This is a genomic window from Streptomyces sp. NPDC030799 (genome assembly GCF_055572255.1).
Genome location: NZ_JBVIDS010000008.1, coordinates 176,996 through 234,225, shown reverse-complemented (window position 1 = coordinate 234,225; position 57,230 = coordinate 176,996). Strand labels below are relative to the sequence as shown.

Sequence of the window (57,230 nt, the reverse complement as noted above, 5' to 3'; positions counted from 1 at the left end):
CACCTCTGTCAGCGCCGACGACGGACTGGAACTGTACGGCGTCCGCGTCACCGCGCCCGTGCACTGCGCCCCGCCGGCCAACAAGCCGACCCCCGGCGAGCGCGACACCTGCCGCCCCTGGCTGGTGCAGGAGCTGAAGCTGCTGCGCCCGACGCTGAGGGCAGCGGTCGTCCTCGGTGCCTTCGGCTGGCAGGCCGCGCTGCCCGCGTTCACCGAGGCGGGCTGGACCGTGCCCCGGCCCCGTCCGGCCTTCGCCCACGGCATCAGGGTCCCCCTCGACGGCCTGGCCCTCTTCGGCTGCTTCCACGTCAGCCAGCGCAACACCTTCACCGGCCGGCTCACCCCGGAGATGCTCCGCGAGGTGCTGTGCGCGGCGGCGACGACGGCAGGGTTGCCGTAGCCGACGCGCACGTCGACGGCGTGGCGGCAGCGTGGCGGCGAGCCGGAACGCGCAGGGGTCAGGGCCGCCAGACGTACCGGACGTCCGGCTCCCGCTCCTCGTTCCCGCTGCCGTCGGTGAACTCGACGGCGGTGAAACCGTGCCGCTCGTAGAAGCGGTGGGCGGGCTTGTTGACCTGGAAGGTCCACAGGGACAGCCCGCCCGGGTTGCGCTCCTTGGCCAGCGCCACGAACCGGTCACCGATGCCGCGCCCCCGCCACCCCGGGTCCAGATACAACTGGGACAGCACCTCCTGCTCCAGCACCATCAGCCCGACGATCCCGGCCCCGTCGGCCTCCGCCACCCAGGTCTCCCGCAACGGGACGACGACATCCCGGATGTACTCCCGCACCTCGTCGTCGGTGTGCGCCCGGACGACCGTGGGCAGGGCGGCGTCGAAGGACCGCAGATACACCTCGGCGGCGGCCCGGCCGTCCTCCGCCACGGCCCGGCGCAACACGACCTCGCCCGTCACCGGCTCTCCTCCGTGTTCCGGCACCACGGCCGTGGCCGTGATCTCCACCAGCTGCCCGGTGTAACCGAGACAGGCGACACCGAGCAGGGTCGACGAATGGGGGCCCGCGCTCAGCCCGGAGGCCTCGACGACGTCCCACACCGCGGACAGCACCGAGGGCTCGCTGCTCACCACATACACATCCGTGGTGACCACGTGCGCCAAGTCACTGCCCACGGCGTCCAGTTGGTCCCGAAGATTGGCGATCACCTGCTCGGCCTGTCGCACCGGATCACCCGGGCCGACGATCTCCCCCTTCTCGTCGAGCGGTACGGCCCCGGCCAGAAAGGCCAGCCTCGTCCCGGCCTCGACGACGGAGGCGTGGGAGTAGGTGGGCGGCGGGAAGAGGGCCGGGGCGGTCACGCGCTGGATCACGAGGGCTGCTCCTGGGGGGCGGTGGACGACGCCCCGATAATCCTTTCTCTCGGCCCTGCCCGCATCTCATTTCGGGAGCGGACTCCGGGACGGCTGCGGCAGGCTGAGGGCATGCCCGAGTCTTCCGGTGCCGTGCCCGAGCCCTCCGATTCCGACTTCCTCGCCCGCACCGCCGAGCGCCTCGCCTCCCTTCCCGCTGTCCGAGCGGTGGCCCTCGGCGGTTCCCGGGCCCAGGGCACCCACCGGCCCGACAGTGACTGGGACCTGGCGATCTACTACCGCGGCCCGTTCGACCCGGACGACCTGCGAGCCGTCGGCTGGCCCGGAGAGGTCTCGGACATCGGCGGATGGGGCGGCGGGGTCTTCAACGGCGGAGCCTGGCTGCACATCGACGGACGCAGCGTCGATGTGCACTACCGGGACCTGGACGTGGTCGAGCACGAGCTCGCGGAGGCGGAGGCGGGACGGTTCCGGGTGGAGCCGCTGCTCTTCCACCTCGCCGGCATCCCCACCTACCTGATCGTGGCCGAACTGGCCGTCAACCAGGTGCTCAGCGGCACCCTGCCCCGCCCGGCCGGCTACCCTGCCAGGCTGCGCGTCACCGCCGCCGAGCGCTGGTACGGCACCGCCCGCGCGACGCTCGCCTACGCGAAGGCCCACCACGCCGCCCACGGCCGCCTCACGGAGACCGCCGGCTCCCTCGCCACGGCCGCCACCCAGGCCGCCCACGGGGTCCTCGCGGCACGCGGGGAGTGGGTGACGAACGAGAAGCGGCTGCTGCAGCGGGCCGGGCTGCGAGGGATCGACGCGGTGGTGGGCGCGCTGCGGGCCGAACCCGATGTCCTGGTCCGCGCCGTGACCGAGGCCGAGGAGATCGTCGCCGGGCAATCGCGTCCGCAAGGAACGCGGGAATTGCGTTCATAAAGAAACCGGCCGTCCCGGCACCTTTCACCTGCCCGAAACATGATCGTCCGGTTCGCCCGGCGAACGCCCCCTACCGTGGAAGCCCAGCCCACCCGGCCACCGTCGTCCGAAGGCACCCCCACCCCGCCCTCGCACGAACAGGAGTCCCGTGTCCCGGCTCGCCGCACCTCCCTGGCTCGCCCATGCCCTGCGCGCACAGCGCGGTCCCGTCCCCTGGAGCGCGGTGACCAGGGGCGCGTTCGCCGCCGGGCCGCTGTTGCTCGCCGGGGTGGTCGCCGGCCGGACGCCCGACGGTGTGCTGGCCGCCATCGGCGCGATGCTCGCCGGCATCAACGACCGGCCGGGCAGCCGGCGCGCCTCCGTCAAGCGGCTCGGGGCGCCCGCGCTGGCCGGTGCCCTCGGGCTGCTCGTGGGCACGTATGCCGGGCAGGGGCTGGCGGCCGTACCGCTCGCCCTGGCGCTCACCGGGCTCGGGCTGGTCGCCGGCGGTGTCAGCGCGGTCGGGCCCGTCGCGTCCGCCGTGGGAACGCAGCTGCTCGTCGGTGCCGCCCTCGGCGCAGGGATGCCGGCGGCCGAGAGCGGCCCCCTGCGCGCCCTCGTCTTCCTCGCCGGTGCCGGATGGCTGCTCGCCTTGCGGCTGGCCCTGCCCGCGCCCGGTGCCACCGCCGGTGACTTCAGGTTCGACGGGGAGCGGGCGGCGGTCGCCGCGGTGTACGACGCCGTCGCCGAACTCCTGGACGCCGTGGGCGGTGAACAGGCCACCGCCCGGCGGGCCGCGCTCACCGCCGCGCTCGACCATGCCCAGGACGCCCTCGCCGGGCCCCGGCTGCGCCGGTACGCCAGTTCCGCCGCCGAGCGCCGGCTGCATGCGCAGTACAGGGCCGCCCTTCCGCTCGCCGAGGCCGCCACCGCGCTGTTCTGGGCGGGGGAGCCGGTCTCGGCGCGGGCCGCGCAAGGGCCCCGGCGGCTCGCCGCCGCAGTCCGCGGCAACACCGCCACCGGTCCGCTGCCCGCCCCCCGCCGGTCCGCCCCCGCCCTGCGCGCACTCGACGACGCCCTGCTGCGCGCCGCCGAGGTCTTCGACCGGGCGGAGGGCGCACAACAGCGGTCGCTCGCCCGGCGCCGGGGTGCAAAGGACGCCGTCCGTGCCGCCGTCGGCGCCGCGTCGGGGGCGGGCGGACGCGAGTACGGGCTGCGGGTCGCCCTCTGCTTCGGGGCCGGCGCCGCCCTCGCCCAGGCGCTGCACCACACCCGCTGGTACGGCCACCACCAGCACTGGTACTGGCTGCCCGCCACCGTCGTCTTCCTCGTCAAGCCCGACCTCGGGCCGCTCGCCTCCCGGGTGCTGTGCCGGGCGGCGGGAACCGTGCTCGGCGCTGTGCTGTTCGCCGCCTTCGCCGCGGTGCTGCCGCGGCCCGGCGGGCTCATCGTGCTCGTGGCCGTCAGCGGGGCCCTGATCCCGGTCGCCACACGGCACTTCGCCGCCCAGACCGCGGTCGTGACCGTACTCGTTCTCAGTCTGGTGATGGTCGGCGGTGAGCCGCAGGCCTCCGTCAGCCGGATCGGGGAGACGCTGCTGGCCTGCGTGATCGTGCTCGTCGTCGGGCATCTGCCGATGCCGGGGCAGCGGGGCGGGGGAGTGCGGGCCCGGCTGGCCGCCGCGGGGAACGCCGCGCACGCCTACCTCGCGCATGTGCTGAGCCGGTCCCCCGACCGTGCCACCCGCTGGACCCTGCGCCGCGAGGCCTACCGCACCCTCGCCGAGGCCCGTTCGGCCATCGCCCTCGCCGCCGCCGAACTGCCCTCGCTCGCCCGGCACTCCGAGGGCGCGGACGAGATGGTCGCCACCCTCGAACGGCTCGTCGACGCGACCACCGCCTGCGCCGTCCACCTCGACGACTCCGGCCGCCCGGCACCCCGGCACCTGGAGCAACTCGCCGAACTGCTGGCCGAGTTCGAAAAGGGACGCCGGGAACGGACGGGGCTACGGCTGTCCCGGCTGCCGCTCGCCGGATGAGGCGCGCGCCGACGCGGATCGGGTCAACCCCCGGCGGCGTGTCCGCGTCAAAGAGAAAGGTCCATGTTCCCCACCCAAGGAGAGGTTCATGCCCCGACTCACCCGCCTCAGACTCGCGACCGGCGCCGCCACGGCCGTCGTCGCCGCCGTCGTGCTCGCGGCGTCACCCGCGGCCGCCGGCGAGCCGACCGTGTCCCAGCCGCACATCGTCGCCCGCTTCGACAAGGCGACAGGGCAGACGCCGGAGAACATCACGGTCGAGCCCGACGGCTCGGCCGACCTGACCTTCGCCTCCGCGCGGCAGATCGCCCATGTCACCCCGGACGGGCACACGACGATCCTCGCCACCCTGCCCGCCGAGGCGAACCCGAACACCCCCGTCCTCAAGGCCGCGACCGTCTTCGGAATCGTCCGCGCCCACGACGGCACGCTCTACGTCAACTACGGCACCGGCACAGCAAAGACCGGCATCTGGCGCATCGGCCCCGACGGCGGCGCGCCCCGGCAGATCGCACAGCTCCCGGCGACCGCACTGCCCAACGGCCTCGCGCTCGACGAGCGGCACGGAGTGCTCTACGCCGCCGACTCGGCGCAGGGCATCGTGTGGCGGGTACCGCAGGCGGGGGGCACACCGACCGTGTGGGCCCAGGACACCGCGCTCACCCCGGTCCCCGTCACCGGCGCCGGTTTCGGCGCCAACGGCGTCAAGATCCACGGCGGTGCCGTGTGGGTGTCCAACAGCGACCGGGGGACGCTGCTGCGCATTCCCGTACGGCCGAACGGCTGCGCGGGGACGGTGGAGACCCGGGCCACCGGGCTCGACCACATCGACGACTTCACCTTCACCACACCGTACGGCGACACCGTCCTCGCCGCCCTGATCGGTGACGACGAGGTCGTCGAGGTGCACCCCGACGGCACCCGCACCGCCGCCCTCACACAGACGGACGGGCTGGCCAACCCGACCTCCGTCGCCGTACACGACGGGACGGTCTACGTCGACAGCGCCGCGTACTTCAGCCAGCAGGCCCCGAATCTGCTGCTGGCCCGCCTGAACCGGGGGCCCGGCCACTGACGGACCGGGCGGCGGGGCGGGCCGGTGCCCTGGACGGACCCCGCCCCGCCACCCCTCGCACCCGGAGAACCTTCCCTGCCGTCGGTCAACTCGCCGACGACGCAACGCAGTCGGGAAGGTGATCCACCGATCCGCCCCGGCGCCCTAGGCTGAAGCCCATGGATCCCGCCGACGGCCTCCTCGACCATCCCTACGACGTCTACCGACGCCTGCGCGACACCGCGCCCGTGCACCGCATCACCGGACCGGACGGCACCGCCGCCTGGCTCGTCACCCGGTACGAGGACGTCCGGGCCGCGCTCGCCGACCCCCGGCTCTCGCTGGACAAGCGGCAGGGGGCCGGCGCGTACAAGGGACTCTCGCTGCCGCCCGCCCTCGACGCCAACCTCCTCAACATGGACCCGCCCGACCACACCCGCATCCGGCGCCTGGTCGGCCGCGCCTTCACCCCGCGCCGAGTCCAGCAACTCCGCGAGCCGATCCGCCGTACCGCCGACCGGCTTCTCGACGCGCTCGGCCCGCACGGCAGTACCGACCTGGTCGCCTCCTACGCCGCCCCGCTGCCCATCACCGTCATCTGTGACCTGCTCGGCATCCCGGAGGGGGACCGGCTGGACTTCCGGCAGTGGACCGACAGCCTCATGGCCCCCGACCCGGCCCGCCCGCACGCCACCAAGGAGGCGATGGCGGCCATGCTCGACTTCCTCGCCCGGCTCCTCGCGGCCAAACGCCGGGCGCCCGCCGACGATCTGCTCTCCGACCTGATCGCCGTACGCGACGAGGGCGACCGGCTCGGCGAGGACGAGCTGATGTCCCTGGCCTTCCTCATCCTCTTCGCCGGGTACGAGAACACGGTCCAGCTCATCGGCAACGCGGTGCTCGCCCTGCTGGAGCACCCGGACCAGCTCGCCGTCCTGCGCAAGGAACCGGAGCGACTCCCCGCCGCCGTCGAGGAGTTCGCCCGCTACGAGGGGCCGATGCTGCTCGCCATGCGCCGGTTCCCCACCGAGGACGTGACGATCGCCGGGGTGACCATCCCGGCGGGCGAGACGGTCTGGGTGTCCCTGTCCGCCGCCGACCGCGACCCCGCCCGCTTCCCCGACCCCGACCGCCTCGACCTCTCACGCGACGCCGCCGGGCATCTCGCCCTCGGCCACGGCATTCACTACTGCCTCGGTGCGCCGCTGGCCCGCGCGGAGACGGAGATCGCCCTGGCGGCCCTGCTGGAACGCCTGCCCGAACTCGCCCTTGCCGAGGGACAGGCGACGTGGCGGCGGTCGCTGCGCGCCCGGGGGCTGCGGGCCCTTCCCGTGACGTACTGAAAGGTGCGGTTCCTGTCACGAAGTGAACGGATCCTCACGGTCCGCGCCGAACGGATGTCGGTAATGTCTCAGTCCCGTCACTGAGCGAGGCGTTTGCCGTCTCCAGGGCGTTAACTTCCATAAGCACGACGCTTTCTGGAGGTGCGAGATGGTGAACGGGCGAACCGTGCTCGAACGCTTTCCCGCCGGAGGTCCGCGGGGATCCTGGCCCGCTGAGGAGTTCGCGCACGCGCGGCGTCAGGAAGGCCTGCCGGCGGAAGTCGTCATGGATCTCGCGACGGACACGTTCCTGGTGATCGTACGGGGCGGGGACCACACCGAGTGAGCTCGCTCAGGCCGGCTTCGGTGCCGGTACCCTCGCCGTGAACTGCTCCGCCTGCAGCGCATACAGCTCGGCGTAGACACCGCCCCCGGCCAGCAGCTCCTCCGGGGTCCCGGACTCCACCAGCCGCCCGTGCTCCAGCACATGCACCAGGTCGGCGTGCCGGACCGAGGCCAGCCGGTGGGTGATCAGCACGACCGTCTGCCCACTGCCGGCCAGCGCTCGGATCTTCTCGAACACCTCCAGCTCGGCCCGCGCGTCCAGCGCGGCGGTCGGCTCGTCCACGATCAGCACCTGCCCGCGCCGGTACGCCGCCCGGGCGATGCCGAGCCGCTGCCACTGGCCCCCGGACAGCTCGTGCCCGCCGCTGAAGTCGCGGGCCAGCAGGGTGTCCAGGCCGCGCGGCAGATCCGCGACCACCTCCTGGGCCCCTGCCTCGGCGACCGCCGCGGCCAGGCGTTCCTCGGTCATGGGCGCCGAGGAACGGCCGACGGCCACGTTCACCCGGGCGGTGAACGGCCAGCGCTTGAAGTCCTGCGCCACCATCGCGATGCGCTCGGCGAGCAGCCGCCGGTCGGCCCGCGCCGCGTCGACACCGTCCCACAGAATGCGGCCCCGGTCCGGCGTGTACAGCCCCGCGAGCAGCTTGACCAGGGTGGTCTTCCCCGAGCCGTTCTCACCGACGAGCGCGATGATCCGGCCGAGCGGCAGCGTGAGGGTGACGTCGTCCAGGGCGGGGCGGGCCGAGTCACCCGGGTAGCCGAAGGTGACGTGCTCGAACCGGATCTCCTTCGGGTCCTCCGGCAGCGCCTCGCCGCCCGCCGGGACGGCCCGCTCGGCCGCCTCCACGTACAGCCGCTGCAGATCCCCCACGAACAGGGCCTCCTCGTGCAACTGGTTGATCTCCAGCACCAGCGTGTCCAGGCTCGCCGCACCGGTGCGGATCGCGATCACCGCCGTACCGGCCACGGACAGGGCCATCGCGCCGGCCAGCAGCAGCGCGCCCAGCGTGGCGTAGGTGGCGAGTGTGGCGAGGCCCGTCCAGGCCGCTGCGATCAGGCCGGTCCGGGCGGCGAGCCGGGACAGCCGGGCCTGTTCCGCCTCCGCCGTCTGGGACATGGACCGGAAATGGCGCAGCAGGAACGGGCCGACCCCGTGCACCCGGATCTCGGGCGCCGCGGCGGGCTCGGTGAGCAGATGGCTGATCAGCCGGCCGGCGCGGGCGTGCTGCACCCAGACGTGGAAGGACTCGTAGCGGCGCCGCGCGTTGGTCAGCGCGCTCCAGGCGCTGGGCAGGGTCATGGTGACCAGCAGCGGCAGCAGGACCGGGTGCAGCACCGCCAGCACGCCCGCGGCGGCTGCCAGCGAGATCAGCGCACCGATCACCCGGGTTCCGTAGGAGATCATGCGGCGCGCGGATTCGGCGCCGTACTGGGCGGTGTCGAGCAGCTTGTGAAAGGCGTGGTCCTCGATCGCGGCCAGCTCCACGTTCGCCGCCCGCTCCAGATACAGCTCGGTCGCGACCCGCTCCACCTTGGGCTCCAGCCGCCCGGTGGCATGGGTGGAGGCCGCCCGCAGCAGCACGGTCACGAGAGCCACGGCGGTCATGGCGGCCAGGGCGGGGGCGGCCGAGCGCAGCCCCTGCTCGATGCCCGGGCCGGTCAGCAGCCTGCCGAGCGCGCTGTTCACGGCCAGCAGGCTCACCGCCTGGGCGGCACCCTGGGCCACCTCGGCGGACAGGACGATCCACGCGGCCCGCGCGTCGGCCTGCCGGGCCAGCCGGAGACTGGACGCCAGCATGCCGGGCAGCCGGACCACCATCGCGCGGAAGCTCAGCTTCAGGATGGCGTTCTCATGCTCGCTCCAGCCCACGTCGTACCGCAGCGGCCCACCGAACAACAGCCGCTCCGACCCCGACACCGCGGGCTCGGGCGCCCCCCGCCGCTTCCTCACCGTGACCTCCCGGACCGTGACGGAGGGCCACTATCCCTGTCCGAACCGGCGGCGGGGGAGAGCGCGTGCGGAAGTGCGGGGGGAGCGGTGGGGGCGTGCGGGGGGCTCTACGCGGAGGTGGGGCGGGGTGGGGACCTTGGCGGGGTGCGGCGGGGGTGGGGGCCTCGGGCGGGGCGGTGCCTGTTGGCGCCGCGGCCTGCGGGCAGTCATGCCTCCGCCGGTGCCCTGGGGCGATGGGGCCCAGGCGGCACGGGCGGGCGGGTGCTGCGGGGCCTTCTCTGAAGGAGGCACCCCACCGACGCGGGCAAGCGAAGCCGGCCCCAGGGCGAGGGCGGCGCCTTCCTCTGGGGCAGAGGCCGGGCGGAAGGCTGGGCGGAAGGCAGGGTGTGGGAGGTCCGGCGGGGAGGAGGGCCCCGGTGGGGGACAGGGCCGCTGGACGGAGGTCGGTCAATCAGCTGACAGAGGTGCAGCCAACCAGAGGGCGCGGGGAACTGCGCGACGTGCCACGGACATCCGGCAGCCGCCCAGGAAACGGCATCCGGCACCTCCGTGGGCGCCTCGGCCGAGGCCGGCCCAGCGCTACGCCGGGACGGCCCGAGACCAGTCCGGGGCCGTCCCCGTCACCCGGCACAGGTTCAGATACAGCGGGATCGGCGGGGTGTACGGGACCGTGCCCTCCGGCCGGTGGATGAGCCGGGCAGCGCCGGTGACCAGGGCACCTGGGACGTAGTGGGCCGGGGACGGCCAGGGCAGGGCGTAGTCGGAGCCCGACGGTACGATCCACCACCAGCGGGCGCCGTCGGCGTACACACAGCCCAGCCGTGGCAGCCGGGGTACGACCAGCGGGCCGAGACGGTCGGGCACGGCAACGGCGTCACAGCCGAGCGGTGCGCTCATGTCATCCGGCACCATGAGCCGATGCGGCGCGTCCGGGGCGGACCGGCGGCGCTGCAACCGCACCAGGGTGTCGAGACCGAGGTTCGTGGTGGTGTGCCGGGTGCTGTCGGCCGGACCGTTGCGGGCCGGACCGACACCGTCCCCGCGGTCGGCGTCGTAGCCGCCGGTCACGGGCGCTCCCCGGCGCGGCGCTGCTCAGGGGCCCGGTGCAGAGGCTGGTGCGGGGGCCGGTCCAGGGGTCGGTGCCGGTGGGGCTCCGGGACACCGTGGCGGTGTTGCTCCGGGACCTCGTGGCCTTGGTGTTGCTCCGGGATCTCGTGCCGGGGCTGCTGTTCCGGTACCCCGTGCCCGGGCTGCTCCTCGGGTGCCCCGTGCCGGGGCTGCTGCTCCGGTTCCCGTTGCGGGGGCTGCCCGGAAGAGCGGCGCCGGCCCTCTGGGGGCTCGTCCTCGTCGGGGTCGTCCGGGCGGCCGGGCTTGGGGCGGGCGCCCCAGCCGAGGTCGTTGCGCGGCTCGGAGGTGTCGTGCGCCGTGTCGGTCCGGCGGGCCAGCTCGGCCCAGACCAGCAGTCCGGGTCCGCATTCATGGGCGCCCCAGGCCCGGCACAGCGCGTCGACGAGAAGCAACCCCCTCCCGTGCTCCTCGTCGGGCCGCTGCGGGGACGGGTGGGGTTCGCCGGGGGCACAGCCCTCGTCGCGTACGGCTATGCGCACCGTGTCGTCGCGGTCGTGCAGCTCGCACACGACGCGACTGCTCGCGGTGTGCACGATCGCGTTCGTGACCAGCTCCGATATGACCAGGGCCGCGCTGTCGCAGGTGTCCGCGCACACCGACCAGCCGGTCAGCCGGGCATGCGCCAGACGCCTCGCCTGGGCGACGGAACCCGGATGTGCGGCCAGCTCGAAGCGGAACCGGCGCTCGGCCGTGCCCCGTTGGGGGACTGCCGTGACGGCACCGAGACCGGGTCGGTCTGCGGTGTCTGTTCCTAAGGGCGCGGACGGAATCACGCTTGCCACTATCTCCCCGCCGTGAACACTTGGCAAGTGTCACTCTGAAAATTGCAGAGTGCTGTGTGGCGCGGCGAGAGGCCGTGGCACACTGCTCGCAACAGCACGTCGAGCGGCGCCAATTGGGGTCATCGGAGATCCGACCGGTCTTCGAATGCACCTTCGAATGGCGCCGCAGGGCTGTCGGGAAACATTTCGGTGGAGCTGTCGGTGGAACTGTCGACGGAGCTCTCGGTGGAGCTTTCGATGGAGGTGGGAGCGTGAGCGAACCGCGGTCCGCGCCGACGGTGGGTCAGGTGGTCCTCGGCCGGCGCCTGCTGGAGCTGCGGGAACGCGCCGGACTGAAACGCGAGGACGCCGCCCGCGTCCTGCGCGTCGCGCCCGCCACCGTCCGCCGCATGGAGATGGCCGAGGTCGCTCTCAAGATCCCGTACCTGCAGCTGCTGCTCAAGGCCTACGGCGTGGCCGACGACGAGGCCGAACTCTTCGTGCAGGTGGCCGAGGAGGCCAACAGGCCCGGCTGGTGGCAGCGCTTCCACGACATCCTGCCCGGCTGGTTCTCGATGCACGTCAGCCTGGAGGGCGCGGCGAGCCTCATCCGCTCCTACGAGCCGCACTTCGTCCCCGGTCTGCTGCAGACCGAGGACTATGCGCGCGCCGTGCTCAGGTCCGGAGCCATCGGCCAGACCAGCCCGGACGACATCGAGCGGCATGTTGCCCTGCGCATGCAACGCCAGCAACTGCTCACCCGTACCGACGCCCCCCGCTTCTGGGCGGTGATGGACGAGACCGCCCTGCGCCGCCCGGTCGGCTCTCCGGAGGTGATGCGCACGCAGATCGACAAGTTGCTCGAGGCCACGAAGCTGCCTCATGTGACGCTCCAGGTCGCCCCGTTCGCGAGCGGACCGCACCCGGGGACGTACGGGCCCTTCGTGCTGTTCCGATTCGCCGTGCCGGAGCTTCCGGACATGGTCTACAGCGAGTACCTGACCGGCGCCGTCTACCTGGACGCGCGCGCCGAGGTGGCGACCCACCTCGAGGTCATGGACCGCATGGCGGCGCAGGCCGCTACGGCACAACGCACGAAGGAGATCCTCCGGGATCTCCGCAAGGAGCTGTGAATGGATCGCATCGAGCCGCGCGGACACGTCTACAACGGCATGCCCGCTCGGGAGCTGGGCAGCGAGGGCTGGCACAAGCCCTGGAGCGGCGGCAACGGCGGGAACTGCCTGGAGGCGATGAAGCTGGCCGACGGCCGGATCGCCGTACGCCAGTCCACCGACCCGGACGGCCCGGCGCTGATCTACACCGCGGACGAGATGACCGCCTTCATAGAGGGGGCCAAGGCGGGGGAGGCCGACTTCCTGCTGTCCTGATCCGGTTCATGTGTTGCTTCTTGCTCAACTTCCTTATCCTGCTACCGACTTGATCATCCGCTGTGCCGGACGCTCGTCCCGACGCCCATGGAGTGCCGCATGACAGGGCAGGACCCCACGGTCGTCGGGATCGACACCAGCGGAACACCGGCATCCCCACCGAGCCGAACCTGCACCAGATCGCCCAGCAGGCCGCGCCCGAGGCCCGGGCCGTCTACTGCGACAACGACCCGATCGTGCCGGCCCACACGGCGGCCCTGTTGCGCAGCACACCGCAGGGCACCACCGAGTACCTGCATGCCGACGTGCGCGACCCCGACGCGATCATCGCTGGAGCCCGGCGGTCCTGGACCTCGGTCGACCGGTCGCCCTCTCCCTCGTCGCCCTGCTGCACTTCATCTCCGACGACACCGCCCCGCCGGCCGGCCGTCACGGGCCGCGCGAACGAAAGCCGCCGTGTACGCCCCCTCACTCCGGCGGCAGCACCCCGCACAGCGCTTCCAGCGCCGCGCCGTACGCATGTTCCGGTGGTGAGGCGTAGCCGACCACCAGCCCGTCGGACGTCGGCATCCGCGTCGCCGGATGCCGGAACGCGGCCAGTCCGTCCAGGGCGACACCCTGCCACGCGGCGGCCTTCACCGTGGACCGCTCGGTGCCCGGCGGCAGCCGCAGCACCGCGTGCAGCCCGGCCGCGCTGCCCGTCACCTCGACATGCGGCGCGTGCACGGCGAGCGTGGCGACGAGCCGGTCACGCCGGCGCCGGTAGCACTGCCGCATCCGCCGCACATGACGGTCGTACGCCCCCGAGACGATGAACTCCGTCAGCGCCAGCTGTTCCAGGACGCTCGCCCAGGCCTCCCGCTCACCCTTGGCCGCGAGCACGGGCTCCACATACCGCTCGGGCAGGACCATCCAGCCCAGCCGCAGCGCCGGTGACAGGCTCTTGCTGACCGACCCCAAGTGGATCACTCGTTCCGGATCGAGCCCCTGGAGCGCGCCGACGGGCCTGCGGTCGTACCGGAACTCGCCGTCGTAGTCGTCCTCCAGTACGACCGCCCCACGCGCGCGTGCCCAGTCGATCACGGCCGCCCGGCGCCCGGGGTGCAGCGGCCCGCCGGTCGGGAACTGGTGCGCCGGAGTGAGCAGCACGGCCCGCTCCCGCTCCAGTACGTCCACGCGTGCGCCGTGCTCGTCCAGCGGGAGCGGCACCGTGCGCACCCCGGCCGTGGCGAGCAGCCCCCGGTGGAACTCCAGTCCGTACGCCTCCACGCCGAGCGGGCCGTGCAGCACCCCGCCCGCCCCCTGGCCGAACAGCAGCCGCAGCGCGTGCGCGAAGCCCGAGCAGATGACGATCCGGTCCGGCTCGGTCCGCACCCCACGCGCGCGTGCCAGATATGCGGTCAGCGCCTCCCGCAGCTCCCGGCGCCCGGCCGGGTCGCCCGGCCCGAACGCCTCGCTCGGCGCCTCCCGCAGCGCCCGCCGGTAGCAGGCCGACCAGGCGGCCCGCGGAAACGCCGAGGCGTCCGGCGTGCCCTGCCGCAGATCGTGCCGAGGGCCACGCGCGCGTGGAGGTGCCTTCACGGGCGTCCGCGCGGCGTGTCGCAACGGCTCCGCACGGTCGGCCACCCGGGTGCCCGACCCCTGGCGGGCGGTCAGCCAGCCCTCCGCGACCAGTTCCGCGTACGCGTCCGCCACCGTGTTGCGGGCCACGCCCAGATCGGCCGCGAGTGACCGGTACGGCGGCAGGCGGGTGCCGGGCGCCAGCCGCCCGCTGCGCACGGCCTCCCGCAGCGCCCGGGTCAGCGCCGCCCGCCGCCCGCCCGGACCCGACAGCTCCAGGTGCAGATCGACACCGATCCGCTCCGCGGAATTGACCCATGATTCCGTCATGGAAATGCACCCTACAGCTGGTCTTTCGGGCTCATAGGTTGAAGCCATGACGACGAACACGACCGCCACCGCAGCCGACTTCACCGCCGCGATCAGCGAGGCCGACGCCGGCCGCTCCCGACTGGACTTCGCGAAGTCCGCCCCGAAGGTCTTCCGCGCCCTCATCGGCTTCGACGCCGCCGCCCGCGCGGGCCTGGACCCGGCGCTGGTCGAGCTGATCCAGATCCGAGCCTCGCACCTCAACCACTGCGCCTACTGCCTGCACATGCACACCAACGACGCCCGCAAGGCCGGCGAGAGCGAGGACCGGCTGCACATGGTCGCCGTCTGGCGCGAGGCCCGGCACTTCTTCACCCCCAAGGAACAGGCCGCCCTCGCGCTCACCGAGGCCCTGACCCTCGTCGCCGACGCGGGCGTCCCCGACACGGTCTACGCCGAGGCCGCCGCCCTCTTCGAGGAGGAGGAACTGGCCCACGTCCTGGCCCTGATCTGCACGATCAACACATGGAACCGGGTGGCCCTGTCGACGGGCAAGGTGGCGGGGACGGACGAGCGCAAGGGCTGACCCGAGCCGGCCGCGGCCGACGACCCGACCGCCTGCGATCCGCCGGCCAGGACGGCGAACGGTCACAGGAAACCGTCGGCCACACCTACACCCTCATCGGCCGATCCCTCGGAGAGACCGGCGCGGGCAACTGCGAACTCCCCATCAGATAGCGGTCGACGGCCGCCGCCACCGCCCGCCCCTCCGCGATCGCCCACACGATGAGTGACTGCCCGCGCGCCGCGTCCCCGGCGGCGAACACCCCGGGAACGTTGGTTGCGAAACCGTCGTCCCGCGCGATCGTGCCGCGCGGAGCGAGCTCCAGCCCCAACTGCCCGATCAGCCCGTCCCCCTGGTCCGGCCCGGAGAACCCGAGGGCGAGCAGTACGAGATCGGCGGGGAGCGTCTGACCGGTGCCGGGCATCGGGCGCCGCAACTCGTCGACCTCCACCAGGTGCAGCGACCGCACCCGCCCGCTGCCGTCCCCGGTGAAGCGGAGCGTGGACGCCGCGAACAGCCGCGCGTCCGCGTCCGCCGCCGGTGCCGTCCGCAGGTCCCGCGCCTCCTCGTGCGCGGCCGACAGCCGGTAGATCTTCGGGTACGTCGGCCACGGCTCGACGTCCTCGTCGCGCTCGGCGCCCGGCTGCGCGTAGATGTCCAGCTGGGTCACGGACGCGGCCCCCTCGCGCACCGCGGTCCCCAGACAGTCCGCCCCGGTGTCCCCGCCGCCGACGATCACCACGTGCTTGCCGGCCGCGGACAGCGGTGAAACCTCCAGATCCCCCTCACACACTCGGTTCGCCAGCGGCAGATACTCCATCGCCTGGTGTATCCCGTTCAACTCCCGGCCCGGCACGGAAAGTTCCCGCCACGCGGTCGCCCCCGTGGCGATCACCACGGCGTCGTACCGTCCGCACAGCTCCACCGCCCCGACATCGCGCCCGACCACCGTCGACGTACGGAACTTGGTCCCCTCGGCCCGCATCTGCTCGACCCGCCGCTCCAGATGCCGCTTCTCCATCTTGAACTCGGGGATCCCGTACCGCATCAAGCCGCCGATCCGGTCGTCCTTCTCGTACACGGCGACCGTGTGCCCGGCGCGGGTCAGCTGCTGTGCCGCGGCGAGCCCGGTGGGCCCGGAGCCGATGACGGCGACCGTCCTACCGGACAGCCGGTCGGGAGGCCGCGCCGGGACGAACCCCTCCGCCCAGGCCCGGTCGGCGATCGCGCACTCGACGTTCTTGATCGTGACGGCCGGCTGGTTGATCGCCAGCACGCATCCCGCCTCACAGGGTGCCGGACACAGCCGGCCGGTGAACTCGGGGAAGTTGTTCGTCGCGTGCAGCCTGTCGCTCGCCGCGCGCCAGTCCTCCCGCGAGACCAGGTCGTTCCACTCCGGGATCAGATTGCCCAGCGGGCAGGCGTCGTGGCAGAAGGGGATCCCGCAGTCCATGCACCGGTCGGCCTGCTTGCTGATGATGGGCAGCAGTGCTCCCGGGACGTAGACCTCGTCCCAGTCCCGCACCCGCTCCTCGACAGGCCGCCGCGGCCACTCCTGGCGCGGCGTGGTCATGAACCCCTTGGGATCGGCCATGATCGTGTTCCTCGCGTACGGGGTGCCGCGCGGGCACCGGGTGTACGACGGGCCGTACGCCGATCGGGCGGCGTCCTGCAGCGCTCTTTCGGCGCTCTGCGGCACTCTTCCGGCCACGATACGTCCGCACCGACCACCGCGCAGAGCGACGGACAGCGCTTTCTGGCGAGGCCCTGGGCCCGGGCCCGGACTCCACCCGGCTCCCTTGCCAAGAGCCCTCGGGGAATGAGCAGGAAATGATCAGGGCGATCAGGGAGTGGTCAGGGAGTGATCAGGGCGATCAGGGAGTGATCGCGACCAGGGGAAACAGGGGATGAGCAGGGAATATCGGGGACGGCCAGTGGGCGTCCATGAGCGAAGAGCGCGGCGGGCTTGCCCTCAGCCCACGTCCGCCCCGGCGTCCTGCCAGGCCCGCAGCACGCTCTCCACGGCCGGGGCGATCCGGCGCCGTGCCTCGTACCGGGAGACACCCCGCATCAGCAGCTGGTCGTACGGAGTGTCCACATGCCGTACGGCCGCCACGACCGCCGAGATCACCGCTCCCTCCGACAACGCCCGCCCGGCCGCGCTGCGCCCGACGCGCCCGCTGCCCCGCGCCGACGCGTGCGCTGCGATGGCCCGCGCGCGGTCGGCCGGGCACCCGGGAAACAGCCGGAGGATCTCGGCCGCGAACGCCGCCGCGAAGCGTTCGTCCTCGGCCGCCCTGCGCCGCGCGTCCCGCGCCCGCCGCCGGCGCCGCGCCTCCGCGTCCGCCAGACAGCGGGCCTCGGCCCGGGCCAGCGCCGCCTCCTCCACGAGCACGCCCTGCCGCTCATAACGGCCCTTGCGCCGGTTGAACCGCACCACCACGACCGACAGCCCGCTCTCCTCCCTCGACCTGCGGGTCAGCGCGGTGTCCCCGCGCGGCAGGAACACCAGGTGCCCGAGGTCCGCGCAGTGCAGGCAGCGCGGCGCCCCGTCCTCCAGCACGAGCAGCGACAGCGGCCCCCGCCGGCAAGCGGCACACCGCTTGGGCTTCAGCGCCTGGACGACGACAAGCCGACCGGGGGAGTGGGGACTTGAGGGAAGCGCCATACACGGTCCTTTCCCCGTCCCCGCCCGCGCGTCCCCTGCGCTACCCACTCCTTCTAATGCTTCTACTTCTTCCGCTCCTGCTCTTCCTTCCGCGTGCCGCCCTCCTCCCCGTTCCGGAAGTTGAACACCGACACCCGTGTACGGTGCCGCAACGGCGTCTGGATCTCGTCCACCGAGGTCCTCAGCGAGACCCTGCGCGCGATGGAGCGCGACGGCCTGGTCACCCGCACCGCCCACGACGAGAACCCACCCCGGGTCGAGTACGCCCTCACCCCGCTCGGCCGCACTCTGATCCCCCTCCTCGACGCGGCCCGTACCTGGAGCGAGACCCACGAGACCCATCTCCCGGCCCATTCACCACCCGCCACTGACAGGCGCCCTCACCCCGCCCTCCGCCGGCCGGGCCTCCCGCCCCCAGGCACCTCCCGCTCCCTGGCAGGCATCCGCACCGCACCACCTCCCCACCACCCGGCATCATTGACCCCGTGCGACTCGAAGCGATCACCTGGGACCGGCTCGCCGAGCTGCTCGCCGACCGGCTGGCCGGCCTTGAGCCGGCCGACGGAAGCGCCTGGCCGCGCGTTGGCTTCGACGGGGCCCCGGCAGCCCGGCCCGGCGACCTCGCCGAGCGGGTCGGAGAGGCGCTGCGGGTGCGCGGCCGGCCCTCGCTCGTGGTCGGCGCCGAGGGCTTCCTGCGACCCGCCTCCCTGCGCCTGGAACACGGGCGGCGGGACGCGGAGTCGTACTACGGCGGATGGTTCGACACCGGCGCCCTGTGGCGCGAGGTCTTCGGCCCGCTGGACCCCGGAGGCAACGGACGCGTCCTGCCCGACCTGTGGGATCCGGCCACCGACCGGGCCACCCGCAGTCCCTATGTCCAACTCCCGCCCCGTGGGATCCTGTTGCTCCACGGCCCCCTTCTGCTGCGTCACTGGTTCCCGTTCGACCTGACCGTGCACCTCCTTCTCTCGCCGGGTGCCCTGCGCCGCCGCACCCCCGAGGCCGACCACTGGACGCTCCGCGCCTTCGAGCGCTACGAGTCCGAGACCGACCCGGCCGGCACGGCGGACGTCCTGGTGCGCGCCGACGACCCACGCCATCCCGCGTGGAGCGGCTGATCAGGACGGGCCGCCGCAGGCCCCGCGGCTCAGAGCCAGCCGTTGCGCCGAAAGCCCCGGTACAGCACCAGACACGCCCCTGCCATGACGGCCATGACCAGCGGATAGCCGAACGTCCAGTGCAGCTCTGGCATGTGGTCGAAATTCATGCCGTACACCCCGCACACCATGGTCGGTACGGCGATCACCGCGGCCCAGGCCGTGATCTTCCGCATGTCCTCGTTCTGTGCGACGGTCACCTGCGCCAGGTGGGCCTGCAGGATCGAGTTGAGCAGTTCGTCGAACGCGGCGATCTGTTCCTTGGCCCGGATCAGATGGTCGAACACATCCCGGAAGTAGGCCTGTATCTCCGGGGCGACCACCCGTATCGGCCGGGTGGCCAGGTCCTCCACCGGTCGGGCCAGCGGCACCACCGCCCGCTTCAGCTCCAGCAGTTCACGCTTCATCTGGTAGATGCGGCCGGGGTCGACGCGCGCGCCGTTCTCCGAGAACACGTCCGTCTCGACCTGGTCGATGTCGGCCTGGACCGCGTCGGTGACGTTCAGGTAGTCGTCGACGACATGGTCCGCGATGGCGTGCAGCACCGCCGCCGGCCCCTTGGCGAGCTGATGCGGATGGGCCTCCAGCTCCTCGCGCAACGGCCCCAGTGAGCCGTGCCGGCCGTGCCTCACCGTGATGACGAAGTCCTCGCCGACGAACACCATGATCTCTCCGGTGTCCACCACTTCGCTGGTCGCCGTCAGCTGTTCGTGCTCCACATAGCAGACGGTCTTGAACACCGCGAAGAGCGTGTTCCCGTAGTGCTCCAGCTTCGGGCGCTGATGAGCCTCGACCGCGTCCTCCACCGCCAGCGGATGCAGGTCGAACAGTTCGGCGATGCCGGCGAACTCACGGTCCGTCGGCTCGTGCAGCCCGAGCCAGACGAACCCCTCGCCTGTCTTGCGCACCATCCGCACGGCATCCACCAGGTCCGTGCACTGCGGCACGCGCACGCCGTCCTGATACGTCACGCAGTTCACCACTGACGAGCCCAGCGGCGACCTGGCGGGATGACTCAGGTCCACACGAGGGCGCCGCCGGGCCAGCCGCGCCATCCTGCGCAGCCCGCCTACCCCGCCCAACCCTGTGACCTTCCGCAGATTCCCCGCCATGGACATCTGGATCTCCTCGCTTGGATCTCCCTCGCGCAACGCTTCCGCGCCTTGCCCGGCAAGTCTGCCAGCCGAGGGCAAAGCGCGGGTAAGCGTGTGGGAATCGAGTGTTCCGCTTGGTTCCCGCCTGTGGACGCAACCACCGGCCGGTCCGGACAAGCCGGGTGACCGGGATGATCGTGGCATGACGCCATCCGACGGATACCTCCTGGACATCCGGCAGAACGAGGCGGCACGGCGCTTCGACGCCTTCGCCGCCCTCTTCGATCCCACGACGTTCCGGCACATCGAGGCGTTCGGCGTCGGACCCGGCTGGCGCTGCTGGGAAGTCGGAGCCGGCGGTACCTCAGTGGTGTCCTGGCTCGCCGAGAAGGTGGGCTCCACCGGCAAGGTCGTCGCGACCGACATCGACACCTCGCGGCTCGCTGCCGCTGCCCGCCCGCCCGCCGGTGGAGGTACGCGTCCACGACGTCGGCGCGCAGGAACCACCGGGCGACGGCTTCGACCTGGTCCATGCGCGGCTCGTCCTCGTCCATGTCCCGGACCGGGAGAGGGCGTTGCGGTCCATGAGCCAGGCCCTGCGGCCCGGCGGGCGGCTGCTGGTCGAGGACGCAGACCCCGCTCTCCAGCCTCTGACCTGTCCCGACGAGTACGGCCCCGAGCAGAAGCCGGCGAACCGGCTGCGCCAGGGCTTCCGCAAGCTGCTCGCCGAACGCGGCGCGGATCTGGCGTACGGCCGTAAACTCCCGCGTCTGCTGCGTGAAGCCGGCCTGAGCGGCGTGGAGGCCGATGCGTTCTTCCCGGTGGCATCGCCCGCCTGCACCGCCCTCGAGGCCGCGACGGTCCGTCAGATCCGCGGCAGTCTCGTCGCCGCTGGGCTTGCCACCGAGGAGGACGTCGACCGGCATCTGGCCAACGTCGAGGCCGGCGGCATGGACCTGGTCACCGCACCGATGATCTCGGCGTGGGGGACGAAGGCCCGGACCGAGGGCGCGCAAGAGCAGCCGCGCGGCTTCAACCGCTCTGCCCACGCCTCGCGGTGCCGCACAGGGTCGAGCCACCGCTGCCCGTGCCCCCATGGCGCTGGTCCCCATGGCACCGGCAGGTGACAGCCGTCACTCCTTGGCGCGACGGGTCCTCCCCTCGGGGTGGCCGGCCACCGTGTCCCGCCCACGGCGGTGTGCCTCGCACCCCGGCCTGCCGTCGTGCCGGCCGTCGCCCCCCGTGCCCGGTGGTCTGCCTCCCACCCGTTCCACCGCCTCCGCGCCCGCCCGGCAGCCCCGCGCCGCCGCCTCCTCCGGTGCCGCGCCCGCGAGCACGGCGGCGAGGAACGCGCCGGTGAAGGCATCACCGGCGCCCGTGGTGTCCCGGGGGACCGCCGGCGTCGCCGCGATCCTGGCCGGTGCGCTGCCGGAACGGGCCACCAGCGCGCCGGCCGTCCCCACCTTGGCCACCACCAGCGGAACGAGACGGCTCAGCTTGGCCGCCGCGTCCGCCGGATCCGGCAGCCCCGTCAGCAGACACGCCTCGTCCCGGCTGGGCAGCAACACGTCCAGGCCCTCCGCGAACGCCAGGAAGCGATCCACGCCCAGGCGCACCAGGAAGCCCGCCGAAGCCGGATCCAGGCTGACCGGCACACCACGCGCGCGTGCCGCCGCGAGCGCCGTCCGGGCGAGTTCCCGGCTCGGTTCCGTGAACAGCAGATAGCCCGAGAGATGCAGCCGGGTGACACCGTCGAGCAACGCGTCCGACCAGTCGGCGGGTTCGAGCCGCAAAGACGCCCCGCTGTCCGTGAGGAACGTACGCTCCGCCGCCGCACCCGTGTCGACGAGGCAGATCACCGTCCCCGTCGGCGCCGTCGGATCGACCACCAGCCGGGGCCGCACTCCTGCCGCGACCAGCTCTCGCTCGTGCCACGCGGCAGCGTCCGCGCCGACCCGCCCGAGCAGCCGTACGTCCGCACAGCCCGCGTACGCGGCCCAGCAGGCCACGTTCGCGCCCGCGCCGCCCGGCACCGTACGGATCGCGGCGGCCGTGTCGGTGCCGGCCGCGAGTGGGCCCCGGTGCCGGGCGACCACATCCGTGACCACGTCTCCGACGACCAGTAGGGACCCGTCCGCGGTCATGCCCCGGTCCACGCCGTGGCGATCCGCGCCGCCAGCCGTACGTTGCCGCGCACGGCCGCCAGATTGGCGCTCAGGGAGGCGCCGTCGGTGTGCCGGACCAGGTAGTCCAGCAGGAACGGCGTGACCGCCTGTCCGGTGAGGCCCCGCTCCGCGCAGGCGTGCAGCGCGTCGTCGAGCACACGCGCGTGCAGCTCCGGATCGAGCTGCTCCTCCTCGGGGACCGGGTTGGCGACGATCAGCGCCGACTTCGGCGCGTCGAGCGCGTCCTGGGCCCGCATGACGTCCGCGACCTGCTCCGGAGTCTCCAGCGTCCAGTTGACCGGATGCCCCGAGTCCGAGAGATAGAAGCCGGGAAACCGGTCCGTGCCGTACCCCGCGACGGCCACGCCCAGCGTCTCCAGCCGCTGCAGGGTCGCCGGCACGTCCAGGATCGATTTCACACCCGCGCAGACCACCGTGATCCTGGTGCGTGCCAGCAGACCCAGGTCGGCCGACTCGTCCTGGGTCACCGTCCACTCCCGGTGCACACCGCCCAGCCCGCCGGTGGCGAACACCCGGATGCCGGCGAGCGCGGCCAGCTGTGCCGTCGCCGACACCGTGGTCGCCCCGCTCGCACCCGCCGCCACGGCGAGCGGCAGGTCCCGGTGGCCCAGCTTGCGGATGCCGTCCTCGTTCGCGACCCGCTCCAGCTGCTCCTTGTCCAGGCCGACCCGGGGGCGGCCGTCGAGCACGGCGATGGTCGCCGGTACGGCGCCCTCCCGCCGTACCGCGTCCTCCAGCTCCAGCGCCACCTGCAGGTTCCGCGGGCGGGGCAGGCCGTGCGCGATGATCGTGGACTCCAGGGCCACCACCGGCCGCCGTGCGTCGATCGCTTCCCGGACCTCTTGCGACACCACCACAACCACGCGCACCGCCTCCTGTCCGTCGGTCCTTTCCCCATCTCTGGCAGGTGCCGGCCGTCGCTAAACGCTTGCGGCCTGTGGGGGACGCCACCAGCCTGGGCCGCATGAGGAAGAACAGCACGCGTCTTGACCACGTCGTCCTGTGGGTGACCGATCCGGTCGCCGCGACCGGCTTCTACCGGAATGCCGTCGGCCTGGAACCCGTGAGAGTCGCCGAGTACGCCGACGGAAAGACGGCGTTCCCCTCCGTGCGGGTCAACGAGGAGACCATCCTGGACCTCGTCCCGCTCACCTCCGCCGAGCGCATGAACATGCTGCCCGGCGCCGCGGACGCCGCCGGTCACCCGGTCAACCACATCTGCCTGTCCCTGCCCGCCGACGCCTTCGACGCCCTGCGCGCCCGGCTGGAGGAGCACGGCGTACCCATGAGCGACATGGGCCGCGACTCCTTCGGCGCCCGTGGCAGGGCGCCGCGCAACTTCTACTTCCGGGACCCCGACGGCAACGTCTTCGAGGCCCGGCACTACGACGACTAGCCGGGCCCGGTCAGAACAGCGGCTCGGGCAGCACGCCCTCGAGGGCGAGCAGCCTGCGCTTGGTCTCCAGCCCGCCCCCGAAGCCGCCGATGCCACCGTCGCTCTCCACGACCCGGTGGCACGGCACGACCACCGGCAGCGGATTGGCGCCCATCGCCATGCCGACCGCCTGCGCCCCGCCGGGCTGCCCGACCCGCCCGGCGAGATCGCCGTACCCCACCACCGTGCCGTAGGGCACGCCGGACGCCAGCTCGCGCAGCACCTGCCGGTTGAACCCGGAGCTCAGCGACCAGTCCAGCGGCAGGTCGAAGCCGTGCCGCTCGCCCGCGAAATAGGCCCGCAGCTGGCGTATCGCCTCGGCCAGCAGCGGCGAGTCCGGATCCTCCACGGGAGTGCCGCCCAGCCTGGCCGCAAGCCGCTCCAGGGCGCGGTCGCGCACCGCGTCCGTGGCGTGGAAGACCACGTTGACCAGGCCGTCACGGGTCGCCGCCAGCATCAGCGGACCGATGTCCGTGCCCACCACGGCCCACGCCACCCGCTGCTCATCCTGCCCATCGCTGTCCATGCGCCCACGGTACGACCCGCCACTGACAACGCCCGTCCCGCTCAGTGCGGGTCCAGCGCCGCCCGCACCACGTCGGGCTTGTTGCTGATGATCCCGTCGACGCCGTAGCCAGCGACCCGGCGGGCGGTGGCCGCGTCGTTCACCGTCCAGGCGAACACCCGCAGCGGCTTGTCGTGCGGTCCGTCGACGGCGTGCACGGCGGAGACGTACGCCGGGGAGAGCGACTCGTACGAGGGATTGATGAGATCCGCGTAGGGCGCGTACTGGCGCAGTTGCGCCGCGGTGGGTGACCCGAGGTAGGCCGTGGTGATCGCGGGCTTCAGCTGGTGCACGGTCCGGATGCTGTCCGCGCTGAAGCTCTGCACGATCAACCGCCCGAGGTGCTTGTGGTCCAGCCAGCCCTCGTTGCCCAGAAGCTTCAGCGTCTGCTGCTCGATGCCCGGGTACAGCTCCGGGTTCTTGATCTCCAGGAGCAGTTTCTCGTGGTTGTGTTCGACCCGGCACATGTACTGCTTCAGAGTCGGCACGCGCGTGCCCGCGTACGCCGGGGAGTACCAGCTGCCCGCGTCCAGCCGGGCGATCTCGGCGGCGGTGAAGTCCTTCACCTTCCACGGGGCCCGGCCGGGGAAGGCCTGCTCGACGTTCGTGGTGCGCTGCAGACTGTCGTCGTGGATGACGACCAGCTCGCCGTCCTTGGTGCGCTGAACGTCGTTCTCGACCCAGGAGAAGCCCAGCTTCGCGGCCTTGTCGATCGAGGCCAGCGTGTTCTCGGGAGCATAGGCGGAGGCGCCCCGGTGGGCGATCACCGCGGGCACGCCGGTGTCGCCGGCCCGGGTGTCGGGGGTGGGGCTCGGCAGGACCGCCGTCCCCAGGACAGTGGCGGCCGCGGCGGCAAGTACGCGCGCATACATACAGACTCCTCGCGTCGAGCGAATACCGACAGCAACCAGAGTGACAGCAGACGGTCACCAGTACCCGGCGCACGATGGCCACACACCGAATGGAGATGTCCAGGTCCGCTCACCGGTACCGCACAAGTGAGGCAAGGCCGTGTTTCTTTGCCGGAAAATCGTTCGACCATTCTGGTGGGGGTCATACTCTCTGCGACAACCCTGACCGCCGACGCGGTCCTGGGCCGGGGGAACAAATCGGTGATTCCGGGACGCAAGAGGGCGGAAGGGCAGCCGCGGATGCAAGGCACGGTCGACGGATTCAGCTACGGGGCCGTCACCCCGTTGGTGGCCTATCTGATGGCCTGCCTCGGCGGCGCCCTCGGCCTGCGCTGCACCACCCGGTCCCTGCTGGTCACGCACTCCTGGCGGCCCGCCTGGCTGGCCCTCGGCTCCGCCGCGATCGGCTCCGGCATCTGGACCATGCACTTCGTCGCCATGATGGGCTTCGCCATCAAGGAGACGCCGATTCACTACGACAAGTCGATCACCTACGCGAGCCTCGGCCTCGCTGTCGTCATGGTCGGGGTCGGGATCTTCATCGTCGGTTACCGGGGCGCCACCGGCACGCCCCTGTTCACCGGCGGCACGATCACCGGCCTGGGCGTCGCCTCCATGCACTATCTCGGCATGGCGGGCGTGCGCTTCCACGGGCGCTTCACCTACAACACACTCACCGTCGCCGCCTCCGTGGTCATAGCGGTCGTGGCCGCCACCGCAGCCCTGTGGGCCGCCGGGCGCGTCCGGGGCTTCCTGTGGAGCGTGGGGGCGAGCCTCGTCATGGGGCTCGCGGTCAGCGGGATGCACTACACCGGCATGGCCGCCCTCGGCGTCCATCTCGACGGCCTGACCCACACCGCCGGAGGTGCGCCGGAGCCGTCCGTGCTCGCACCGATGCTGATCGGTCCGCTCGCCTTCCTGCTCCTCGCGGGCGTCGTGGTGATCTTCGACCCGCTGATGGTCATGGGCCGGCCCGTGCCCAGGCCCATCGAACACAAACCGGGTGTCCCGGCCGCCGCCGTAGCCTCCCACCCGGACCGCCGTGCCGCCCTCCAGGAGGAGCGCCGCCCCGCGCACCACGTCTCGCGGACCCCGCAGAACCGCTGATCCGGACCTGTTGTCAGTGCGGGGTCGTACGGTGGATGACATGCGGCCCGTTTCCCACATCGAACGCACGGTGGCGCCCTTCGAGGTCGTCAGCCCCTACCAGCCCAGCGGCGACCAGCCGACGGCCATCGCCGACCTGGCCAGGCGCATCGAGGCCGGTGAGAAGGACGTCGTCCTGCTCGGCGCGACCGGCACCGGCAAGTCCGCCACCACGGCGTGGATGATCGAGAAGCTTCAGCGCCCCACGCTCGTGATGGCACCGAACAAGACGCTGGCCGCCCAGCTGGCCAACGAGTTCCGCGAGCTGCTGCCGAACAACGCGGTCGAATACTTCGTCTCGTACTACGACTACTACCAGCCCGAGGCCTACGTCCCGCAGTCGGACACCTACATCGAGAAGGACTCCTCGATCAACGAGGAGGTCGAGCGGCTGCGCCACTCGGCGACGAACTCGCTGCTCACCCGCCGCGACGTCGTCGTGGTCGCCTCGGTGTCCTGCATCTACGGCCTCGGTACTCCGCAGGAGTACGTGGACCGGATGGTCCCCCTGAGAGTCGGCGACGAGATCGACCGCGACGAGCTGCTGCGCCGCTTCGTCGACATCCAGTACACGCGCAACGACATGGCCTTCAGCCGTGGCACCTTCCGGGTCCGCGGCGACACCATCGAGATCTTCCCGGTCTACGAGGAGCTGGCCGTCCGCATCGAGATGTTCGGCGACGAGATCGAGGCGCTGTCCACGCTGCACCCGCTCACCGGCGAGATCATCAGCGACGACCAGCAGCTGTACGTCTTCCCCGCCTCCCACTACGTCGCCGGCCCCGAGCGCATGGAACGGGCCGTGAACGACATCGAGAAGGAGCTGGGGGAGCGCCTCGCCGAGCTGGAGAAACAGGGCAAGCTCCTGGAGGCCCAGCGCCTTCGGATGCGCACCACGTACGACATCGAGATGCTCCGCCAGATCGGCACCTGCTCCGGCGTGGAGAACTACTCGATGCACTTCGACGGCCGCTTGCCCGGCTCCCCGCCCAACACCCTGCTGGACTACTTCCCGGACGACTTCCTGCTCGTCATCGACGAGTCGCACGTCACCGTCCCGCAGATCGGCGCCATGTACGAGGGGGACGCCTCCCGTAAGCGCACGCTCGTGGACCACGGCTTCCGCCTGCCCTCCGCGCTGGACAACCGCCCCCTGAAATGGGAGGAGTTCCAGGAGCGCATCGGCCAGACCGTCTACCTGTCGGCCACTCCGGGCACCTACGAGCTGTCCCGCTCGGACGGTGTCGTGGAGCAGATCATCCGCCCGACCGGCCTGGTCGACCCGGAGGTCGTGGTCAAGCCCACCGAGGGCCAGATCGACGACCTGGTGCACGAGATCCGCAAGCGCACCGAGAAGGACGAGCGCGTCCTCGTCACCACCCTCACCAAGAAGATGGCCGAGGACCTCACCGACTACTTCCTGGAGCTCGGCATCCAGGTGCGCTATCTGCACAGCGACGTCGACACCCTGCGCCGCGTCGAGCTGCTGCGCGAGCTGCGCTCCGGTGAGTACGACGTCCTGGTCGGCATCAACCTCCTGCGTGAGGGGCTCGACCTGCCCGAGGTGTCCTTGGTGGCGATCCTGGACGCCGACAAGGAAGGCTTCCTGCGCTCGGGCACCTCGCTGATCCAGACCATCGGCCGCGCGGCGCGCAATGTCTCCGGCCAGGTCCATATGTATGCCGACAAGATCACCCCGGCGATGGAGAAGGCCATCGACGAGACGAACCGCCGCCGGGAGAAGCAGGTCGCCTACAACAAGGCCAACGGCATCGACCCGCAGCCGCTGCGCAAGAAGATCAACGACATCGTCGCGCAGATCGCCCGCGAAGAGGTCGACACCGAGCAGCTCCTCGGCTCCGGCTACCGCAAGTCCAAGGACGGCAAGGGCGCCAAGGCACCCGTCCCGTCACTCGGAGACAAGACCGCCAAGGGCGCAAAGGCCGGCAAGGCCGCCAAGGGCAAAGCGGCCACAGTGCCCACGGACCGCCCGGCGGCCGAACTCGCCGAGCAGATCGAGGAGATGACCGAGCGTATGCGCGCCGCCGCCGCGGAGCTGCAGTTCGAGATCGCGGCCCGGCTGCGTGACGAGGTCTCGGAGATGAAGAAGGAACTGCGCCAGATGCGGGAAGCCGGCCTCGCCTGAGCCCCGCCACCCCGCCGGACCTCGGCATATGCGCCAAGTGTTGCAACACCGACACAAAGCGCGGGCCGGGGTTCGGCGCTGTCGGTGCACATGCGTAGGGTTCTTGACAACCGCGCACTGCGCGGCAACAGGGGACCATCGAGAGGGGATTCAGCGGTGTCCGTCAACTTGAGCAAGGGTCAGGCCATCAGCCTGGAGAAGAAGGACGGGGCCACCCTGACCGCGGTCCGTATGGGACTCGGCTGGCAGGCGGCGAAACGGCGCGGCCTGTTCGGCTCCCGCACCCGCGAGATCGACCTCGACGCCTCCGCCGTCCTCTTCGCCGAGAAGCAGCCGGTCGACGTCGTCTTCTTCCGCCACCTGGTGAGCGACGACGGCTCCGTCCGCCACACCGGTGACAACCTCGTCGGCGGCGTCGGCCAGGGCGGTGACGACGAGGCGATCCTCGTGGACCTGCAGCGCGTCCCGGTCCACATCGACCAGATCGTCTTCACCGTGAACTCCTTCACGGGCCAGACCTTCGAGGAGGTGCAGAACGCGTTCTGCCGCCTCGTGGACGAGACCAACGGCCAGGAACTCGCCCGCTACACGCTCGACGGCGGCGGCAATTACACCGCCCAGATCATGGCGAAGGTGCACCGCGCGGGCTCGGGCTGGACGATGACGGCCCTCGGCACCCCGACCAACGGCCGCACGTTCCAGGACCTGATGCCGGCGATCCTGCCGCACCTGTAGGACCGCCGCTCCACGCGCAGGGCGCACGACAGAACGACACAGGGGGGCGACGGCGATGACGGCCGAGCTGGTGCGGGGACAGAACCACCCGCTGTCCCACGTCCGGCTGACGATCCGGGTCTCGGCCGGGGCACCGGTCCTGGCCGGGGCCATGCTCGGCGACGAGAACGGCACGGTGCACGGCACCCAGTGGGTGGCCCACCCCGGCGCGCCCGCTCTGCCCGGCATCGAGGTGTCCCGGCAGTGCGCCACGGAACACCGGCTGGCCGTCGACCTGGACGCCCTGCCCGAGGCCGCGCACCGCGTCGACGTCTTCCTCGCCCTGCCCACAGGAGCCGGAGCGCCGCCGCGGTTCGGTGCCGTCGCCGCCCCCCACACCGTGGTCGAGGGCCTCGACGGCACCGAACTCGCCTGCTACACCCTCACCGGCCTGGACAGCGAGACGGCCGTCCTCGCCCTGGAGCTGTACCGCAGACAGGGCGCCTGGAAAGTGCGCGCGGTGGGCCAGGGCTACGCGGCCGGGCTCACGGCACTCCTCGCCGACCAGGGGCTGCGCGAGGCCGCCGACCTCGCGGCCGCAGTCCATGAGTCGGCGGCCCACGGCCCGTCCCGCGCACTGCCGACCCCCTCCACCGCACCGGCGCCGCAGGACACCTCGGGCCGCGAAACCGCCGCCCGCGCACCGCAGGACACCTCCGCGACGGTCCCGCACGACGCCTCCGCCGCGGCCCGGGACACGTCGGCTTCCGCGCCGTACGACACCCGTGCGCCGGAGCCCCCGCACGCTCCCGCCCCCGGTACGGCGGAGCCGACGCCCTCGTATCCCGCACGGAACCCGTACGACGCCCAGGCCTCCGGCACCGGCCCGCGCGATACCGGCGCCCGGGTCGACTACACGCACCCCGGCCGCCGCCCGCACGCCACACCGCCTCCGGCAGCTGCGGACACCGACGGCCGGCCCGCGCCGCCCGTCGCGGGTGACGCCGTGGGCTGGTCGATGGAGGAGCGGCTGTACAACCAGGTCTGGGGCATGTTCGAGGACCTGGCGCGCACGACCGCCGCGTACCGCAGCGCCGTAGAGTTCGCCGACTCCCGCCTGGAGAAGGAACTCGACCAGGCCCTCACCGAACCCCGTGGGCGGCTCGGCACCGCGGGAGAGACCGCGCGTGAGGCGGCCCACGCCCGCCGGACGCAGCTGGTGGCACAGGCACGCGCGGTCCTCGACCGAGATCTCGCCCAGCTGACCGCCGAGTCCGAGGTGGTCGAACCCGCGCTGCCGCCCGCATACGCAGGATGGGACAACCCCGTCTGGCACGGCTACCGCATGCCCACCGAGCCACCGATGGCCCTGCGCCTCGGCGACCTGCATCTGCCCGAGAGCGTGCCGCTGCGCATACCCATGCTGGTCAGACTGCCGCTGGAGCGCGGTCTGTGGCTCGACAGCGGGTCGGCGGCGGCATCCGACGGCTTCCCGGACTCCGCCCAGCTGCGGCACCTGGCCATGGAGGCGGCGGTGGCGCTCGCGGCGCGGCTGCTCGCCGTGCATCCGGCGGGGGACTTCGCCGTGCAGGTCATCGACCCGGCCGGCGCCGGGGCAGCGGCGTTCGCTCCGCTCACCCGGACCGGCGTGCTCGCCGCGCCTCCCGCGACCGGGGCGGCCGGGGTGAGGGAGGTGCTGGAGAAGCTCACCCGGAGGGTCGACCTGGTGCAGATGGCTGTGCGCGGCGGCGCGCCCGAATCGCTGCCGGCCGATGTCGACACCGCACGACAACTGCTCATCGTCAATGACTTCCCGCATGGTTTCGACGACCGGGCCGTGACCCGGCTGCGCTATCTCGCCGACGAGGGGCCCGACGTCGGTGTGCACCTCCTGCTGGTGGCGGACCGCGAGGACGCAGCGGCCTACGGCCCCCTGCTCGATCCGCTGTGGCGTTCGCTGATGCGACTCACCCCCGTCCCCGACGACCACCTCGCCGACCCCTGGGTCGGGCACGCCTGGACCTACGAACCCTCGCTGGTGCCGACCGGCAGCCAGATCGTGCACCAGGTCCTCGCCGAGGTGGCCAGGAACCTGACCAAGCACAGGTAAAGGACTGCTGACCAGGCTATTTGGTCTTTATTTTCCCTTTCTCTTTACCTTTCCTTGGTGATTGGGTACCGTTTCCGTACGGAGGGGAGTACTCCCTGACTGCGGCGCACCCGTCAGTACGGACCGGTCCCGTCCCGGGGCGCCGGCCCGGCGCGGGTGGAAGAGACCTCCGGCAGCGACGACGCTGATGTGTTTGCCGTTACGTAATGCCGGAGGTGCAGTGGAAGTCTCCATGACCCTGTGGGTCCTGACCGTCGTGGGTCTCGCCGCCCTGATCGGGATCGATTTCTTCATCGGGCGCAAGCCGCATGAGGTCTCGATCAAGGAAGCCGGTGTCTGGACCGTCGTCTGGATCGCCCTGGCCGGGCTCTTCGGTCTCGGTCTGCTCGTCTTCGGCGGCGGACAGCCGGCCGGCGAGTTCTTCGCCGGATTCATCACCGAGAAGTCGCTGAGCGTCGACAACCTCTTCGTCTTCGTCCTGATCATGGCGAAGTTCGCGGTGCCCGCTCAGTACCAGCAGCGCGTCCTGCTCGTCGGCGTGCTCATAGCCCTGGCCCTGCGGGCCGTCTTCATCGCAGCGGGAGCCGCGATCATCGGCAGCTTCTCCTGGGTGTTCTTCCTCTTCGGCGCCTTTCTGATCTGGACCGCCTGGAAGCTCGTCCAGGAGGCCCGTGCGGACGAGGAGGACGAGGAGTACGAGGAGAACAAGCTGCTGAAGGCCGCGGAGCGCAAGTTCGGCGTGGCCGACCGGTACCACGGCACCAAGCTGTGGATCCGGCAGAACGGCAAGCGGGTCATGACTCCGATGCTGGTCGTGATGCTCGCCATCGGCACCACGGACGTGCTGTTCGCCCTGGACTCCATCCCCGCGATCTTCGGCCTGACCCAGGACCCGTACATCGTCTTCACGGCCAACGCCTTCGCCCTGATGGGGCTGCGGCAGCTGTACTTCCTCATCGGTGGCCTGCTGAAGAAGCTGGTCCACCTCTCGTACGGCCTGTCGATCATCCTGGGCTTCATCGGCGTCAAGCTGGTGCTGCACGCCCTGCACGAGTCCGGCGTCCATGTCCCCGAGATCAGCATTCCCGTCTCGCTCGGAGTGATCTGCGCTGTCCTGGTCGTCACCACCATCACCAGCCTGATGGCCTCCAGGAAGCAGGCCGCCGTCGAGGCGGCACGCGCCGACGTGCAAGGCCCTCCCAAGGACAGTGTCGACGCCTGATCAAGGCCGCGCCGGTCCGCACGGCAGAAAGGACGGCAGGCATCGGAAAAGTGCGGAATGCGAATCCTGTACGTCTCTGCGACCATCGCCGCATGATCACTCCGCTCCGGTCGGTCACCCGGCAATGGACGATCCTGGTGCCCGTCCTCGCGGTCGTCCTCCTGGTGTTCACCTGGGGCCGTGAGATGCCGGGCGCGGTCGTCGCCCTGGTGACCGTGGTGCTCGCCGGCTCCGTCCTGGCCGCGGTGCATCACGCGGAGGTCGTCGCCCACCGCGTCGGTGAACCCTTCGGTTCCCTGGTGCTCGCCCTCGCCGTCACGGTCATCGAGGTGGCCCTGATCGTCACCCTCATGGCCGACGGTGGCGACAAGAGTTCCACCCTGGCCAGAGACACCGTCTTCGCCGCGGTGATGATCACCTGCAACGGTGTCGTCGGAATCTGTCTGCTCGTCGCCTCGCTGAGGCACGGCACGGCGGTGTTCAACCCCGAGGGGTCCGGCGCCGCCCTGGCGACCGTGGCGACGCTCGCCACGCTCAGCCTGGTGCTGCCGACGTTCACCACCAGCAAGCCCGGGCCTGAGTTCTCCACCGTGCAGCTGACCTTCGCCGCACTGTCCTCGCTGATCCTGTACGGCCTCTTCGTGGCCACCCAGACCGTGCGCCACCGCGACTACTTCCTGCCGATCACCCGGCAGGGCGAGGTCATCACCGCCGACGGCCACGCCCCACCCCCGTCCCCGCGGACGGCCTGGATCAGCCTCGGTCTGCTGGGTCTGGCGCTGATCGGCGTGGTCGGCCTGGCCAAGGGCGTGTCACCCACCATCGAATCGGGCGTACAGGCGGCCGGCCTGCACCCCGCCGTCGTCGGTGTCATCATCGCCCTGCTCGTCCTGTTGCCGGAGACGATCGCCGCGCTGCGCTCCGCACGCCGCGACCGGGTGCAGACCAGCCTCAACCTCGCTCTCGGCTCGGCCATGGCCAGCATCGGCCTGACCATCCCGGCCGTCGCCCTCGCCTCCGTCTGGCTGTCCGGACCGCTGGTCCTCGGCCTCGGTTCGACACACATGCTGCTGCTCGCGCTGACCGTGGTGGTCAGCTCCCTGACGGTGGTGCCGGGACGGGCCACACCTCTGCAGGGAGGGGTCCACCTGGTGCTCTTCGCGGCATACCTGGAACTGGCGATCAACCCATAGCGCAGCGGCGGCGGACCGGGTCAGCCCGTCGCCGGCTCCACCGCGGGGACCGGGACCGGCCGCGTCTCCGGAAGCAGCGCGAAGCACCCCAGACTGAGCAGCGCGACGCCCGTCAGATACGCGCCCACGGCCCAGGGCACCCGTCCGCCCTGCTCCGCCAGCGCCGTGGCCACGATCGGGGTGAGTGCGCCGCCGAGGACCCCGCCGAGGTTGTAGCCCACCGCCGCGCCCGTGCAGCGCACCCGCGCTTCGTACAGTTCCGGCAGGTAGGCGGCGATGACCGCGAACATGATGATGAAGGCGATCAGGGCGCCCAGAATGCCGAGGAACATCAGCAACGGCTCACCGGTGGCCAGCAGCGCCACCATCGGGAGCATCCACACGGCGCAGGCCGAGCACCCCGTCAGACACATCGGCCGGCGCCCATAGCGGTCGCCGAGCAGGGCCATCAGGGGTGTCAGTGCCCCGTTCACGACCACCGCGGCCATGACACAGGTCAGCATCACCGTCCGGCTCACCCCGAGCCGCTCCGTCGCATACGCCAGCGACCAGGTCGTCACCGCATAGAACACCGCGTACCCGACGGCCAGGGCGCCGGCCGTCAGCAGCACCAGCCGCCCGTGATGCCGTACGACCTCGACGAGCGGCACGCGCGCGTGGTCGTCGATTTCCAGGAACCGAGGGCTCTCCGCGAGCGACGAGCGCAACCACAGCCCGGCCAGCGCCAGCACCCCGGCCGCCCAGAACGGCACCCGCCATCCCCACCGCGCGAACTCCGCGTCCGACAGCGCCGCCGACAGGGCGAGCATCACACCGTTGGCGAGCACGAAACCGATCGCGGGACCCACCTGAGGGAAGCTCGACCACAGCGCGCGTCGCCCGGCCGGCGCGTGCTCGGCGGTCAGCAGCACCGCTCCACCCCACTCCCCGCCGAGCCCCAGCCCCTGCAGGAAGCGCAGGACGAGCAGCAGCACGGGTGCGGCGACGCCCATCGTGCCGTACGACGGCACGCAGCCCACCGCGACCGTCGAGGCGCCCGTGAGCAGCAGCGAGGCGACGAGCACCGGCCGCCGCCCGCGCCGGTCGCCGAGGTGCCCGAAGAGCACCGAGCCGAGCGGACGGGCCACGAATCCCACCCCGAACGTCCCGAACGCCGCCAGGGTTCCTGCGACGGGCGAGAACGTCGGGAAGAACAGCGGTCCCAGAACCAGGGCCGCCGCCGTCCCGTAGACGAAGAAGTCGTAGAACTCGATCGCGGTACCCGCCAGCGACGCGGCGGCGAGTCTCGGCAACGAAGGGGCACTTACGGCGCGTACAGGCTGCATGCCGCGTCAACTACCCACTGTGATCGGCGGTTACGGGGCGCGCGGAGGTGACCGGGCGGCCGTGGCGTGCGCCGAAGTCACTGGTGCGCATGGCCCGCCCTTCGCTCCGGTCAGCGTGATAGACCGGGGGCGAGCAGCGGTCGTCGAGTACCGCCCCGAACGGACCGGAGGAACCGTGCCCCGCACCCTGGCCAACGCCCCGATCATGATCCTCAACGGGCCCAACCTGAACCTGCTCGGTCAGCGCCAGCCCGAGATCTACGGCAAGGACACGCTGGCCGACGTCGAGGCGCTGTGCGCCAAGGCGGCGGCCGCGCACGGCGGCACGGTGGACTTCCGGCAGTCCAACCACGAGGGCGAACTGGTCGACTGGATCCACGAGGCGCGCTTGGACCACTGCGGGATCGTCATCAACCCCGGCGCCTACTCCCACACGTCGGTCGCGATTCTGGACGCACTCAACACCTGTGACGGCATGCCCGTGCTGGAGGTGCACATCTCCAACATCCACCAGCGCGAATCGTTCCGGCACCACTCCTACGTCTCGCTGCGCGCCGACGGCGTGATCGCCGGATGCGGCGTACAGGGCTATGTGTTCGGCGTGGAGCGCGTGGCAGCCATGCTGGGCGCCGCCCAGACCGACGCGTAGGCCTGCGCCGACGCGTAGGCCTTCGTCGACGAGTGGGCCGGCGCCGTCACAGGCGGCCCGCCTCCACGATCCGCCGCAGGAAGCGCCGTGTGCGCTCCTGCTGCGGGTCACCGAAGACCTGCTCGGCGGTGCCGCGCTCCAGGACGACTCCACCGTCCAGAAAACAAACCTGGTCGGCGACGTCCCGCGCGAAGCCCATCTCGTGCGTCGCCAGCACCATGGTCATGCCGTCGTCCTTCAGGCCCCGGACCACCTCCAGGACCTCGCCCACGAGTTCGGGGTCGAGCGCCGCCGTGATCTCGTCCAGCAGCAACAGCCGGGGCCGCACGGCAAGCGCCCGTACGATCGCCACACGCTGCTGCTGGCCGCCGCTGAGCCGGTCCGGGTAGGCGCGAGCCTTGGCGGCCAGTCCGAGGCGCTCCAGCAGCTCTGTGGCCCGTTCCTCGGCCTCGCCGCGGGCGACGCCGTGGACCCGCCGCGGCGCCAGCGTGATGTTGTCCAGCACGGTCATGTGCGGGAACAGGTTGTACGCCTGGAAGACCACACCGATGCGACGCCGCACGGCGTCCTGGTCGGCACGGGGATCGGTGATCTCCTCGCCGTCCAGCCAGATCGCACCGTCGTCGATCTCCTCCAGGAGATTGGCGCAGCGCAGCAGCGTGGACTTGCCCGAGCCGGAGGCGCCGATCAGCGCGGTCACCGTGTGCGGGGCGACCTCCAGACCGACGTCCCGCAGCACCACCGAGCCGCCGAAGGTCTTGCGGACGGACTCCATCCGCAGAACAGGCGTGTCGTCGCTCACAGCGATCCTCCCTGGGCCTGCTGCCGGTCCATCCGCGCCGTCACCCAGTCCGTGAAGCGGGTCATCGGAATGGTCAGCGCCACGAACACCAGCCCCGCGACGATGTACGGCGTGTAGTTCAGACTCCGGCCCACGATGATGTCGGCCGCGCGGACGGCGTCCACCGCCCCGCCGATCGACACCAGACCGGTGTCCTTCTGCAGCGACACCAGGTCGTTGAGCAGTGGTGGCACCTGACGCCGTACCGCCTGGGGGAGGACGACGTAGCGCAGGGCCTGCCGGTTGGTGAGGCCCAGCGAGCGGGCCGCGGCGTGCTGCGAAGGGTGGATCGACTCGATGCCGGCCCGGAACACCTCGGCCACGTACGCCGCGTACGTCAGGGTCAGCGCCGTACCGCCCAGCAGCACCGGATCGACCGTCACGCCCTGCAGCCGCAGCGCCGGCACGCCCAGGACGACGATCATCAGGTTGATGATCAGCGGAAGGCCACGGAAGAAGTCGGTGTACGCCGCCGCCAGCACCCGCAACGGGAAGAAGACCGGGCCGCGCAGGGTGCGCGCGATCGCGATCAGCATGCCCAGAACCAGGACGGCGACGCCGCACACCGCGAGCAGGCGGACGTTCAGCCACAGCCCTTCGAGGACCTTCGGCAGCGCCTCGCGCGCGTAGTGCGCGTTGAAGAACGTCTCCCTGGTGCGCGGCCAGCCCGGCGCATTCACCACGACCAGGTACAGCACGACAGCCGTCAGCAGCGTCGAGAGCGCTGCCACGGCCGTGGCGCGGCGGGCACGCGCGCGTTGACGGCGCTCGCGCTCCAGCCGCCGTTCGGAGGGTACGTAGCCGTCATCGGGAACGTCGGCGGCGGCGCCGGTCATGTCGCCCTTGTCGTCGGCCCCCTCCCGCGCCGACTCGCCCTTGGTGACCGTCACTTGAGCACCGGGGCGTCGACGGCGTCGGAGAGCCACTGCTTCTCGAGCTTCGCCAAGGTGCCGTCCTTGCGCAGGGCGTCGACGGCGCCGCTCACGCACGACGTCAGGGCGCTGCCCTTGTCCAGTACCAGCCCGAACTGCTCGGGTGTGGCGCCCTGGTTCTCGAACTGGCCGACGATCTTCGCGTTGGTCACCTCGGCCGCGGTGATGTAGAACGCGGTCGGCAGGTCGACGACGACGGCGTCGACCTGCCCGTTCTTCAGGGCGGACTTGGCCTGGTCGTTCTTGGCGTACACCGCGGCCTCCTGCTTCGGCTTCACCACGTCGGTGATGTAGTCGAGGCTCGTGGTGCCCACCTGGGCGCCCAGCTTGAGGCCCTTCAGGTCCGTGATGCTCGTCGCTTCGGCGGCCTTGCTGCCCTTCAGGGCGATGACGGCCTGGCGCACGTCGTAGTAGCCCGAGGAGAAGTCGACGGCCTTCCTGCGCTCGGTGCTGATCGACACCTGGTTGATGTCGAAGTCGAAGGTCTTCACACCCGGCGCGAACGCCTTGTTGAACGGCACGCTCTGCCATACGACCGCGCTCTTGCCGTAACCCAGCTGCCGGGCCACGGCGTAGGCGACCGCAGACTCGAAGCCCTTGCCGTTGGCCGGCTTGTCGTCCTTGAACCAGGGCTCGTACGCCGGTTCGTCCGTCGCGATCGTCAGCTTGCCGGAGGCCTTGGTCGCCAACTTGCCCTTGGCGCAGCTCTTCACGGCCGATCCGGACGGGCTTGCCGACGCGTTGTCCTCGGGCTGCGGAGCACAGCCGACAGCGGTGGCGAGCAGGGCTACGGTGGCGGCGGCCAGCGCACGGCGCAGGGTGCGAGGGGCGAGGTACATGGCGGGAGATTGGCAGCGAACCCCACGTTTGTCCAGGTCATGGCCGTAACTGTCCGCATAGTGGGAACGGGTGTTGCGGTCCTGTGAACGCTGTGCGTACGCGCCCGCGCAAGGGGCACGGGGGGCCGCGCCGACACCTCACCAGCCTCGGGATCGCCACTCCGCCAGGTGGGGCCGCTCGTCGCCGAGCGTCGTGTCGTTCCCGTGGCCCGGGTAGATCCACGTTTCGTCAGGCAACGGGCCGAAGACCTTCTCCTCCAGACCGTCCATCAGACTGGTGAAGTCCCGCGGATTCGTCGTCTTTCCAGGGCCTCCCGGGAAGAGGCAGTCGCCGGTGAAGACGTGCGGGTGGCCGTGCGGGTCGTCGTAGACCAGCGCGATCGAGCCCGGGGTGTGCCCCACGAGATGCCGCGCGGTGAGCTCGACACGTCCCACCCTGATGACGTCGCCGTCGTCCACGAGAACATCGGTGGGCACCGGGATGCCGGGGGCGTCCTCGCGGCCGGCGTACGTACGCGCGCCCGTGGCGGCGACGACCTCGGCGAGTGCCTGCCAGTGGTCGCCGTGCCGATGCGTGGTGACCACGGATGCGATGCCGTCGTCACCGATCATGCCGAGGAGCGTCTGCGCCTCGTTGGCGGCATCGATCAGAAGCTGTTCGTCGGTGGCCCGGCAGCGCAGCAGGTAGGCGTTGTTGTCCATCGGGCCGACCGCGATCTTCGTGATCATCAGGTCTTTCAGCTCGTGCACGTCGGCCGGTCCGCCGACCCTGACCTCTCCGCTGTACGTCATGGTGATCAGCCTATAGCGGGGAGTGCCCGGCGGACCGTTGTCGCGCTACAGCGGCGGCAGCTTCGGCAGCGCGCCGCCGGCCGCCTTCAGCGCGGCCCCCTCACGACGTCCGGCGAGCCAGCCCAGCAGGTCCGCCGGAGCGCCGTTGACCGTCACCTCGGGCTCGGCCGCCTCGCGTCCCGTGCTCCACGCGCGCGTGCCGTCCGTGACACGGGTTGCGGGGACCTCGGAATGCCCGAGGAAGCGCGCCGCGAGGAAGTCGATCTCCCGCTCCGTGAACTCGGCCGGAAGATCCTCCAGCTCATACCCGATGCCGAGATCGACATGGTGCAGTTCGACCTCGATCCACCTGCGGAACGGCACGCGCGACGCGGAGTCGGTGACCCCGTTGCGCAGCTCCACCGTGCGCCTCCAGTCCGCCGGCGCGTCCCCCGCCGCCTGGAAGCGGGCCGCCGTCTCGCGCAGGTCGGCGAGCTGGGCGTCGAGCGGACGCGAGGCGTCGCGTTCGATGTCGGCGTCCCGCGCCTCGGCGCTCGCGTACATGGGCCGGCCCTCCAGAACGTTCACGAGCGCGTCCGCGTTGCGGGCGAGGTGGGCGAGGACGTGGCCGCGAGTCCAGCCCGGAAGCCGTGACGGCTCGGCGAGCGATGCGTTGTCCAGTTCGGCGACCGCGGTCAGCAGCCGTTCGGTCGCGTCCCGTACACATGCCAGGTCATGAGCGTGATCAATCATGGGCCTGACATTAGCCCCGCCAACACCTTCGGGTGAAGGTGGTGAAGCCCGTCCGCAAATCGAAAGCACGTGCTATATCGTCGGAGGCGACGTCGGGCATGCTGGATGGCCGGGGGTTGTTATGCAATCGGGCAATCCGACCGGCGTTGTCAGTGGCTCCCCCTAGTCTGAAGAAGCACGGGGGCCCCGCCCCTGTCACTTCTCTCAAGAAAGGTGCGGACCGGCGTGGCCGACCGTCTCATCGTCCGTGGCGCGCGCGAGCACAACCTGAAGAACGTCTCGCTCGACCTGCCTCGTGACTCGCTCATCGTCTTCACGGGCCTGTCCGGGTCGGGCAAGTCCTCCCTGGCCTTCGACACGATCTTCGCGGAGGGCCAGCGCCGCTACGTGGAGTCGCTCTCCTCGTACGCCCGGCAGTTCCTCGGCCAGATGGACAAGCCGGACGTGGACTTCATCGAAGGCCTGTCCCCGGCGGTCTCCATCGACCAGAAGTCGACCTCGCGCAACCCGCGCTCGACGGTCGGCACCATCACCGAGGTCTACGACTACCTGCGTCTGCTCTTCGCGCGCATCGGCAAGCCGCACTGCCCCGAGTGCGGCCGCCCGATCTCGCGCCAGTCGCCGCAGGCCATCGTGGACAAGGTCCTGGAGCTGCCGGAGGGGAGCCGCTTCCAGGTGCTGTCGCCGCTCGTGCGCGAGCGCAAGGGCGAGTTCGTGGACCTCTTCGCCGACCTGCAGACCAAGGGCTACTCCCGCGCGCGCGTGGACGGCCGGACCATCCAGCTCTCCGACCCGCCGGCGCTGAAGAAGCAGGAGAAGCACACCATCGAGGTGGTCGTGGACCGCCTCACGGTGAAGGAGTCCGCCAAGCGCCGGCTCACCGACTCCGTGGAGACCGCCCTCGGTCTGTCCGGCGGCATGATCGTGCTCGACTTCGTCGACCTCCCCGAGGACGACCCCGAGCGCGAGCGCATGTACTCCGAGCACCTGTACTGCCCGTACGACGACCTGTCCTTCGAGGAGCTGGAGCCCCGCTCCTTCTCCTTCAACTCGCCCTTCGGCGCCTGCCCCGACTGCACCGGCATCGGCACGCGCATGGAGGTCGACCCGGAACTGATCGTCCCGGACCCGGACAAGTCCCTGGACGAGGGCGCCATCCACCCCTGGTCGCACGGGCACACCAAGGACTACTTCGGCCGCCTGATCGGCGCCCTCGCGGATGCCCTCGGCTTCCGTACGGACATCCCGTTCGCGGGCCTGCCCCAGCGCGCGAAGAAGGCCCTGCTGTACGGCCACAAGACCCAGATCGAGGTGCGCTACCGCAACCGGTACGGCCGCGAGCGGGTGTACACCACGCCCTTCGAGGGCGCGGTGCCGTTCGTGAAGCGCCGCCACAGCGAGGCCGAGAGCGACGCCAGCCGCGAGCGCTTCGAGGGCTACATGCGCGAGGTGCCCTGCCCGAGCTGTGAGGGCACGCGCCTGAAGCCGATCGTCCTCGCGGTCACGATCATGGAGAAGTCGATCGCCGAGGTCTCCGGGATGTCGATCAGCGACTGCGCGGACTTCCTGGGCCGGCTGAAGCTGAACGCCCGGGACAAGAAGATCGCCGAGCGCGTGCTGAAGGAGGTCAACGAGCGGCTGCGCTTCCTGGTCGACGTCGGCCTGGACTACCTCTCACTGAACCGCGCGGCCGGCACGCTCTCCGGCGGCGAGGCCCAGCGCATCCGTCTGGCCACCCAGATCGGCTCCGGTCTCGTCGGCGTCCTGTACGTCCTGGACGAGCCGTCCATCGGCCTGCACCAACGGGACAACCACCGGCTGATCGAGACCCTGGTCCGGCTGCGCGACATGGGCAACACGCTCATCGTCGTGGAGCACGACGAGGACACCATCAAGGTCGCCGACTGGGTGGTGGACATCGGTCCCGGAGCCGGCGAGCACGGCGGCAAGGTCGTACACAGCGGCTCGCTGAAGGAACTGCTCGCCAACACCGAGTCGCAGACCGGCGCGTATCTCTCGGGCCGCAAGGCGATCCCGCTCCCGGACATCCGCCGCCCCCGCGACCCGTCCCGGCAGCTCACCGTGCACGGCGCCCGCGAGAACAACCTGCAGGACATCGACGTGTCGTTCCCGCTGGGTGTGTTCACGGCCGTCACGGGCGTCTCCGGATCCGGCAAGTCCACGCTGGTCAACGACATCCTCTACACGCACCTGGCCCGCGAGCTGAACGGCGCACGGAACGTCCCCGGACGGCACACGCGCGTGGACGGCGACGACCTGGTCGACAAGGTCGTCCACGTCGACCAGTCGCCGATCGGCCGCACCCCGCGGTCCAACCCGGCGACGTACACCGGCGTCTTCGACCACATCCGCAAGCTGTTTGCCGAGACCACCGAGGCGAAGGTCCGCGGGTATCTGCCGGGCCGCTTCTCCTTCAACGTCAAGGGCGGCCGCTGCGAGAACTGCGCGGGCGACGGCACGATCAAGATCGAGATGAACTTCCTCCCGGACGTCTACGTCCCGTGCGAGGTCTGCCACGGCGCCCGGTACAACCGGGAGACCCTGGAGGTCCACTACAAGGGCAAGTCCATCGCCGACGTGCTGAACATGCCGATCGAGGAGGCCGCCGACTTCTTCGAGGCCGTCCCGGCCATCTCCCGGCACCTGAGGACACTGAAGGACGTCGGCCTCGGCTACGTCCGCCTCGGCCAGTCCGCCACCACCCTCTCCGGTGGCGAGGCCCAGCGTGTGAAGCTGGCCAGCGAACTGCAGAAGCGCTCCACCGGGCGCACGGTCTACGTCCTGGACGAGCCGACCACCGGTCTGCACTTCGAGGACATCAGCAAGCTGCTGACGGTCCTCGGTGGCCTGGTCGACAAGGGCAACACGGTCATCGTCATCGAGCACAACCTCGACGTGATCAAGACCGCCGACTGGATTGTGGACATGGGTCCCGAGGGCGGTGCCGGCGGTGGCCTCGTGGTCGCCGAAGGCACGCCGGAGGAGGTCGCCGGGGTGCCGGCCAGCCACACCGGCAAGTTCCTGCGCGAGATCCTCGGCGCCGACCGCATCAGCGACGCGGACCCGGCGACGGCACCCCGTGCGACCACGGTCCGGAAGACGGCCGCGGCTGCGACGGCGGCGAAGAGGACGGTGACGGCCAAGGCCAACAACACGGCCACCAAGAAGGCGGCCGCAGCCACGAAGAAGACGACGCCCGCGAAGAAGACGGCGCGGGCACGCAAGGCCTGACGCAGGCAGCAGACAAGGTCTGACACAGGGCCAAAGAGCGGCGCCCCGCGGGAACTTCCCGCGGGGCGCCGTTCGTTCCACCATCAGCCACCCCGGCTCCGAGGTCCGACACATCCCCGCACCACGGGTCCGGCCGCACCTTGACACCAGCAGAGAGAAACAGCAGAGAAGCAGCAGGGAGAAAAGGGGCCGCTCACAGGCCACCCAGCTCGGCCGCGTACGGCGGCTCGGCCCCCGCCCGCGAGCAGGTGATCGCCGCCGCGCGTGCCGCGAAGCGCAGCAGCCGCGTCCAGCCCTGAGTCCCCAGGGCGGCGAGCGCTTCCTCCGACAGCGCGTCCTGTACGGAAAGACCGTGCAGCAGTGCCGCGTTCACCGTGTCCCCGGCGCCGATGGTGTCCACCACGGCGACCTTCTCACCCGGTACGGAGTACTCCGCGCCGTCTCGGGTGAACACGGTCAGACCCTCCCCGCCCCGGGTCACCACGACGGCCGCCGGTCCCGCGGCCAGCCACTCGCGCGGGGTGCCGCCCAGCCACTCGGCGTCCTCCGCGGAGAGCTTCAGCAGCGTCACCGAGGGCAGCCAGCTCTTGAAACGCGCCCGGTAGGCGTCCGCGTCCGGGATCAGCCCCGCCCGGATGTTCGGGTCGAGCGCGGTGAACAGCCCCTGTCCGGCCGCCGAGCGCATCAGCTTCTCATAGGCGCTCGCTCCTGGTTCAAGGACGAGCGAGCAGGTGCCGAAGGACACGGCGCGCGTGCCGGCGGGCAGCGCGGTGGGAGTGGTGAACAGACGGTCGGCGGTGCCGTCTACATAGAAGGAGTACGCGGCCGAGCCGCCGGCGTCGATCGTGGCCACCGCCAGAGTCGTCGGCTCTGCCCCGCGCTGCACGCCCGACACATCCACGCCGGCCCCTCGCAGCCCGTCGAGCAGGGCCTCACCGAAGGCGTCGTACGACGTCCGGGAGCAGAACGCGGTGCGGGAGCCGAGCCGGCCGAGGGCCACGGCGGTGTTGTACGGGCCGCCGCCGAGCGCCGGCTTCAGTTCCGCGAGGGCACCCGAGCCCTGCGGCACCAGGTCGATGAGTGCCTCACCGGCGACGACGATCACGAGGCGTTTCCTTTCTCCGACGGCGTGGATGACGTGGTGTGCCCGGGCTCTTCGGACCGGCCCGGCTCCTCCGGGCATCCGCAGGACGTGCGGTGGACGAACGCACACGGCAGCCGCACCGTCCGGGTCGGCCGGCGCGGCTCGTCCAGACGGTCCAGGAGCACCTGCACGGCCTGGGCGCCCAGCTCTCTGCTGGGCTGGGCGATGGCGGTGAGCCGGGGCGAGAACAGGTCGGCCCAGGCGAAGTCGTCCACACAGCACAAGGCGATGTCGCCCGGGACGGACAGGCCGTGCCGGCGCAGGGCGCGCAGGGTACCGATGGTCATCGCGTTGTTGGCGGTGACGAGCGCCGTGGGCGGATCGGGCAGGGCGAGCAGGGCGGCCGTGGCCTGCTCGGCACCCGCCGACTCGGAATTGCCGGACACGAGGAGCCGTTCGTCGTGGACCAGGCCGGCGGCGGTGAGGCCGTCCCGGTAGCCGGAGACACGCTCACTGGTGGTGCTGAGCCCGGGCAGACCCGCGACCAGACCGATCCGGCGATGTCCCAGCCCGGCGAGATGGGTGACGAGGCGGGCGGTCGGTTCGGCGCTGTCGGCGCAGACCTGGTCGTACCAGGGCGTGCCCCCGCCGGGCGCTCCACCGCCGACCGCGGTGCCGTCCCGCACGTCTGCGTCGATCGTCCGGTCCAGAAAGACGGTCGCTACGGCACGGCGGCGGAGGTAGCCGACCAGCTCGTGCGGATGCGCGGACGGCGCGACGATCATTCCGTCGACCCGGCGTTCGTGGAGGAGCTGCACGACCTTGCGTTCGTGCCCGGGGTCGTCGTGCGGGTCCGCGATGAGCAGGCCGTACCCCGCCTCCAGGGCGGTGGCCTCGACGCCCTGGAGGATCTCCGTGAAGTACGGGTTGCTGATCGCCGACACCGCGAGCCCGATGGAGCGGGTGCGGGAGGTCACCAGGGAGCGGGCCAGGGTGTTGGGGGTGTAACCGAGCGCGTCGATGGCGTCCAGCACGGCCTGGCGGGTGTGGGGCAACACCGGACGGGTGCCGTTCAGGACGTGGGAAACGGTCGCCACGGAGACCCCGGCGCTCCGCGCGACGTCCGCCATCGTGGTCATCGCTTTTCCCTTCCTGAGCCGACTGCGCCGACGCAGCAACCGATCGCCGCGGACGCGTTGAGCGAACGCACTGCTCGCACCGCACAGAGCCGCCGGCCCGAACGGCCGTGGGCCCTTCCGGCCGGGACGGTATCCCATCGACCGTGCTCGCGTAAACGCTTGCGCAAGCGTTTACGCCTCCTCTCGCCGCCCCCGCCTCCAACCCTCGTCTCTCCCCGTACCTCACTGACGCCCTGGCCCGCGGCCTGGCCCCCCCACCCCAAGGCCGACCCTTCTGCCCGGGTATCGTCGCCCCGCACATCCCTTGAGCAGTGGAGTTCCAGATGCCTGCCCGCCCCTCCGCGAGCCGCCGTACCGTCCTTCGAGGGGCCGCCGTGGCCCCGGTCGCCGGACTCGGTCTGGCGGCGTGCTCGGTGCCGGGGCAGGTCAGCTCGGCAGCGGCCACCCCGACCGCGCCGGTCGACCTCGGTGCCGAGAGCGAGATCGCGAAGGGCGGCGCCAAGCTCTACCGGGATCACAACGTCGTCGTCAGCCGCGACGGGAGCGGCGAGCTGAAGGCGTACAGCACCATCTGCACGCACGCGGGGTGTCCCATCAACAAGCTGGAGGGCACGACTCTGATCTGTCCCTGTCACGGCAGCCAGTTCGACGCCGTGACGGGCAAGGTGGTCCAGTCGCCGGCCACCGAGCCCCTGGTCACACTGCCGGTCAAGACCACGAACGGAAGGATCATCGCCGGCCCGGGCGCCTGACCGGCCCGCTCCCACACCAGCACACCCGCGGCTGCGTGCGCCGCCGCCGGCTGTCCCGCCCCCACAGTTGTCCCGCCCCACAGCCCCCCGCTGACCGCGCTGCGCCGCCTGCGGTCACGCCGCCGTGCCGCTCAGCCGCACACGGCCCGCTGCTCCTGCTCCCGAAGCGCGTAGCCACTCCCGTCACGGCCTCGCGCCGAGGTCCGCCGCCCGCCCCCCGGCACTCCCCGCCTCCTGATGCTCCGCGCCCCCGGCTGCCGCCCGTGCCAAGGTGCTGCCCTCATCGCGCCCGCGGAGCGGCAGCCGCTACCCGCCCCCGCACCCAGGTGCCACCTTCACCACCCGCCCACCACCTGCCCACCCCCCGCCCACGACCGGCCCCCCATCCGTCGCCGCGCCGTCGGCCGTCCCGCTCCCTCTGCCCCTCCGCCGAGCCGGCAGCCCCGGCTTCGGACCGGCGCGACGGATCCCGGCGCCTCAACAGGCCTTAGCTCAGACCCTCAACCACAGCGCACCACGTCCAGGCGGCTTCACTCCCACTCCCACGCAATGCCGACGATCCCCGGACGGATCCGTGGCTCGACCACATGGACGCAGTGGTGCGGGCCGGTGACCGGCAGGTCGTGCCGGCCGCTGCGCGGGGCCGCCGTCGAGTGCTGGGTGAAGCGTTGGCAGCGCATCGGCAGGGCGGCCGCGTCGAACCGCACCTGGAGGGCGTACTGGCCGCCGGGATGGCCGAAGTGGTGGAGGTACTCGCGGGAGGCTCCGGCCGTGCCGTCCTCGATGCCGTACCGGAAGAGGAAGGTGTCCCCGGAGCGCAGTCGGGTGCCGAAGAGCAGCTCGGCCACCAGCACGCCGGTGTCCTGGTCCCAGCGGACACGTCCCGTGCGGCAGTTCTCCAGCGCCCGGACCCTGATGTCGTGCGGGCGGCAGCCGGGATCGCCGTGGTGCACGGCGAGGAAGCGGTCCACGCCGTCGCGGTGGGCCCGCACGATGTGGTGGGCCTCGCGGCCCGCCAGCTCGCGCCGGGCGCCGATGCGGACGCATTCGTGGTGGCCCACGGTGCGCAGCCCGCCGTCGAGGGACCAGCCCAGCTCGGCCCGGAGCCGGTCCAGCACGTCCGAGGCCTCGATCAGGGAGCGATACGAGCGCACGGCCGGGTGGCCGGCCACCGTGCGCTCGTCGGCCTCGGCGAGCAGCCGGATCAGCGACTCGTCCGGCAGGTGGAGGATCTCCTCCAGCGCCCGTACCGCACGCAACGACTCCGGGCGCTGGGGGCGGCGGGCGCCCTGTTGCCAGTAACTCAGGCTGGTGACGCCGACCTTCACCCCGTGGCGGGACAGATGGTGCTGGACGCGCTGGAGCGGCAGCCCGCGTGCGGCGATCGCGGCGCGCAGCGCCACATGGAAGGGGCCGCCCCGCAGGGCCGTGTCCAGTTCCGCGGTGGGGAGGTGCGCGTGCTCCGTGGCATGCCGCATGCCGGGGCGCCTTTCTATGAGGTGTCACAACGGCTGGTCAGACCGTCTGAGCGGGTGTGCGGGGCCACCCCCGTGGGCGCCGGTGGACGCCGTGACTGCGCACGCTGCGCCCGTACGCGAGCGTGCACGGCCCCGAGTTCCCCCGCATTGAAGCGTGTTGACCAGACCCCGACAACACCTCGAACCCGCCACGGCCGCGGCCGGTCGGGCCGAGCGACCGGAGCAGGGCCGCCGGCCACGAACAGCGTGCTCCCCGGGGCGTCCCGGCGGGGAGATCAGCGCGTGACGGAGACCTGGTCGTTCGCCGGTGTCCCCGCCGTCCGGTACCTGATCGGAACGGCCCTGCCACCGGCGGACACAGGCGGACACAAGCCGGCATGTGGACGGCTGAGCGGCACGGGGCGGGCGTTGTCCACAGGCCCGACGCGGTGTCGGTGCGCGCCAGTAGGGTGTGAGACATGGCCGACCCCTCCAGCTACCGCCCCAGGCCGGGTGAGATCCCGGACTGCCCCGGGGTGTACAGGTTCCGTGACGAGCACCGCCGGGTGATCTACGTCGGAAAGGCGAAAAGCCTGCGCCAGCGCCTGGCGAACTACTTTCAGGACCTGGCGAACCTGCACCCGCGCACCCGGACGATGGTGACCACCGCCGCGTCCGTGGAGTGGACCGTGGTGTCCACGGAGGTCGAGGCCCTCCAGCTGGAGTACTCCTGGATCAAGGAGTACGACCCCCGGTTCAACGTCAAGTACCGCGACGACAAGAGCTACCCGTACCTCGCGGTGACGATGAACGAGGAGTTCCCGCGTGTGCAGGTGATGCGCGGTCACAAGAAGAAGGGTGTCCGGTACTTCGGGCCGTACGGGCACGCGTGGGCCATCCGGGACACCGTCGACCTGCTGCTGCGTGTGTTCCCGGTGCGCACCTGCTCGGCCGGCGTGTTCAAGAACGCCGCCCGTACGGGTCGCCCCTGCCTGCTCGGCTACATCGGCAAGTGCTCCGCCCCCTGCGTCGGCCGGATCGACCCCGAGGACCACCAGGAGCTGGCCGAGGAGTTCTGCGACTTCATGGCCGGCCGCACCGGCACCTACCTCCGCCGTCTGGAGAAGCAGATGATGGAGGCGGCCGAGGAGATGGAGTACGAGCGGGCCGCTCGGTTGCGCGACGACATCGAGGCCCTGAAGAAGGCCATGGAGAAGAACGCCGTCGTGCTCGCCGACGCGACCGACGCCGACCTCATCGCCGTCGCCGAGGACGAGCTGGAGGCGGCCGTGCAGATCTTCCATGTGCGGGGCGGCCGGGTGCGCGGCCAGCGCGGCTGGGTGACCGACAAGGTGGAGGAGATCACCACCGGCGCCCTGGTCGAGCACGCCCTGCAGCAGCTCTACGGCGAGGAGACCGGGGACGCGGTCCCCAAGGAGGTCCTGGTCCCGGCGCTGCCCGAGCCGGTCGAACCGGTCCAGGAGTGGCTGGCCGGCCGCCGCGGGGCGAACGTCTCCCTGCGCATCCCGCAGCGCGGCGACAAGAAGGCGCTGATGGAGACCGTGCAGCGCAACGCCCAGCAGGCTCTCGCACTGCACAAGACCAAGCGTGCCTCCGACCTGACCACGCGCTCGCGCGCCCTGGAGGAGATCGCCGAGGCACTCGACCTCGACAGCGCGCCGCTGCGGATCGAGTGTTACGACATCTCGCATCTGCAGGGGGAGGACGTGGTCGCCTCCATGGTCGTCTTCGAGGACGGCCTGCAGCGCAAGGGCGAGTACCGCCGCTTCCAGATCAAGGGCTTCGCGGGCCAGGACGACGTCCGCTCCATGCACGAGGTGATCACCCGCCGCTTCCGGCGTTACCTCGCCGAGAAGGAGAGGACGGGGGAGTGGGCCGACGGCGAGGGGACCGCCGCGAACGGCGAGAGCGCCCTTCCCGACGGCGAGCCGCTCGCCGGCTCGCTGAAGGACGACGACGGCCGTCCCAGGAAGTTCGCCTACCCGCCGCAGCTGGTCGTCGTCGACGGCGGTCAGCCACAGGTCGCCGCGGCCCGGCGCGCCCTGGACGAGCTGGGCATCGACGACATCGCCGTCTGCGGCCTCGCCAAGCGGCTGGAGGAGGTCTGGGTGCCCGGCGAGGACGACCCGGTCGTCCTGCCCCGCACCAGTGAGGGCCTGTATCTGCTCCAGCGCGTCCGGGACGAGGCGCACCGGTTCGCGATCACCTACCAGCGGACGAAGCGGGCCAAGCGCTTCCGGTCCGGCCCCCTGGACGACGTCCCCGGCCTCGGCGAGACCCGCAAGCAGGCACTCATCAAGCATTTCGGCTCGGTGAAGAAGCTGCGGTCCGCCACAATCGAACAGATCCAGGAGGTGCCCGGGATAGGCCGGAAGACGGCCGAGACGATCGCCGTGGCCCTCGCCCAGGCGGCCCCGGCCGCACCCGCCGTGAACACGGCGACTGGAGAGATCATTGATGATGAGGAACCCGATACGACGATGGGTTCCTCGGGGGAGCCCGTAACCGCGGGTCTCCCGGACGAACGACGGGGGCAGGAGACATGACCGAGCACGACGCACAGCCCACAGCGGAGCGAGATCCGGCCCCCCGGGAAGCGGGGCCCGACCAGCCACAGGCCGCGGCCGGTGAGCAGCCCGCGGCGCAGGAAAACGGAGCACAGGTGAGCACGGACGCTACGTCCGCCCAGGCCCCCGAAGCGGCCATCCCCGAACTGGTGATCATCTCCGGCATGTCCGGAGCGGGACGGTCGACGGCGGCCAAGTGTCTGGAGGACCTCGGCTGGTTCGTCGTGGACAACCTCCCGCCCGCCCTCATCCCCACCATGGTGGAGCTGGGCGCCCGCTCGCAGGGCAACGTGGCGCGGATCGCGGTCGTCGTGGACGTGCGGGGCCGGCGCTTCTTCGACAATCTGCGCGAATCCCTCGCCGACCTGGACACCCGTGGCGTCACCCGGCGCATCGTCTTCCTCGAGTCCTCCGACGAGGCCCTGGTACGCCGCTTCGAGTCGGTGCGCCGCCCGCACCCCCTGCAGGGCGACGGCCGTATCGTCGACGGCATCGCCGCCGAGCGGGAGCTGCTGCGCGAGCTGCGCGGCGACGCCGACCTGGTGATCGACACCTCCAGCCTGAACGTGCACGAGCTGCGCGCCAAGATGGACGCCCAGTTCGCCGGCGAGGAGGAGCCCGAGCTGCGGGCCACGGTGATGTCCTTCGGCTTCAAGTACGGCCTCCCGGTCGACGCCGACCTGGTCGCGGACATGCGGTTCCTGCCCAACCCGCACTGGGTCCCGGAGCTGCGCCCCTACACCGGCCTCAACGAGGAGGTCGCCGCGTATGTCTTCAACCAGCCCGGTGCGAAGGAGTTCCTCGACCGGTACGCCGAACTGCTGCGGCTCATCGCGGCCGGCTACCGGCGCGAGGGCAAGAGGTATGTGACCATCGCCATCGGCTGTACCGGCGGCAAGCACCGCTCGGTCGCGATGTCGGAGAAGCTCGCCGCGCGCCTCGCGGCCGAGGGCGTGGAGACGGTGGTCGTACACCGGGACATGGGACGGGAATGACGGAACGTACACGGCGGCTCAGCCGGCTGCGCAGGATGGTGCCGGAGGGACGCGCGGGCCGTGCGGCTGCCGAGTCCCGGCCGGTCCGGCCCGCCGAGGCCCGCGGTGGCCGGCCCCGCCGGCGGGGCGCACAGCCCAAGGTGGTCGCGCTCGGCGGCGGTATGGGCCTGTCCGCCTCGCTCGCCGCGCTGCGCCGGATCACCGGCGACCTCACGGCCGTCGTCACCGTGGCCGACGACGGCGGTTCCAGTGGCCGGCTGCGCGACGAGCTGGGCGTGCTGCCGCCCGGTGACCTGCGCAAGGCGCTGGCCGCGCTGTGCGGTGACGACGACTGGGGCCAGACCTGGGCCCGGGTCATCCAGCACCGCTTCACCTCGCAGGGCGATCTGCACGACCACGCGGTCGGCAATCTGCTCATCGTCGCCCTGTGGGAGCAGCTCGGCGACCATGTGCAGGCGCTGGACCTGGTCGGCAAGCTGCTCGGCGCGCACGGGCGTGTGCTGCCCATGTCCGCCGTACCGCTGGAGCTGCAGGCCCTGGTCAAGGGGCATGATCCTGACCGTCCGGACGACGTGGACACCGTGCGCGGGCAGGCGACGGTCGCGCTGACGCCCGGCGAGGTCCAGTCGGTACACCTGGTGCCGCACGACCCGCCGGCCGTGCCCGAGGCCGTGGCGGCGGTCCTGGACGCGGACTGGGTGGTGCTCGGCCCCGGCTCGTGGTTCTCCTCGGTGATCCCGCACCTGCTCGTCCCCGAGCTGCTGGACGCTCTCACGGAGACCAAGGCGCGCAAGGTGCTGTCCTTGAACCTCGCCCCGCAGCCGGGAGAAACCGAGGGCTTCTCCCCGCAGCGTCATTTGGAGGTTTTGGGGCGACACGCCCCTAAACTCGCCCTGGACGTGGTGCTGGCCGACCAGGCCGCCGTGCCCGACCGCGACTCGCTCACCGAGGCCGCCAAACGGCTGGGAGCCGCGATCGAGCTGGCACCGGTGGCCCGGACCGATGGATCACCCCGGCATGATCCGGAGCTGTTGGCCGCCGCGTACGACCGTATTTTTCGGATGCATGGAAGGATCGGCCCATGGCGATGACGGCAGCGGTGAAGGACGAGATCTCCCGGCTACCCGTCACCCGGACCTGCTGCAGGAAGGCGGAGGTTTCCGCCATTCTGCGGTTCGCCGGCGGCCTTCACCTGGTGAGCGGGCGCATCGTGATCGAGGCGGAGCTGGACACCGCGATGGCGGCCCGCCGTCTCAAACGGGACATCCTGGAGATCTTCGGCCACAGCTCCGAGCTGATCGTGATGGCGCCCGGCGGTCTGCGCCGCGGCTCGCGGTACGTCGTGCGGGTGGTCGCGGGCGGTGACCAGCTGGCCCGCCAGACGGGCCTCGTGGACGGCCGGGGCCGGCCGATCCGCGGCCTGCCCCCGCAGGTGGTCTCCGGGGCCACCTGCGACGCGGAGGCCGCCTGGCGCGGGGCCTTCCTGGCGCACGGATCGCTGACCGAGCCCGGCCGTTCCTCCTCGCTGGAGGTGACCTGCCCGGGCCCGGAGGCCGCGCTCGCGCTGGTCGGCGCCGCCCGCCGGCTGTCCATCGCCGCCAAGGCGCGCGAGGTGCGGACGGTGGACCGGGTCGTGGTCCGCGACGGTGACGCGATCGGTGCGCTGCTGACCCGGCTCGGCGCGCACGAGTCCGTGCTGGCCTGGGAGGAGCGCCGGATGCGCCGCGAGGTGCGGGCCACCGCCAACCGGCTCGCCAACTTCGACGACGCCAACCTGCGCCGTTCGGCCCGTGCCGCGGTGGCCGCCGGGGCCCGCGTCCAGCGGGCGCTGGAGATCCTCGGTGAGGAGGTCCCCGAGCACCTCGCGGCGGCCGGCCGGCTGCGCATGGAGCACAAGCAGGCCTCCCTGGAGGAACTGGGCGCGCTCGCCGACCCGCCGCTGACCAAGGACGCGGTCGCGGGCCGTATCCGCCGCCTGCTGGCGATGGCCGACAAGCGCGCCGCCGACCTGGGCATCCCGGGTACGGAGGCGAACCTCACGGAGGAGCTGGCGGACAACCTGGCCGGCTGACCGCCGCCGTACCAAGCCGCCGGTGCCGTACGCCCATTCGGGTGGTCGGCACCGGCGTTGCGTGTCCATGAGGCGCTCTTGACTCGATCATGAGGTGACATGAGCCTGGCAACTTGTTCGCCGCTGTGGCGGACCACCGCTAGGGGGGTTCATGAGACACCGAGCGAAATCGATCCTCGCTGTCGGCGCGCTTCTCATCGGCGCAGCGAGCCTCGCACCCCACGCCCAGGCCCGGATTGGTAACCCGGCGACGTCCGGCCCGGACGAGATCAGGGTCTACCGCGCCGCCGTCACTCCGCAGCAGATTCCTCTGCTCCTCAAGGCCGGACAGGACGGGCAGGAACTCGGCGAGCAGGTCACCGGACCCGGGAAGACCGAGGTCGAGGTCTACCTCACCGGCAAGCAGGCGGCGGCGCTGCGGAAAGAGGGCGTCGACCTCACCGAGCACACCCTGTCGGCGCGGGCACAGGCACGCGTCACGACCGCGTCGCAGGGCGTGTTCCGCCCGTACGGCGGCAGCGGCGGCCTGAAGGAGGAGATCCTCCGGACCGCCCGGGCCAACCCCGGCCTGACCAAGGTCGAGTCCATCGGCAGGACGATCAACGGGCAGGACATCCTCGCCCTCAAACTCACCAGGAACGCCGGGAGGACGAAGGACGGCTCCAGGCCGTCCGTGCTGTATCTGTCCAACCAGCACGCGCGTGAGTGGATCACGCCCGAGATGACCCGGCGCCTGATGCACTACTACCTGGACAACTACCACACAGACCAACGCATTCGGAAGATCGTCGACTCGACCGAGCTGTGGTTCGTCATCTCGGCCAACCCCGACGGCTACGACTACACGTTCAAGAACGCCGGAACCCGCCTGTGGCGCAAGAACCTGCGGGACGTCAACGGCGACGGTGTCATCGGCGCGGGCGACGGCGTCGACCTCAACCGCAACTTCCCCTACAAGTGGGGCTACGACGACGAGGGCTCGTCCCCCAACTCCACCAGCGAGACCTACCGCGGCGCGAGCCCCGAGTCGGAGCCCGAGACCAAGGCGCTGGACAGCTTCGAGAAACGCATCGGGTTCCGATACGCCGTCAACTACCACTCCGCGGCCGAACTGCTCCTGTACGGCGTCGGCTGGCAGGTCGCCACGCCGAGCCCCGACGACGTCCTCTACCAGGCGCTCGCCGGCACCCCGGACAAGCCGGCCGTCCCCGGCTACCATCCGCAGCTCTCCTCGGAGCTGTACACCACCAACGGCGAGGCGGACGGGCACGCGTCGAACGTCGACGGCGTCGCGATGTTCACTCCCGAGATGTCGACCTGCCAGACCGCGTCGAACGTCGACCCGAACGACGCCTGGAAGCCCGAGGACTGCCGGTCGGAGTTCAGCTTCCCCGACGACGAGAAGCTGATCCGGCAGGAGTTCGCCAAGAACATCCCGTTCGCGCTCTCCGTCGCCGAGACCGCCGTACATCCGGACAGGCCTGCCTCCTCGGTCGGGCGGAGCGCGGCCGACTTCACCCCGGGCGCGTTCTCCACGTCGTACTCCCGGGGCGCGGACCAGGAGGTCTCCGTGGTCGCCCGCAAGGCGATCCGCGACAAGGAACTGAAGTACCGGATCAACGGCGGACGCGTCCACGACGGGACGCTGCGGCACTGGAAGGGCGGCAAGACCTACGGCGGCGCGGACGACCTGTACTTCGACGAGTACCGGGCCACGGTGCGGGGCGGCGGGCCGGGTGACAAGGTCGAGGTGTGGTTCACCGGCGCGACGAAGAGCGGCAAGAAGGTCGCCGGCTCCCACTTCACCTACACCGTCGCCGAGCGGCCGAGGGCCGACACGCTCGTCGTCGCCGAGGAGGGCACGACGGCCACGCAGGCGCAGAAGTACGTCGACGCGCTCAAGGCGGCCGGGCACCCGGCGATCGTGTGGGACGTGGCCGGGCAGGGCGTCCCGGACGCGCTCGGCGTGTTGAAGCACTTCAGGACGGTCGTGCACTACTCCGGCACGAAGGGCCCCGGCAACGCCACCCAGCTGCAGCTGCGCGCCTACCTCAACGAGGGCGGCAGGCTGATCGAGGCCGGTGAGCTGGCCGGCGGCGGCGTCAGACTCGGCGACGGCAGCCTCTCGGACGACTTCAGCCAGTACTACCTGGGCGCCTACAGCCGTACCTCGGCCAAGGGAGCCACCGGCTTCACCGGCTCCGGCGCCCTGGACGGCTACACGGGCGCCCTCGGCGACGCGCCCGGCAACCCGCTGGACAAGGCCGGCACCTACAGCGTGACCTCCGACGAGCTTCCGGTGTCCACGTACCCGCAGTTCAAGAGCGCGGGGGCGGGCCGGTTCGCCGGGGCCGTCAATCCCTACGGGCCGTACTCCGGGTCGTACATGGCCGCCGCCGTGCACACCGACGACGCCTACAAGCGCCTCACCCGCACCATCGACCTCACCGGCGTCGGCGCCGCCGACAAGCCGGCCCTCACCACGCGGCTGCTGTGGGACACCGAGCCGGGTTACGACCACGCGGTGATCGAGGCGCATACGGTGGGCGCGGACGACTGGACGACCCTGCCGGAGGCCGGCGGCGCCACCAAGACGGCCGCGCCGTCCGACTGCGGGGCCGGGTTCCTGATCGCCGAGCACCCGTGGCTGAAGCACTATCTGACGCTCGCGGACAAGGCCTGCACCACGACCGGCACGACCGGCTCCTGGAACAGCCTCACCGGCAGCTCCGGTGGCTGGCAGCGGCTCACCTTCGACCTGAGCGCCTACGCGGGGAAGTCCGTCGAGGTCTCGATCGGCTACATCACGGACCAGGGCACCGGCGGACATGGAGTCCTCGCCGACGACGCCTCGCTCGTCGTCGGCGGCACGGCCAGGGAGACCGAGGGGTTCGAGTCGTCCCTGGGCGCCTGGCACGTGACCGGACCGCCCGCGGGCAGCCCGGCCGCACTGAAGGACTGGGCGCGCACCCGGGCCCTCTTCCAGACGTACGGAGCGGTCACCACGGACGACACCGTGCTGCTCGGTTTCGGCCTGGAGCAGGTGTCGTCGGCGGCCGACCGGGCAGCCCTGATGAGGAAGGCGTGCGCGGCGCTCGGCGGGTGAGGGCCGCCACGTTGACAGATCCCGCTCACCTTGTTCCAACAGGTGAGCGGGAGCCCTCTCAGGGGTGCGCAGAAGTGCCCCTGATCAAGTGAGCCGACCCGCTCACGAACGAGTGAAGACAGCGCAAAAATTGCCCGGCATTCCGTGCTAAATACGGGTGAATCCACTGCCGTTCCGGGAGGTTCCGTACCCCTACTGGCGGGTACGGAATGCCTGCCCGTGTATGGGCCGTCTCGATGTCACTCCGGGGCCCTCCGGGAGGTAGGGTCGGTGGTGGTCGGGGACATCCCAAACAGAGCTCGCCGGCACCGCATGGCCGGCGTACCAACGAGGAGATCGGTTCGTGACGATCCGCGTAGGCATCAACGGCTTCGGCCGCATCGGTCGTAACTACTTCCGCGCGCTGCTGGAGCAGGGGGCGGACATCGAGGTTGTGGCTGTCAACGACCTGGGTGACACCGCTACCACCGCTCACCTGCTCAAGTACGACACGATCCTGGGTCGCCTCAAGCAGGAGGTCTCCCACACCGCCGACACCATCACCGTCGACGGTCACACCATCAAGGTGCTGTCCGAGCGCAACCCGGCCGACATCCCCTGGGGTGAGCTGGGCGTCGACATCGTCATCGAGTCGACCGGCATCTTCACGAAGAAGGAGGACGCCGCCAAGCACATCGCGGGCGGCGCCAAGAAGGTCCTCATCTCGGCCCCGGCCAAGGACGAGGACATCACCATCGTGATGGGCGTCAACCAGGACAAGTACGACCCGGCGAACCACCACGTCATCTCCAACGCCTCCTGCACCACCAACTGTGTGGCGCCGATGGCGAAGGTCCTCGACGAGAACTTCGGCATCGTCAAGGGTCTGATGACCACGGTGCACGCGTACACGAACGACCAGCGCATCCTGGACTTCCCGCACAAGGACCTGCGCCGCGCCCGTGCCGCCGCCGAGAACATCATCCCGACCACCACCGGTGCCGCCAAGGCCACCGCCCTGGTCCTGCCGCAGCTCAAGGGCAAGCTGGACGGCATCGCCATGCGCGTCCCGGTCCCGACCGGCTCGGTCACCGACCTCGTCGTCGAGCTCGGCCGCGAGGTCACCAAGGAAGAGGTCAACGCCGCCTTCCAGAAGGCCGCCGAGGGCGAGCTGAAGGGCCTCCTCGACTACACCGAGGACCCGATCGTCTCCTCCGACATCGTCAACGCCCCGGCGTCCTGCACCTTCGACTCCTCCCTGACCATGGTCCAGGAGGGCAAGAACGTGAAGGTCATCGGTTGGTACGACAACGAGTGGGGCTACTCCAACCGCCTCGTCGACCTCACGGTCTTCGTCGGCAACCAGCTCTGATCCCAGCAGGGCCGCGCAGTGAGACCAGGGCCCGGGGGGGGGGGGGGGGGGGGGGGGGGGGGGGGTGGGGGGGGGGGGAGGGGGGGGGGTGGGGGGGGGGGGGGGGGAAGGAAGGGGAGCCAGAAG

The 57,230-nt window shown here is 71.4% G+C and carries 47 protein-coding genes and 5 pseudogenes (1 of these 52 cut by a window edge); 29 read left to right on the top strand and 23 right to left on the bottom strand.

Annotated features, from left to right (window positions below; genetic code table 11):
• Positions 1-400, top strand: partial view of a uracil-DNA glycosylase gene (locus tag ACZ41I_RS21730; RefSeq protein ID WP_399770141.1) — the 3' portion only. 296 nt of this gene lie to the left of the window's left edge; 400 of the gene's 696 nt are visible here — the last part of the coding sequence; its start codon lies beyond the left edge, outside the window; the stop codon is at positions 398-400.
• Between the two features lie 58 nt (positions 401-458).
• Here ACZ41I_RS21730 and ACZ41I_RS21725 read toward each other — a convergent pair whose 3' ends face one another.
• Together ACZ41I_RS21725 and ACZ41I_RS21720 are read right to left on the bottom strand one after the other, a co-directional pair.
• Positions 459-914 carry a GNAT family N-acetyltransferase gene (locus tag ACZ41I_RS21725; RefSeq protein WP_468514906.1) on the bottom strand — a complete coding sequence of 152 codons (456 nt, stop codon included), beginning with the start codon at positions 912-914 and terminating at the stop codon, positions 459-461.
• Positions 915-995: 81 nt separating this feature from the next.
• A pseudogene (locus tag ACZ41I_RS21720) lies at positions 996-1,316 on the bottom strand (RidA family protein); the annotation flags it as partial.
• Between the two features lie 123 nt (positions 1,317-1,439).
• Between ACZ41I_RS21720 and ACZ41I_RS21715 the strand changes: the two are divergent.
• The 5 genes from ACZ41I_RS21715 to ACZ41I_RS21695 all read left to right on the top strand — a co-directional run bounded on the left by ACZ41I_RS21715 (position 1,440) and on the right by ACZ41I_RS21695 (position 6,991).
• On the top strand, positions 1,440-2,252 hold the full coding sequence (locus ACZ41I_RS21715; RefSeq protein ID WP_468514831.1) for a nucleotidyltransferase domain-containing protein: 813 nt from the start codon (positions 1,440-1,442) through the stop codon (positions 2,250-2,252).
• Positions 2,253-2,400: 148 nt separating this feature from the next.
• The gene (locus ACZ41I_RS21710; RefSeq protein ID WP_468514830.1) at positions 2,401-4,269 is read left to right on the top strand and encodes an FUSC family protein; all 1,869 of its coding nucleotides are present in this window, start codon (positions 2,401-2,403) and stop codon (positions 4,267-4,269) included.
• An 88-nt stretch (positions 4,270-4,357) separates the two neighbouring features.
• Entirely contained in the window at positions 4,358-5,344 is a 987-nt protein-coding gene (locus ACZ41I_RS21705) for an NHL repeat-containing protein (protein WP_468514829.1), read from the top strand.
• Positions 5,345-5,502: 158 nt separating this feature from the next.
• Positions 5,503-6,666, top strand: coding sequence for a cytochrome P450 family protein (locus ACZ41I_RS21700; RefSeq protein WP_468514828.1), 1,164 nt, complete (start codon positions 5,503-5,505; stop codon positions 6,664-6,666).
• Positions 6,667-6,814: 148 nt separating this feature from the next.
• A complete protein-coding gene (locus tag ACZ41I_RS21695) occupies positions 6,815-6,991 on the top strand; it encodes a hypothetical protein (protein WP_360088459.1) in 177 nt (58 codons plus the stop codon).
• 6 nt (positions 6,992-6,997) lie between these two features.
• On the opposite strand, the gene ACZ41I_RS21690 is transcribed toward ACZ41I_RS21695, so the two are convergent.
• The 3 genes and pseudogenes from ACZ41I_RS21690 to ACZ41I_RS21680 form a co-directional block, all read right to left on the bottom strand.
• Complete coding sequence (locus tag ACZ41I_RS21690) at positions 6,998-8,941, bottom strand: ABC transporter ATP-binding protein (RefSeq protein ID WP_468514827.1); 1,944 nt, start codon at positions 8,939-8,941, stop codon at positions 6,998-7,000.
• Positions 8,942-9,520: 579 nt separating this feature from the next.
• Complete coding sequence (locus ACZ41I_RS21685) at positions 9,521-9,904, bottom strand: hypothetical protein (RefSeq protein ID WP_399770516.1); 384 nt, start codon at positions 9,902-9,904, stop codon at positions 9,521-9,523.
• Positions 9,905-10,251: 347 nt separating this feature from the next.
• Positions 10,252-10,878: pseudogene (locus ACZ41I_RS21680) on the bottom strand (ATP-binding protein); the annotation flags it as partial.
• 224 nt (positions 10,879-11,102) lie between these two features.
• Between ACZ41I_RS21680 and ACZ41I_RS21675 the strand changes: the two are divergent.
• The 3 genes and pseudogenes from ACZ41I_RS21675 to ACZ41I_RS21665 all read left to right on the top strand — a co-directional run.
• Positions 11,103-11,963 (top strand): helix-turn-helix domain-containing protein, encoded by an 861-nt coding sequence (locus tag ACZ41I_RS21675; RefSeq protein WP_363213647.1) that lies wholly within the window; start codon positions 11,103-11,105, stop codon positions 11,961-11,963.
• On the top strand, positions 11,964-12,218 hold the full coding sequence (locus tag ACZ41I_RS21670) for a DUF397 domain-containing protein (protein WP_023551555.1): 255 nt from the start codon (positions 11,964-11,966) through the stop codon (positions 12,216-12,218). It begins immediately after the preceding gene.
• Between the two features lie 92 nt (positions 12,219-12,310).
• A pseudogene (locus ACZ41I_RS21665) lies at positions 12,311-12,627 on the top strand (SAM-dependent methyltransferase); the annotation flags it as partial.
• A 59-nt stretch (positions 12,628-12,686) separates the two neighbouring features.
• Here ACZ41I_RS21665 and pdxR read toward each other — a convergent pair.
• Complete coding sequence (gene pdxR, locus ACZ41I_RS21660) at positions 12,687-14,108, bottom strand: MocR-like pyridoxine biosynthesis transcription factor PdxR (RefSeq protein WP_468514826.1); 1,422 nt, start codon at positions 14,106-14,108, stop codon at positions 12,687-12,689.
• Positions 14,109-14,154: 46 nt separating this feature from the next.
• Here pdxR and ACZ41I_RS21655 point away from each other — a divergent pair, with 46 nt between their 5' ends.
• Entirely contained in the window at positions 14,155-14,673 is a 519-nt protein-coding gene (locus ACZ41I_RS21655; RefSeq protein WP_363213649.1) for a carboxymuconolactone decarboxylase family protein, read from the top strand.
• 85 nt (positions 14,674-14,758) lie between these two features.
• Here ACZ41I_RS21655 and ACZ41I_RS21650 read toward each other — a convergent pair whose 3' ends face one another.
• The 3 genes from ACZ41I_RS21650 to ACZ41I_RS21640 all read right to left on the bottom strand — a co-directional run bounded on the left by ACZ41I_RS21650 (position 14,759) and on the right by ACZ41I_RS21640 (position 17,544).
• On the bottom strand, positions 14,759-16,246 hold the full coding sequence (locus tag ACZ41I_RS21650) for a glutamate synthase subunit beta (protein ID WP_363213691.1): 1,488 nt from the start codon (positions 16,244-16,246) through the stop codon (positions 14,759-14,761).
• A 378-nt stretch (positions 16,247-16,624) separates the two neighbouring features.
• A complete protein-coding gene (locus ACZ41I_RS21645; protein ID WP_363213650.1) occupies positions 16,625-17,320 on the bottom strand; it encodes a DUF2293 domain-containing protein in 696 nt (231 codons plus the stop codon).
• Between the two features lie 62 nt (positions 17,321-17,382).
• On the bottom strand, positions 17,383-17,544 hold the full coding sequence (locus tag ACZ41I_RS21640; protein ID WP_468514825.1) for a hypothetical protein: 162 nt from the start codon (positions 17,542-17,544) through the stop codon (positions 17,383-17,385).
• On the opposite strand from ACZ41I_RS21640, the pseudogene ACZ41I_RS21635 reads away from it, so the two are divergent.
• Positions 17,522-17,593: pseudogene (locus ACZ41I_RS21635) on the top strand (winged helix-turn-helix transcriptional regulator); the annotation flags it as partial. The gene ACZ41I_RS21640 and the pseudogene ACZ41I_RS21635 sit on opposite strands and share 23 nt — an antisense overlap.
• A gap of 212 nt (positions 17,594-17,805) precedes the next feature.
• Positions 17,806-18,438, top strand: a complete 633-nt coding sequence (locus ACZ41I_RS21630) for a nucleoside/nucleotide kinase family protein (protein WP_468514824.1) — start codon at positions 17,806-17,808, stop codon at positions 18,436-18,438.
• A 29-nt stretch (positions 18,439-18,467) separates the two neighbouring features.
• Here ACZ41I_RS21630 and corA read toward each other — a convergent pair whose 3' ends face one another.
• Positions 18,468-19,595, bottom strand: a complete 1,128-nt coding sequence (gene corA / locus ACZ41I_RS21625; protein ID WP_363213654.1) for a magnesium/cobalt transporter CorA — start codon at positions 19,593-19,595, stop codon at positions 18,468-18,470.
• Positions 19,596-19,773: 178 nt separating this feature from the next.
• On the opposite strand from corA, the pseudogene ACZ41I_RS21620 reads away from it, so the two are divergent.
• Positions 19,774-20,566: pseudogene (locus tag ACZ41I_RS21620) on the top strand (methyltransferase); the annotation flags it as partial.
• A gap of 138 nt (positions 20,567-20,704) precedes the next feature.
• Here ACZ41I_RS21620 and ACZ41I_RS21615 read toward each other — a convergent pair.
• Complete coding sequence (locus ACZ41I_RS21615; RefSeq protein WP_468514823.1) at positions 20,705-21,715, bottom strand: carbohydrate kinase family protein; 1,011 nt, start codon at positions 21,713-21,715, stop codon at positions 20,705-20,707.
• Positions 21,712-22,620, bottom strand: a complete 909-nt coding sequence (locus tag ACZ41I_RS21610) for a pseudouridine-5'-phosphate glycosidase (protein WP_468514905.1) — start codon at positions 22,618-22,620, stop codon at positions 21,712-21,714. The genes ACZ41I_RS21615 and ACZ41I_RS21610 overlap by 4 nt, the downstream gene beginning before the upstream one ends.
• A gap of 101 nt (positions 22,621-22,721) precedes the next feature.
• Between ACZ41I_RS21610 and ACZ41I_RS21605 the strand changes: the two genes are divergently transcribed.
• The gene (locus ACZ41I_RS21605; RefSeq protein ID WP_468514822.1) at positions 22,722-23,153 is read left to right on the top strand and encodes a VOC family protein; all 432 of its coding nucleotides are present in this window, start codon (positions 22,722-22,724) and stop codon (positions 23,151-23,153) included.
• Positions 23,154-23,163: 10 nt separating this feature from the next.
• Here the strand turns inward: ACZ41I_RS21605 and ACZ41I_RS21600 are convergent, their stop codons facing one another.
• Complete coding sequence (locus ACZ41I_RS21600; RefSeq protein ID WP_363213658.1) at positions 23,164-23,718, bottom strand: methylated-DNA--[protein]-cysteine S-methyltransferase; 555 nt, start codon at positions 23,716-23,718, stop codon at positions 23,164-23,166.
• 41 nt (positions 23,719-23,759) lie between these two features.
• Positions 23,760-24,629: a glycerophosphodiester phosphodiesterase gene (locus ACZ41I_RS21595; protein ID WP_468514821.1), complete on the bottom strand. Its 870-nt coding sequence runs from the start codon at positions 24,627-24,629 to the stop codon at positions 23,760-23,762.
• Between the two features lie 279 nt (positions 24,630-24,908).
• Between ACZ41I_RS21595 and ACZ41I_RS21590 the strand changes: the two genes are divergently transcribed.
• The 6 genes from ACZ41I_RS21590 (at position 24,909) to ACZ41I_RS21565 (ending at position 33,199) form a co-directional block, all read left to right on the top strand.
• On the top strand, positions 24,909-25,775 hold the full coding sequence (locus tag ACZ41I_RS21590; protein WP_363213660.1) for an MHYT domain-containing protein: 867 nt from the start codon (positions 24,909-24,911) through the stop codon (positions 25,773-25,775).
• A gap of 40 nt (positions 25,776-25,815) precedes the next feature.
• The gene (gene uvrB, locus ACZ41I_RS21585) at positions 25,816-27,960 is read left to right on the top strand and encodes an excinuclease ABC subunit UvrB (protein WP_468514820.1); all 2,145 of its coding nucleotides are present in this window, start codon (positions 25,816-25,818) and stop codon (positions 27,958-27,960) included.
• A gap of 156 nt (positions 27,961-28,116) precedes the next feature.
• Positions 28,117-28,695, top strand: coding sequence for a TerD family protein (locus ACZ41I_RS21580; protein ID WP_363213662.1), 579 nt, complete (start codon positions 28,117-28,119; stop codon positions 28,693-28,695).
• Between the two features lie 55 nt (positions 28,696-28,750).
• Entirely contained in the window at positions 28,751-30,784 is a 2,034-nt protein-coding gene (locus ACZ41I_RS21575; protein ID WP_468514819.1) for a TerD family protein, read from the top strand.
• A 220-nt stretch (positions 30,785-31,004) separates the two neighbouring features.
• Complete coding sequence (locus ACZ41I_RS21570; protein ID WP_468514818.1) at positions 31,005-32,006, top strand: TerC family protein; 1,002 nt, start codon at positions 31,005-31,007, stop codon at positions 32,004-32,006.
• A 92-nt stretch (positions 32,007-32,098) separates the two neighbouring features.
• A complete protein-coding gene (locus ACZ41I_RS21565; protein WP_399770178.1) occupies positions 32,099-33,199 on the top strand; it encodes a calcium:proton antiporter in 1,101 nt (366 codons plus the stop codon).
• Positions 33,200-33,219: 20 nt separating this feature from the next.
• Here the strand turns inward: ACZ41I_RS21565 and ACZ41I_RS21560 are convergent, their stop codons facing one another.
• Positions 33,220-34,524 carry an MFS transporter gene (locus ACZ41I_RS21560; RefSeq protein WP_399770180.1) on the bottom strand — a complete coding sequence of 435 codons (1,305 nt, stop codon included), beginning with the start codon at positions 34,522-34,524 and terminating at the stop codon, positions 33,220-33,222.
• A 175-nt stretch (positions 34,525-34,699) separates the two neighbouring features.
• Between ACZ41I_RS21560 and aroQ the strand changes: the two genes are divergently transcribed.
• Positions 34,700-35,173, top strand: coding sequence for a type II 3-dehydroquinate dehydratase (gene aroQ, locus ACZ41I_RS21555; protein WP_468514817.1), 474 nt, complete (start codon positions 34,700-34,702; stop codon positions 35,171-35,173).
• A 46-nt stretch (positions 35,174-35,219) separates the two neighbouring features.
• On the opposite strand, the gene ACZ41I_RS21550 is transcribed toward aroQ, so the two are convergent.
• The 5 genes from ACZ41I_RS21550 to ACZ41I_RS21530 all read right to left on the bottom strand — a co-directional run bounded on the left by ACZ41I_RS21550 (position 35,220) and on the right by ACZ41I_RS21530 (position 39,309).
• Complete coding sequence (locus tag ACZ41I_RS21550; RefSeq protein WP_468514904.1) at positions 35,220-35,948, bottom strand: amino acid ABC transporter ATP-binding protein; 729 nt, start codon at positions 35,946-35,948, stop codon at positions 35,220-35,222.
• 23 nt (positions 35,949-35,971) lie between these two features.
• On the bottom strand, positions 35,972-36,904 hold the full coding sequence (locus ACZ41I_RS21545) for an amino acid ABC transporter permease (protein WP_399770182.1): 933 nt from the start codon (positions 36,902-36,904) through the stop codon (positions 35,972-35,974).
• The gene (locus ACZ41I_RS21540; protein WP_399770184.1) at positions 36,901-37,785 is read right to left on the bottom strand and encodes an ABC transporter substrate-binding protein; all 885 of its coding nucleotides are present in this window, start codon (positions 37,783-37,785) and stop codon (positions 36,901-36,903) included. The genes ACZ41I_RS21545 and ACZ41I_RS21540 overlap by 4 nt, the downstream gene beginning before the upstream one ends.
• Positions 37,786-37,923: 138 nt before the next feature.
• Positions 37,924-38,577: an MBL fold metallo-hydrolase gene (locus tag ACZ41I_RS21535; protein ID WP_399770187.1), complete on the bottom strand. Its 654-nt coding sequence runs from the start codon at positions 38,575-38,577 to the stop codon at positions 37,924-37,926.
• Between the two features lie 45 nt (positions 38,578-38,622).
• Positions 38,623-39,309 carry a maleylpyruvate isomerase family mycothiol-dependent enzyme gene (locus ACZ41I_RS21530; protein WP_363213670.1) on the bottom strand — a complete coding sequence of 229 codons (687 nt, stop codon included), beginning with the start codon at positions 39,307-39,309 and terminating at the stop codon, positions 38,623-38,625.
• Positions 39,310-39,534: 225 nt separating this feature from the next.
• Here ACZ41I_RS21530 and uvrA point away from each other — a divergent pair, with 225 nt between their 5' ends.
• On the top strand, positions 39,535-42,561 hold the full coding sequence (gene uvrA, locus ACZ41I_RS21525; protein WP_468514816.1) for an excinuclease ABC subunit UvrA: 3,027 nt from the start codon (positions 39,535-39,537) through the stop codon (positions 42,559-42,561).
• A gap of 193 nt (positions 42,562-42,754) precedes the next feature.
• Here uvrA and ACZ41I_RS21520 read toward each other — a convergent pair whose 3' ends face one another.
• Positions 42,755-43,666: a carbohydrate kinase family protein gene (locus tag ACZ41I_RS21520; RefSeq protein WP_468514815.1), complete on the bottom strand. Its 912-nt coding sequence runs from the start codon at positions 43,664-43,666 to the stop codon at positions 42,755-42,757.
• Positions 43,663-44,784, bottom strand: a complete 1,122-nt coding sequence (locus ACZ41I_RS21515; RefSeq protein ID WP_468514814.1) for a LacI family DNA-binding transcriptional regulator — start codon at positions 44,782-44,784, stop codon at positions 43,663-43,665. The genes ACZ41I_RS21520 and ACZ41I_RS21515 overlap by 4 nt, the downstream gene beginning before the upstream one ends.
• Positions 44,785-45,107: 323 nt before the next feature.
• On the opposite strand from ACZ41I_RS21515, the gene ACZ41I_RS21510 reads away from it, so the two are divergent.
• On the top strand, positions 45,108-45,536 hold the full coding sequence (locus ACZ41I_RS21510; protein ID WP_399770195.1) for a Rieske (2Fe-2S) protein: 429 nt from the start codon (positions 45,108-45,110) through the stop codon (positions 45,534-45,536).
• A gap of 530 nt (positions 45,537-46,066) precedes the next feature.
• Here ACZ41I_RS21510 and ACZ41I_RS21505 read toward each other — a convergent pair.
• Positions 46,067-47,014 (bottom strand): hypothetical protein, encoded by a 948-nt coding sequence (locus ACZ41I_RS21505; protein WP_399770198.1) that lies wholly within the window; start codon positions 47,012-47,014, stop codon positions 46,067-46,069.
• Positions 47,015-47,472: 458 nt separating this feature from the next.
• Here ACZ41I_RS21505 and uvrC point away from each other — a divergent pair, with 458 nt between their 5' ends.
• The 6 genes from uvrC (at position 47,473) to gap (ending at position 57,104) form a co-directional block, all read left to right on the top strand.
• The gene (gene uvrC, locus ACZ41I_RS21500) at positions 47,473-49,560 is read left to right on the top strand and encodes an excinuclease ABC subunit UvrC (protein WP_399770201.1); all 2,088 of its coding nucleotides are present in this window, start codon (positions 47,473-47,475) and stop codon (positions 49,558-49,560) included.
• Positions 49,557-50,576 carry an RNase adapter RapZ gene (gene rapZ, locus ACZ41I_RS21495; RefSeq protein WP_363213677.1) on the top strand — a complete coding sequence of 340 codons (1,020 nt, stop codon included), beginning with the start codon at positions 49,557-49,559 and terminating at the stop codon, positions 50,574-50,576. The genes uvrC and rapZ overlap by 4 nt, the downstream gene beginning before the upstream one ends.
• A complete protein-coding gene (locus tag ACZ41I_RS21490) occupies positions 50,573-51,667 on the top strand; it encodes a gluconeogenesis factor YvcK family protein (protein WP_468514813.1) in 1,095 nt (364 codons plus the stop codon). Before rapZ ends, ACZ41I_RS21490 begins: the two co-directional genes overlap by 4 nt.
• On the top strand, positions 51,658-52,647 hold the full coding sequence (gene whiA, locus ACZ41I_RS21485; RefSeq protein ID WP_351247281.1) for a DNA-binding protein WhiA: 990 nt from the start codon (positions 51,658-51,660) through the stop codon (positions 52,645-52,647). Before ACZ41I_RS21490 ends, whiA begins: the two co-directional genes overlap by 10 nt.
• A gap of 151 nt (positions 52,648-52,798) precedes the next feature.
• On the top strand, positions 52,799-55,753 hold the full coding sequence (locus ACZ41I_RS21480) for a M14 family metallopeptidase (RefSeq protein WP_468514812.1): 2,955 nt from the start codon (positions 52,799-52,801) through the stop codon (positions 55,751-55,753).
• A gap of 343 nt (positions 55,754-56,096) precedes the next feature.
• Positions 56,097-57,104: a type I glyceraldehyde-3-phosphate dehydrogenase gene (gap, locus tag ACZ41I_RS21475; protein ID WP_069781521.1), complete on the top strand. Its 1,008-nt coding sequence runs from the start codon at positions 56,097-56,099 to the stop codon at positions 57,102-57,104.
• The last annotated feature ends 126 nt before the right edge of the window (positions 57,105-57,230 follow it).

What these genes read in the sequence shown, in the direction of transcription:
- uvrC (WP_399770201.1), top strand. Translation starts at nt 47,473, where the DNA reads ATGGCCGACCCCTCCAGCTACCGCCCCAGGCCGGGTGAGATCCCGGAC.
- rapZ (WP_363213677.1), top strand. Translation starts at nt 49,557, where the DNA reads ATGACCGAGCACGACGCACAGCCCACAGCGGAGCGAGATCCGGCCCCC.
- ACZ41I_RS21595 (WP_468514821.1), bottom strand. Translation starts at nt 24,629, where the DNA reads ATGTATGCGCGCGTACTTGCCGCCGCGGCCGCCACTGTCCTGGGGACG.
- ACZ41I_RS21550 (WP_468514904.1), bottom strand. Translation starts at nt 35,948, where the DNA reads ATGGAGTCCGTCCGCAAGACCTTCGGCGGCTCGGTGGTGCTGCGGGAC.
- ACZ41I_RS21695 (WP_360088459.1), top strand. Translation starts at nt 6,815, where the DNA reads ATGGTGAACGGGCGAACCGTGCTCGAACGCTTTCCCGCCGGAGGTCCG.
- ACZ41I_RS21515 (WP_468514814.1), bottom strand. Translation starts at nt 44,784, where the DNA reads ATGACCACGATGGCGGACGTCGCGCGGAGCGCCGGGGTCTCCGTGGCG.
- ACZ41I_RS21615 (WP_468514823.1), bottom strand. Translation starts at nt 21,715, where the DNA reads ATGACCGCGGACGGGTCCCTACTGGTCGTCGGAGACGTGGTCACGGAT.
- ACZ41I_RS21505 (WP_399770198.1), bottom strand. Translation starts at nt 47,014, where the DNA reads ATGCGGCATGCCACGGAGCACGCGCACCTCCCCACCGCGGAACTGGAC.
- ACZ41I_RS21700 (WP_468514828.1), top strand. Translation starts at nt 5,503, where the DNA reads ATGGATCCCGCCGACGGCCTCCTCGACCATCCCTACGACGTCTACCGA.
- ACZ41I_RS21540 (WP_399770184.1), bottom strand. Translation starts at nt 37,785, where the DNA reads ATGTACCTCGCCCCTCGCACCCTGCGCCGTGCGCTGGCCGCCGCCACC.
- ACZ41I_RS21590 (WP_363213660.1), top strand. Translation starts at nt 24,909, where the DNA reads ATGCAAGGCACGGTCGACGGATTCAGCTACGGGGCCGTCACCCCGTTG.
- uvrB (WP_468514820.1), top strand. Translation starts at nt 25,816, where the DNA reads ATGCGGCCCGTTTCCCACATCGAACGCACGGTGGCGCCCTTCGAGGTC.
- corA (WP_363213654.1), bottom strand. Translation starts at nt 19,595, where the DNA reads ATGTCCATGGCGGGGAATCTGCGGAAGGTCACAGGGTTGGGCGGGGTA.
- ACZ41I_RS21715 (WP_468514831.1), top strand. Translation starts at nt 1,440, where the DNA reads ATGCCCGAGTCTTCCGGTGCCGTGCCCGAGCCCTCCGATTCCGACTTC.
- ACZ41I_RS21480 (WP_468514812.1), top strand. Translation starts at nt 52,799, where the DNA reads ATGAGACACCGAGCGAAATCGATCCTCGCTGTCGGCGCGCTTCTCATC.
- ACZ41I_RS21560 (WP_399770180.1), bottom strand. Translation starts at nt 34,524, where the DNA reads ATGCAGCCTGTACGCGCCGTAAGTGCCCCTTCGTTGCCGAGACTCGCC.
- ACZ41I_RS21600 (WP_363213658.1), bottom strand. Translation starts at nt 23,718, where the DNA reads ATGGACAGCGATGGGCAGGATGAGCAGCGGGTGGCGTGGGCCGTGGTG.
- ACZ41I_RS21535 (WP_399770187.1), bottom strand. Translation starts at nt 38,577, where the DNA reads ATGACGTACAGCGGAGAGGTCAGGGTCGGCGGACCGGCCGACGTGCAC.
- ACZ41I_RS21645 (WP_363213650.1), bottom strand. Translation starts at nt 17,320, where the DNA reads ATGGCGCTTCCCTCAAGTCCCCACTCCCCCGGTCGGCTTGTCGTCGTC.
- pdxR (WP_468514826.1), bottom strand. Translation starts at nt 14,108, where the DNA reads ATGACGGAATCATGGGTCAATTCCGCGGAGCGGATCGGTGTCGATCTG.
- ACZ41I_RS21565 (WP_399770178.1), top strand. Translation starts at nt 32,099, where the DNA reads ATGATCACTCCGCTCCGGTCGGTCACCCGGCAATGGACGATCCTGGTG.
- ACZ41I_RS21510 (WP_399770195.1), top strand. Translation starts at nt 45,108, where the DNA reads ATGCCTGCCCGCCCCTCCGCGAGCCGCCGTACCGTCCTTCGAGGGGCC.
- ACZ41I_RS21605 (WP_468514822.1), top strand. Translation starts at nt 22,722, where the DNA reads ATGAGGAAGAACAGCACGCGTCTTGACCACGTCGTCCTGTGGGTGACC.
- ACZ41I_RS21490 (WP_468514813.1), top strand. Translation starts at nt 50,573, where the DNA reads ATGACGGAACGTACACGGCGGCTCAGCCGGCTGCGCAGGATGGTGCCG.
- ACZ41I_RS21575 (WP_468514819.1), top strand. Translation starts at nt 28,751, where the DNA reads ATGACGGCCGAGCTGGTGCGGGGACAGAACCACCCGCTGTCCCACGTC.
- ACZ41I_RS21650 (WP_363213691.1), bottom strand. Translation starts at nt 16,246, where the DNA reads ATGGCCGATCCCAAGGGGTTCATGACCACGCCGCGCCAGGAGTGGCCG.
- ACZ41I_RS21670 (WP_023551555.1), top strand. Translation starts at nt 11,964, where the DNA reads ATGGATCGCATCGAGCCGCGCGGACACGTCTACAACGGCATGCCCGCT.
- whiA (WP_351247281.1), top strand. Translation starts at nt 51,658, where the DNA reads ATGGCGATGACGGCAGCGGTGAAGGACGAGATCTCCCGGCTACCCGTC.
- ACZ41I_RS21530 (WP_363213670.1), bottom strand. Translation starts at nt 39,309, where the DNA reads ATGATTGATCACGCTCATGACCTGGCATGTGTACGGGACGCGACCGAA.
- ACZ41I_RS21655 (WP_363213649.1), top strand. Translation starts at nt 14,155, where the DNA reads ATGACGACGAACACGACCGCCACCGCAGCCGACTTCACCGCCGCGATC.
- ACZ41I_RS21705 (WP_468514829.1), top strand. Translation starts at nt 4,358, where the DNA reads ATGCCCCGACTCACCCGCCTCAGACTCGCGACCGGCGCCGCCACGGCC.